Source organism: Seongchinamella unica, from assembly GCF_004354085.1.
Classification (GTDB): domain Bacteria; phylum Pseudomonadota; class Gammaproteobacteria; order Pseudomonadales; family Halieaceae; genus Halioglobus; species Halioglobus unicus.
In genome coordinates this window covers 57,672-108,151 of record NZ_SMSE01000006.1, presented here as the reverse complement: position 1 = coordinate 108,151, position 50,480 = coordinate 57,672, and the positions used below count along the sequence as shown (strand labels likewise).

Sequence of the window (50,480 nt, the reverse complement as noted above, 5' to 3'; positions counted from 1 at the left end):
TATCGGCCAATACCTGATGGGCTACTACAACTGGCAGCGACCGCATCAATACAACGGTGGATTACCCCCTGCTGAAGCAGAGGAAAATCCTAAACTACTGTCCGGGATTAGTTGACCACTACACTTTGAGGTTATTCAAGGCAGTGAAGGGGTTTTTACTCTGACCCCAAATATCTTTACTCTGACCCCAAATATCCATCGACGGTGCTTGTGATTTGTTCCCAGACCTCACCGGCGTCAGGTAACTGCGGGTCGCAGACAGCGGATAGGGTAGCCTCCGGCGGCTTATCGTCCAGCCCCAGTTCAGCGTAAAGTGTCTCCAGGTCCCGGAGGCTTTCACAAGCTTCATACAGCTCGTAGCTGGTCCCGGCAATCAGTACTGCCACACCCAGGTAGGGGATGGCCTCTCCCGGGATAGCGGCAATACTCCGGGTGGCCACCCGCCGGGTCCGGGCGCTGAGGCGACTACCAAACTTGCGCACAGCCACCTTGCGCTTCGCCGCTGAGGTTTTCTGCTGCCTGATCATTTTGTCCTTGCCTGCCAGGCGCTGGTTCATCATGCCGGTGACTGTCTGTATTCCCAGGGCGGAACTGATCAGCCCGGAGACGGCGGCATTGAAGGCTACGCTGGTCAGGGTGAGGATATTGGTCGCGAGGAGGGTCAGGAACAGGCCCGTAAGCAACAGGCGGCGAAGCAGGGTAAGCATGGCGGTTCTCCACGGCAACGATGTCGCCCGGGTGCTGGGGGGCGGAATAAGATTCCAATGTCCATGATTGGAATTGTTGCAGATATGGGAGTGCCGGTCGATTCCGGTCGGAGGGGTCACGTTAGCCGTTTCTCCCACCGAACAGTGAGAGAAACGGCCTCAGTGGTCAAACTACTTGATATACAGCATTTCCTGGTACTTGGGCAGAGGCCAGAGCTCATCGGCCACGTAGCCCTCCAGGGTATCGGCCGCTGCGCGAACCTCGTTCATCCGCGGCAGGATCTCGGTGGCGCAGAACTGCATGTGCTCTTCAGTCGAAGCGAAGCCCTCCCGGCCCATGACCTCCTCGAGGTTGGCTATCGTGGTGCTCAGCTGGTTAATCTGTGCGGCAACGGCTTTGGCGATAGAGCTGTCCAGTTCAACACCCAGTGCAGCCAGGTTCTGGGCAGTAGCAGCCAGTTCCGCCAGGTAGGCGTTACTCGCCGGGTAGATCATGGTTCTGGCCATGTCGATAACCAGCTTGGCTTCTACCTCGATGGAAAGTATGTATTGCTCGGCATAAACCTCAAACCGGCTTTCCAGTTCCAGCGGGCTGAGCACCCCGGTGCTGGAAAACAGTTCAACCACGGAAGCTTCCCGCAGCGCTGGCAGCGCGTCAGCGGTGGTCGGGATGTTCTTCAGGCCGCGCTCTTCCACGGCAATCCGGTGCCACTCCTCGGAGTAGCCGTCGCCACCGAACACCACGTTGCCGTGCTCGTTCATCAACTTTTTGAGCACCTTAACCACCGCTTCGGCCTGGCTGGCCCCGCCTTCCAGTGCAGGCTCAAGCTCGGCGGCAATCCAGTTTAGCGAGTCCGCAAGCATGGTATTCATCGCCACCAGGGGGCCCGACACGGACTGGGAGGAACCGACTGCCCGAAACTCAAACCGGTTGCCGGTAAAAGCAAAAGGCGAAGTGCGGTTGCGATCACCGGGGTCGCGTTCAAACTTGAGTATCTGTGACAGGCCAAGGTCCATTTCGCCGCCGCCCGCGCTGGTGTGGATATTGCCTTCCTTGATGTCGTTGAACACCTGCTCCAACTGATCACCGAGATAAACCGACAGAATGGCGGGAGGGGCTTCATTCGCTCCCAGCCGGTGGTCGTTGGAGGCGGTGGCGATCACCGCCCGCAACAGGGGGCCATGAAGGTGTACTCCGCGGATCACGGCCCCGCAGAACAACAGGAACAGCAGGTTCTCGTGGGGGGTGGAGCCCGGATCGAGCAGGTTACCCTGGGTGGAATTGCCCACCGACCAGTTAACGTGCTTGCCGGAGCCGTTGACGCCGGCAAAGGGTTTTTCGTGCAACAGCAGCATGAACCCGTGTTTTTTGGCGGTCGCCTTCATCAGGGTCATCATCAGCTGCTGGTGATCTGCCGCGACATTGGCCGCTTCAAAATAGGGCGCTATCTCAAACTGTCCCGGTGCCACCTCGTTATGGTGGGTCTTGGCAGGAATGCCCAGCTTGTAAAGCTGGTCTTCGAAGTCCTGCATGAAAACCTGCACTCGCGCAGGTATCGCGCCAAAGTAGTGATCGTCGAACTCCTGTCCTTTGGGAGGTGGGGCGCCGAACAGGGTACGGCCCGCCAGCAGCAGGTCGGGTCGGCTATTGGCGAAGTTCGCATCTACCAGGAAGTATTCCTGTTCCGCACCGCAGCTGGAGTTGAGGGGTGCGATGTCGCTTTCGCCCATCAGTTTTAGAACTTCCTGCCCGGCCTTGTTCATGGCCGCATTGGAGCGCAGCAGCGGAATCTTCTTGTCCAGCGCCTCCCCGGTCCAGGACATGAACACACTCGGAATCATCAGTGTGGCGCCATTGTCGGTGTGCATGATGTAGGCGGGGCTGGTGGGGTCCCAGGCGGTATAGCCGCGTGCGGCGTTGGTCATGCGCAGGCTGCCGTTGGGGAAGGATGAGCCGTCCGGCTCGCCCTTGATCAGCAGGCTCCCGGAAAATTCCGTGATCGCACCGCCGTCGGAATTGGTCACGATAAAGCCGTCGTGTTTTTCGGCGGTAATATTGGTCATCGGGTAGAACACGTGGGAGAAGAACTTGGCACCCTTGGAAACTGCCCACTCCTTCATCGCGGCAGCCACCACATCGGCGGTCGCCGGGTCCAGCGGCTCCCCGGTCTGCACGGTCTTCTTGATCGATTTGAACGCGGTTTTCGACAGCGCCCACTCCATCCGGCGCAGGTCGAATACGTCTTCCGCCCAGATGTCGCCGAGATAATCAGTGGGTGTCACCGTGCTGGGGGCACGGTTGGTGATGGTGTTAATGGCCTGTTGGCGACCCGGATTTGCGCTCATGCTGATTCCTCACTGTGGATGAATGACCTCGAGAAGCCGCACCATAATGGGGAAGGCAGGCTGTCGATCAGACGACTGGGTACCCAGGCTGCAACATTCAAGCCAATCTCTGGTGATTTCGCTAAGTCCATGCTTTCAATCGAATAAATTTGGCGTCCCGCGACTAAAGGAGGTTAACGGGGAGAGCAGCATCGGGAAAATGCTGCACCATGGTGCGTCGGGGGAAGTGGGTTAGCAGCGGTAACCAGGCGGTCACTGCCGAACCTGGCTGTGGCACTTGCGGAAAAGGGTTAATAAGGGTGAATAACGCAAAAACAAAAAGGGCCCCGGAGGGGCCCTGTCGTGAAAGGTATTCTGGTTTAGTCGACTTGGACTTCCACCAGGGTCAGGCCCATAAGACCGGCGTCACCGGTGTGAGACACCGCGCCCATGTAGCTGCCAGTTGTAAGTCCGGACCAGCTGACATCGATGGTGCCAGTAGCGCCGAGAGTTGCTGATGTCGGCGCCGCATCAACGCTCAGGCTGCCGCCCGGTGCCAGCGGTACTGCCCAGAAGTGCAGGGTGTACGGCAGGGACTCACTGGGTACAGACCAGCCGTGTACAACCATGGTGTAGGTATCATCCGCCGGGAGAAACAGCTCGATCAACTCGTCCGTCCCGCCATTGGTGCTGGAGGCAATGATGTTGCCGCCTGAGTTTTCCAGGAACAGGTCGATGTCGTCATCTCCCGGGATTGCCAGCTGCCAGCGAACGAAGCCTGCCCCGGCGATCGGGAAGTCGATCTTCTGTACGCCAACGGGGCTATCATCAGGACTGGGATAGGTCTGGTCCGGATCCTGGCCAATGTTGTCCGAGGTCGGCGCATCTGCAACCAGGCCGTGGGGCGCGGCGCTGTAAGAGCCGGTGTAACCAAAGGTCACCTCAATGCTGGCAGAACCTTCCGCACCGCTGCCAGTCACGACCGGGGGCGCGCTGAACAGTGCACCGCGCACCGCAAGGGGGCTGCGAACGTCATAGTTGCCGGTAGAGTCGGACCAGGTCAGTGAGCCAACACGCCACTCGCCCACAGGCGCGCTGACATTGGTGGCAGTCACCTCAAAGCTGGCGCTCTGGCCGGGCTTGAGCCGGATAGATGAGGGGTTGACCGTCACTTCGTAGCCGTCGGGTGCATCAACAGACGCGTTATAGGTCCGCCAGCCCTGCTCGGAGGCCACGCTGGTTACCGTCCGTACCACCGTCTTTGTGCCCACCACGCTGGCCATGGTGATGGAGGGGTAGTTGAGGTTGGCCGCTTCAGTGTAAAAGCCACGGGATAACAGTTGGTCGCAAAAGGCGGGATCGACAATTCCCCAATCCTGGCCACACATAAGAGCAAGGTAGTCTAAAAAGCCCGCGTCATACACCAGGCCCGGCTGGAAGGCTGAACCCTTGTGGCCCTTGTTGCCCAGTTCCATATGCCCCGCGCCCATGGCGAAGGGTCCGGCCGGGGTAGTGCGGTCGTTATCCACCACGCCCTGGCTGGCCGTGGTCATGATTGCAGACCTGGCCATGGCCGGGGTCCAGTCCGGGTGAGCCTGCTTGATCAGCGCGAAGGCGCCGGCCACGTGGGGGCTGGACATGGAGGTGCCACCGATAGCCTGGAACAGCTCACCGGGTACGCCGCCAATCGGGAAGGGCGAGTTACCCGCCAGTACCTGGAAGCCCACGCTGGTAATGTCCGGCTTGAGGATATCCGGCAGGATGGGGTTGGGGCCGCGGGAGCTGAAGATGGCCATGGAGGGTGCAGAGTTCCACTCGCCGGACTGCTCACCAATGATCGCGGCGGTCGGCTCGGTGGTGGTCGCAATATAGTCCTTGATCGCCAGGCCTGGGGTCTGGTCGATATGCACCGCGGGGGTGGCGTGGTTATCCGTGGACAGGTTGTCCTCGTCGCTGTTGTTGTAGAGGATGGTGCCGACACCGCCGGCCATTGCTACAGCCTGGCTCTTGCCGACCCGGGCGATGGCGCCGCGGCGACAAAGTACTACCTTGCCGGCAACGATATTGGCGTCCAGCGTGCCAGGGATACAGAGGTCGCCCCCGGCGAACTCGGCGTCAACCAGCGGTGCCGCCGGCAGCCCCTGGGTGATGGACGCGCCCGCGTATTCGGAGCCGTTACCAAGCACCACGGTGCCCTGCATAAAGCGAGTCTGGGTGTTGGCGCCCACGGTGGTCATCCAGGGCATGACGCCCGGACTGCCCAGGGTGGATGCGCCGGGGCCGGAGTTCCCCGCCGAGGTGGCGACGTGCACGCCCGCTGCTTCGGCAAACAGGAACGCGATGTCATCCACACCGGGTTCACTGGCGCCCCCGCCGATGGAATAGTTGATAACATCCACGCCGTCGGCCACGGCCTGGTCGATTGCACGGGCGAGGTCAGAGGTGAAGCCGCCGAGCGTGCCGAGGCCCTTGTAGGCGATGATGTGGGCCCGCGGGGCGATGCCCGATACGGTGCCCCGGGGAATGCCGAACATGCTGGCTTCCACACCGGCGTTACCGGCAGCGGTGGACGCGGTGTGGGTGCCGTGACCGTCGTCATCCCGGGCGGAATCAAATTCCTCGGGATCCGCGCCGATAAAGAAGCGGTAGGTATCGATCATCTGGCGGGCGCCGATCAGTTTGTTGTTGCACTCGAAGGGCGCGTCGTTGGCATTGTGGGTAGTGTTGCCGAACTCGCAGTTGGGCCGACTGTCATCCAGCGCCGGTGCGTCCGGGTAACTGCCATCATCGGCAAAGGAGGGGTGCTCCGGCCAGATGCCCGAATCAATGACGCCAACAATCACGCCTTCACCGGTGACGCCGGTCTGCCAGACGCTGGCGGGCTCGGTAAGGCCGATAAAGGTCGGGCTGGCATCGGTATCCAGATGACGCCAGGCATCTTCCATGACCCGGCTGACGCCCTTGGTGTTTTCCAGGCTAAGCCGCTGGGCTTCGGTCATTACCGCCGAAAAACCGTTCAGCGCGGCCGTATAGGAATTGGTCACGTTGGATGGGGAGATGCCGGCACTGCTCATCAACTTCTCCTGTTTGGCCAGCAGGTGCGCCTGGTATTTCTGCGCAGCCTTGCTGTTGGTGTCGAGTTTCTTGCCCCTGGCGGGTTTGGTTGCCGGGAGGCCGCTGATGTCTCCCTCGTAGGCCACCAGCGGCGCACTCTCCATGAGCACGATGTAGCTTTTTTTACCGCCGGCCAGGGCGGGCGGGCCAGAGGCCTGCTTGCCATCGGTCGAAGCGATGCCAGCCCCTGACCCGCCGACGACCATGGCCGCCGTCAAGGCCAGGGAGGCGACAAGCCTGATCCTGCGTGAGAAAAAGTGTGTATTAAATTGCATAAAAAGTACCTCTCCAAGGCGGGACCGTTGTTGCGGTGCTCGCGCCGAAGGTTAGAAGGATGTATCAATCGGGTTCCTGTCACTCACCAGCGCCGAAGAGCCGGGACCAGGTCAGGCACACCGTGGATTAACTGTACTGCTCCACGCGAACCGAGAAACAATCACCAGAACTGTTGTTGGTCTATAGTTATGGCCGTGCAAGGTGTGAATTGCGCAGCACAATGTAACGCTCACATTGAAGGCTGTGAGTAAACCGTACCCTTCCTAATAGTAGGCCCCGCTGGTCCCGTCAAGTAATTGAGCGTTATTATATTTGGTGCCAGCGGTTGCAGGCGGTTTGTCGAAGCGGGTCGACCGGGTGACGTAAGGATGGCAATTACATACGGGTTACTGGGAGGTTTCATTGCTGTACAGAATCATAGTGGGGCTCTTGTCCGGTGTGCTTCTTTTGCCGGCAATTACCGTGGCTGGGCAACCGGTGCAATCGGAGGCGGGTGCGACTGTGGATAAGCCGGGCAGCAATCCGCTGGTAGCACAGGCCATCGCGGACCTGACGGTGCGCGAGTCAATGTCTCCTGACGATATCGAACTTGTCAGTTTCGAGTCGGTCACGTGGCCGGATGCCAGCCTGGGGTGTCCACACCCGGGCATGCGTTATCGCCAGGTGCCAGTAGACGGAGCAAGAATCATCCTGCGCAGTAAGCTTGGTCTAAGCACCTATCACAGCGGCGGCGGTCGACCACCGTTTCCATGTCCCCGCTGGGAATTGGAATCTGGCAAGTCCGATAACACTGATAAGTGAGCGCGCACTCCTGCTGGCAGTCAGTCCAGGCGCGCTGGTAAACAGCCTGGCCGGCCTGTCAGTCCTCCACCAGGAAGCGCTGTAACTGCTGGCGCAACTGCTGGTTCTCACGATGCAAACGATCACGCTGGCGCAGCAGGTCCACCAGCATTGCCGTAGCGACCCAGTCCAGGTCGAGATCGCGGTGCAGCCGCACCGCCTTGTGCATCCATCTGGCGGAAGTGGTATCAAACTCCCAGTCACCTGCCTTGCCACCGGCAGCCGGGCGGGCAATTCCCTGTTCCACAATGGTGATGACCTGCTCTTCGGTCACTCCCTCGCGTTCGCAAAATTCTCTTGCGGTGATGCGCAGGATACTGGTGCTCATGCCGACGCCCTCCATTCTGCTCGCGGATCAAAGTCCAGTTCATCGGACAGGGACTGCCACAGCTCGCGGGCCCTGTCGCTGGATTTCGCAGGCATGGTTATTTTCAGTACGGCGTAGAGGTCGCCCCTGCCCGTTTTGCCGACCAGGCCTTTCCCCTTGATCCGTAGCTTGCGACCCGTCTGGCTGTCCGGGGCCACAGTCAACGTGACTTTGCTGTCCAGGGTGGGAACCGTTACTTTTGCCCCGAGGGCCGCCTCCCAGGGCGCCAGTGGCACAGTGACCAGCAGGTCGTGCCCCTGCACGTCGAACAGAGGGTGGGGGACCAGGCGAACATGGAGGTAGAGATCACCATCGGGCGCACCGCCCTGGCCCGGCACGCCCTGGCCGCGCAGGCGTATGCGTTCGCCTTCGCCGACTCCGGCGGGAATGGTGACCTTGAGGGACTTGCGACGGTTAACGCGTCTACCATTTTCGATGACCGGCAGTTCGTATTCCACAGGCTTCTGAGTGTCAGTCAAAGTCTCCTCGAGGAAAACGGGCATCTCGATCTCTACATCCTGGCCGCGCCGCCCTCGCTGGAAGCCTTGTTCAGCACCCCTCTCCCCGAACTCCGCGCCGAAAATGCTGTTGAAGAAATCCGAGAAATCGCCGCTGAAGTGGTGACTCCCGCCACCCGCCCGGGACTCCCACCCGGGGGGCGGTTCGAAACCGTGTCCGCCGCCGGCGGCACCGTAGCGCCGCAGTTCGTCAAACTCCGCCCGCCGGGTGTCGTCGCCCAGGACTTCCCAGGCTTCGGCGACTTCCTTGAATTTTCCCTCGGCTTCATCGCCAGGATTGAGGTCAGGGTGGAATTTGCGCGCCAGTCTGCGGTAAGCCTTTTTGATATCCGCTTTCTCCGCGTCTGGCTCCACCCCAAGGATGGCATAGTAATCCTTGAACTCCATAGCCTTTCTGCTCCTGCACTTTCAGCTATTAAAGCAGGCAGCGCGCATGCTGCCAATGCTTCGGGTTGGTCGGTCCCCGTTTGCCTGGAACAGAAACCAGACGGCAGTGACATGGGGCATACCGTTGCCGGCTATAAGTCTGGCACGGATTCTGGAATCCGCCCGCCTGACGCGCGCCACAGAGCCAACGACCCGGCGCGGTTCGGCGCACTACTAGGTCCGGAAATCGCTGATCTGGACTTCCGCGCCCAGGTCGGCGTAGTCACCTGCCGCCCGGCCCGCGCGGAACTCTCCCCAGTTGATCGGTCGGTAGCGAGGTGCCCCGCCCTGCAGGGCGCCTGGCAGTGGAGCGTAAACCGTGTCGTACCCGGGGTTGAGGAAGAAGGGCGCGCTGAAGCGCGAATCGCCGGGGTTTGCCAGCACACGGTGCAACGGCGCCCGATAGCGATCGTTCGACCAGACCTGGACGATATCCCCGATGTTGATGATCAGCGCACCGGGTTCCGCCTGTACCGTGTGCCAGTCGTCTCCGCGCAGAAATTGCAGACCTGGCTGTTCATCGGGCAACAGGACCGTGAGTGCACCGGCGTCCGTGTGGTGACTGATACCCAGGTGCTGGTCCGCTTGTGCGCAGGGCGGATAATAGTTGAGGCGGAGAAAACTGGAGTGTCCTTTGCCAAATTCCTGCTCCAGTGTGCCGCGGGACACACCCAGGCATTCGCCAATATCACCCAGCAGGATCAAAGCCAGGGCTTCGCTGGCGGCGTAGTAGGCCTCCACGGTCTCCCTGAAGCCTGGGAGGGCTTCCGGCCAGCGCGGCCGCGCGCCAGCGAACGGGCCAGCCGCAGCGTAAGGGCCAACATCAAAAATCTGCTTCCAGTCGCGCGCATTCTTGGTGAGCTCCCGGTCGTAGAAGCCCCAGGGGTTGTCCGCCGTGCGCTCGATGTCCAGCTTGTCCCGGTAGGGCAGGGCGAAAAAACGCTGCATGTCAGCCAGCACGCTGCGGCACAGGTCATCACCGAGGCCGTGACAGCGCAGCTGGAAGCAGCCCCAGTCCCGGCATGCGACGTCCAGCGCGTCCAGCCAGCCGGCGTGCCCTCGCTGGGTGAGATCTAGTATGGGGAGCATTGGTGGTTGTTGTTGGTAGCGAGAGCCATGGTCCTGACGGTATCAGTATTTCACGAGTTCAATAGTGACTTCAAAAGTCTGGCGGCGATGATTGCGCCAATGCTGGAATCACTTTTACCAGACCGCCGATGTTACTATTATCTGGCTTCGGAGGGGTTGATTTCCAGCGGATGACAGGGCGGAGCCAGCGCCACTGTGCTCAGCTCGAGGCAGCATCCAGTGATGCAGTAGGATCAGCCCTACAAGAGACATCATTGTCGCCGAGACCACGTTGCCGGGAGACAGCGCGTCCGTCCTGGTCCAGAAAATTGCCGGGATCATCACCCACTGGCGACAGCTCGTGGGTGACGCCGTCGGAGCGGGTGATGGTGACCTGGCCCTGGCGCTGGCTGAACGTGCACGGAATCATGACGTCGGTATGATCCTCACCCGCAGGGTAAATGGCGCAGGCGGCCTCTGTCGAGTCTGCCGCTACCGTGGCCGCCCAGCCAGCTGCCAGGAAGCCGATCAAGTATTTGACCGAATGCATGGTTGAGCCTTCCGGGTTGACGCTCTAGGGCCTGGTCGCCGTCGGTCCTGCAATCGCCATGGCTTTCTGGTACGCGGGACGAGCCGCAATCCGGGCGACATAAGCCTGGGTATTGGGGAGAGTTTCATCGATCTTCCTGGCCCCCAGGGCGGTAAGCGAGGTCAGGTTGAACATGGACATGATGTCCGCGCAACTGAACTGCGGTCCCCCGAGGTACTCCGATTCCCCGAGCCGTGCCTCCAGTGCGCGATAGAGTCCATCTTCCCGCCGCTGGGTGGTGGTCAGTATCAGGTTGTCCGCCCCGGGCTCGGCACCCGCGGCTTTGGCGGCCAGCTTGACGAACAACGCCGACTGCAGGTTGTTGTTGAACTGCATCCAGAACAGGTAGTGGGGATAGTCCGGGCTGTCTACCGGCACCGAGAGGCGTCCCTCCCCGTACTTTTGGGAGATGTATTCGACGATCGCGGTTGACTCGGCCAGCGTCACGTCGCCGTCGGTAATCACGGGTGCCGTCCCGGCCGGGTGTAGCGCGCGATATTCAGGGGTCGCCAGGAAGTCCTCGCCCCGGTCGTACCACTTGAGTTCATAGGGTAGTTCGAGCTCCTCCATAAGCCAGACTATTCGGTCTGACTGTGAAACACCCAGATGATGGATGGTGATCATGGCTTTCTCCTTGTTACGCTCGTCATGGCGATGTCGGTGAATACGGCCGCTGCTGGATAAGGCGGCCGTTGCGTTGCCGCCACCCCATATGGGGATACCACAATACTGCCATTACCGATGAATTTGTATCGAATATTGAGCGCCTGGCGCCGTCTGCCACAGACTGGGGCTGTGGCGTCGCTATCAGCTACGCGCGCATGTCGGCTGGGCGGCGCCATCTTGATATATTTATAAGCAAGCTTATAATAAGCCCGCTCTGGAAAAGTCGATAGCGAATGGATAGCAAGGATCACACCGCTACATTGAGTTTCGAGCTGCACAGCTCTGGCCGCCTGCTGCGGCGCAATTTTGACCGCCGCGCCAGGGATCATGGCCTCAGTCGGTCGCGCTGGCAGGTGCTGTGGCATTTGGCCCGCGATGAAGGCATTAAGCAGGCCGAACTGGCCGACCGTTTGGACGTTGCCCCCATTAGCCTGACCCGCCAACTCGACAACCTCGAGCAGGAAGGGTTGGTAGCGCGCCGGCGCGACGAACAGGATCGCCGCTGCTTCCGCGTTTACCTTACCGAGGCGGCACAACCGGCCCTGGCCATTCTTCGCGAGTTGGCGCAGGAGGTACGGGAGCAGGCCTTTGATGGCCTCAGCGAACAGGAAGTCATGCAGTTACAGCAGTTGTTGACCCGGGTTAGGCAGAACCTGGGCTCCGAGGAGAAGTAAGTCTTTGAGTCGTTCATCTCGATTTTGGTCGCACCTTGGCATGGGCTCAGGCCTGTTGGTCGCCACGGCGGTGGTGGCCTGGCTGGTGTTAGGCGGCCGCGGCAGTGTGCAAACCGCGAATGCCTATATCAAGGCTGACAAATTTTCATTGGCGACCGACGTCGCTGGTATCGTCGCCGAGGTGTTGGTGCGCGCCAACCAGCGCGTGGAGAAGGGGCAGCTACTGGTGCGGCTGGACGATACGCCCTTTCGCCTGGCGGTGGAGGAAGCAGAAGCCCACCTGATGCAGGTACGTAACCAATTGCTTGCACGCCGGGCGGATTACGCCGAGGCGGAAGCTGCTCTGGAACAGGCCCAGCGTGATGCGGAATACTACCAGCGTCAGCTGCAGCGCAATGAGAAAATGGGGCCGGTGGCAATCTCGGAGGCAGAATTGGATGAAGCCCGGCAGCAGCTGGCGCGCGCCCGATCCCGGATATCCATCTACCGCCAGAAGCTGTCCAGTCTCGGTGCCGAACTCGGTGGCGATAACACCACGCCGCTGGACGACCAGGCGGACCTGCAGGTCGCCCAGGCCCAACTCGACAACGCCCGCTACAAACTGTCCCGCACTGAAATTCATGCTCCGGTCGATGGCCTGATTGCCAATGAGGTGCCCCAGGTTGGTGAAATGGCGCCCTCCGGCATCACCCTGCTGAGCATGCTGAGCACGGCAGACATCTGGGTGGAAGCGAATCTCAAGGAAACCCGGCTGGCAGGGGTGGAAGTGGGCCAGCAGGCCACCGTGGTGGTCGACGCCTACCCCGGTGTGGAGTGGCCGGCAATCGTCGAAAGCCTCAGCCCTGCGGTGGGTTCCGAGTTCGCCCTGATCCCGGCCCAGAACGCTAGCGGTAACTGGGTCAAAATCGTACAGCGGGTGCCGGTGCGCCTGCGCCTGCTCGCTGCGGAAGAACAGAAGGTGCCGTTGCGCGCGGGCTTGAGTGCCGAGGTGCGCATCGATACCAGCCAGCCCGGCAGCAACTCCGGTGCCGCGGCTGCTGAATCGCAGGTTGTTTTTAACCAGTGACGGACAAAAAGCGCGGCAACGTCCTGCTTATTACCGTCAGCATCATGCTGGCGACGATTATGCAGGTGGTGGACACCACGATCGCCAACGTAGCACTGCCACATATGCGCGGCAGCCTTGGTGCGGGGGTCGAACAGGTGACCTGGATCCTGACCTCGTACATCGTGGCCACCGCCATTATGACCCTCCCGGTCGGCTACCTGGCCCAACGCTTCGGCCGGCGCAATGTATTCCTTTGGTCGATCATCGGCTTCACGATCAGTTCCATGCTTTGCGGACAGGCAAACTCACTGACGGAGATGGTGGTCTGGCGCCTGCTGCAGGGCCTGTTTGGTGCCTCGCTGGTGCCGTTGTCGCAGGCTACGCTGCTGGACGTATTCCCCCGCGAAAAGCTCGCTTCCGCTATGGGTATCTGGAGCATGGGCGTGATGGTGGGGCCGGTACTTGGCCCGACGCTTGGCGGATGGTTGACCGATACCTACTCGTGGCGCTGGGTTTTCTACATCAATGTGCCCCTCGGGGTGCTTTCCACCATAGGCATTTTTATCTCCATGCCGGATTCGAAACCTGGCACCCGGCGTTTTGATCTCCGGGGCTTCGCCTTTCTCGCCCTGGCCGTGGCGACGCTGCAGTTGTTGCTGGATCGGGGCGAGCAGGTAGATTGGTTCCAGTCACTGGAAGTGCAGCTCTATGCCGTGCTGTCGGTGCTGGGCCTGTATCTTTACCTGGTCCACAGTGCGACCAGCAACAACAGGTTTCTCTCTCCGGACCTGTTTCGCGACCGTAATCTGGTAGCAGCGGTAGTATTCATCTTTGTGACAGGTATTGTGATGCTGGCCACCATGGCCCTGTTGCCGCCTTTTTTACAGCAGTGGAAGGGCTATCCTGCCGCCAGCGCCGGCCTGGTGATGATGCCTCGCGGTATCGGTACGATGATTTCCAGCCTGCTGGTGGCGCGCTTCCTGCGATATTTTGATGCCCGCGCAGTCATTCTCGCCGGCTTGGCCCTGGTCACCGTATCACTCAAGAGCATGGCCGGGTTCAACATGGAAGTGGGGCAGCGGGATATCGTGATAACGGGGCTGCTGCAGGGCTTTGGTCTCGGCCTGGTGATAGTGCCCACCTCGACCCTGGCGTTTGCCACCTTGTCTCCGGCACTGCGCGACGAGGCCAGCGGCCTGTACAGCCTGGCACGCAACCTCGGCAGCAGTATCGGCGTGTCGATCGTGATGGCTGTATTGTCACGCAGCCTGTGGATCAACCAGCAGGAGCTTGGCGCCCGAGTGCAGATGTCCCCCGAGTTGGCCGAAGCCTTGCGCAGCGGCACCGATGGAGCTTTGGCGGTGCCGGCGTCGGTGATGAACGAAGTCAACCGTCAGGCAGCAGAAGTCGCTTATGTGAATGATTTCCACATGCTGATGCTGATCAATCTCCTGGCTATGCCGTTGGTGTTGATGCTCGCGAACCCGGACCGCGCGGCTGCTGGCGTACTCTCCCGTTTTTCGATCAGTCGTATCCGGCAATTTGTTTCCATGAGCCAGAGATAAAAAAGCCCCGCCAGTAGCAGGCCGGCGGGGCTATGGGTGATTGCCGGAGCGCTGCTGCGACAGCGGAAGCATCCTTCGGTAGTTATGCCAGGTTGGCGTTCACGAAGTCCCAGTTCAGCAGGGCCCAGAAGGCGTCCATGTACTTGGGGCGCGCGTTGCGATAATCAATGTAATACGCGTGCTCCCAGACATCGACTGTCAGCAGAGGCTGGTCGTTTCCGGTTAGCGGTGTTTCTGCGTTGCTGGTGTTGACGATCGCAACGGAGCCATCGGGTTTCTGTACCAGCCAGGTCCAGCCGGAGCCAAAGTTGCCGACTGCGCTGGCCGTGAATTCTTCCTTGAAGTCCCCAAAGGAGCCGAAAGCGGCGTTGATCTTCTCCGCCACGGCGCCCGTGGCTTCACCACCGCCATTCGGGCTCAGGCAGTTCCAGTAGAAGGTGTGGTTCCATACCTGGGCGGCGTTATTGAATACGCCACCGCTGGAATTCCTGACGATGGTTTCCAGGTCCGCGTCCTGCAGGTCAGTTCCCTCGATGAGCGGGCCCAGCTTGTCGACGTAGGTGGCGTGGTGTTTGCCGTAGTGGAATTCCAGGGTCTCCTGGGAAATATGCGGTTCAAGTGCGTTCTTCGCATACGGTAATTCGGGAAGTGTAATAGCCATGGCGATTTAACTCCTGTGTTGTGGTTGGCAGAAAAGATACTGGTGCGCTAAATGGCTGCGCACGGTACGGAAAGTTGGTGACGATTGGGATATCTCAGGATGCCAATCATTGTCGCCAGATTCAACTGGGTGGCCGGAGGCGAATCGGCCGGGACGTTACCTCAAAATGTCAGGAATTGCTTGCCGTTACAATCCAGCAACTGGCAGCCAGGTTGACGGTTTCCCCGTCGTAGTAAGGCATGACGGCCTCGCGGATGGCACTGCGGGTGGTTTCCACCAGTTCCGGGGGCGCGTCTTTCAACAGGCGCGACACCGGGCCAGCTTCGATGAAGAAGTCGCCGATCCGTTCGCTTTCCATGCCGTGACCAAAACGCATGGTGGGCTGGTATGAGGCGATGCTGATGTTCGAATACCCCGCCAGGCTCAGTGCCCGATCGACGAACTCCGGATCGGAAAGCCCGAACGGCCCCGGGGCGTTCGGTGGCATGGGCTCCGGCTTGGGCAGGTGTTGCAGCGCCGCGCTCATGGGTACGGTGATCCATTCGTTACCCGCTACCGGAGCCCAGCAGATAAATGCCAGCCGGCCTCCGGGCTTCAGTGCCCGGCGGATATTGGCGAATGCACCGGCGGGGTCGGCAAAAAACATAACGCCGAAACGCGAGAACATGACATCAAACGCGCTCTCCTCAAAATTGTGGATACTGGCGTCCGTTTGCTGGAAGGTAATTGCTCGGCGGATATTATCAGGGAGTGTCTGCACCTTGCTCTGTGCCACTTCCAGCATGGGGCCGGAGATATCGACTCCCAGCACCCGGCCTGCGGGGCCGGTGCTGTGGAGGAGCGCCAGCGAGGTGTCGGCACACCCGCAACCGATGTCCAGCACGGCTTCTCCCGCCCGCACGGCTGCCGCCTTGATAGCTTCCTCGCCAATGGGGCCGAGAGTCTTTTCCATCTGGGCATTGCGCTCCGCCCAGCCCTGGCCGGCTTCGCCGTCCCAGTACTCGATCTGTTCACGGTTGTCCTGAGAATTATTGGTCATGGTGTCTGTCCCTTTTTGTAATAAAGCAGCGCCTACAGCGACTCGAGCAGGGTTTTGTCGACCCTGGACAGGTCTCCAAGAACGGCGAAGTCCACGTATTGTACCGATTGCTGTATTGCCTGCTGGACTTGCGCTGGAGTGATATTGGGTAGTTCGTTGATTACCGCTTCCAGCCTCTCCCAGCCGCCACTGCTCAGCTCGTAGGAGCCGAGCTTTTCAGCCAGGCCCGCCGGGTCCTCCATCTGCATCAGCAGTGCGGTGCGTAAAGACTCCGCGTGGTTGAGCACTTCCTCCGGCGTCAGGGACTGCTCGGCGAGTCGTGCTACCGTGCGCTGAATAACCGGCAGAGCCGAGTTCGGCTCGGCCGTGGTGAGGTAAAGAAACCCGGCATTGGGTCTGTCTCTGCGGATACCGGCAGACACGGCATAGGCCAGGTTTCGCCGGGTGCGAATTTCCTCCCAGAGTTCCTGGGACAGGATACGATGGGCCAGCAGATGTGCCGCATAATCCCCGGACGCGGGATCGATAGCGGGAAACAGCCCCTGAATGTAGACCGTTGGCAACTCGCGCTGCTCCAGCAGCGGCGTGGGCTCTTCGATGCCGGCCACCGCAGCGACCCCGGGCGCCGGAGTGCCGGCCCTGAGATCGCCGAGTGTGGGCTCGAGCAGACGCTCCACTGTAGCGCGGTCTATGTCGCCGGCAATCGAAATAAGCAGCCGGGACCGATTGACTATCTCAGCGTGCTTTCGCGCCAGGTCGTCGACGCCAAAGGACAGGAGAGTCGCCTTGTCTCCCAGCGGATCCAGTGCCAGAGCGTGGTCACCATAGTGGGCCTGCGCAGCCAGCGACCTGAGCCGTGAGTCCGGATCAGCGAAGTTGCTGGCCAGGGCTGATAGCTGGCGTTCGCGGGCGAGGTCGAGCTCCTCATCGGTGAATTCAGGCTGAGCCAGTGCATCGAGAAAAATGGCCAGGCTGTCTTCCCTGTGCTCGGCGATAGCGTCGAGGAGGAAGATTGAGCTTGCGCCCTCGACCTGATGGCTCAATCGGGCCCCCAGACGGGTCAGCTCCCTGGCCATGGTGGCCTTGTCAAAAGTTTCCGTCTGCTTGCTCGCAACTGCCCAGACAAGATTTTCCAGCCCTGCATCAGCGGGTGCCGTGGCGCCCAGGCCTCCCCGGAAAAACGCGGCGACCGCCACTGTCGGTGAAGAAGGCAGTTGCCGGAGCAGTACCGGTACACCGGCAATCTCGAATTCCTCGGTAACGGCACCTGTCTCCTTCTGCGCAGTCAGCGCTGTTTCCGAACTCCCCGTCGCCGGCCGTATGACCCTGGCGTCTGCCAACAGCGATACCGTGTCCAGGTCCTCTTCTGCAACCAGGGCCGCCGTGACATGGGGTTTGTCGTGGATATAACGATCAACGTAGCGGTTAATGTCCTTGCGGGTGACTTTGCGCAGGTCGTCTATATAGTTGCGATAGTAGTCCAGGCCACCGGTCGCCCACCAGAAAGCCACTGTGTGGGCGTAGTTACTGGGCTGCTGGCGCCCGCGCAACTCGGAGTACTCCAGTTGATTCTTGGCGAAGGCGAGCTCTTCGTCAGTGAAATACACCGCAGATGTCAATGCCTCGATCTCTGCTCGCGCAGCAGCGTGGGCTTCATCCAGTCGTTCTGCTGAAGTCACACCGATAAAGGAGATAGGTCCCGTGTGAACCTGGGAGAGATAACTCAGGGTGGTGTAGTCGAAAAGACCGGACTCAACCAGTCGACGATTCCAGCCCGAGTCGGGTTGCGACAGGATGAAGGAGAGCACGTCCGCAGCGTAGGTCGATGCGGGGTCCTCTTTCATGCCCGGACCGTGCCAGGAGATGTTCAGGATAACCCGCTGCACCGGCTGCACAACCGCCAGCCTGGAACTGCGGCTGAGAGCTTTGTGCGCGGGGACGGGAAAACGCACCGATGGGTCTTTGGATCGCGCCCAGCTGCCGAAGAATTCCTCGGCGAGTTCGTACGGTTCTTGCGGATCGACGTCCCCGGAGAAGATCAGGGCGCTGTTATTGGGAATATAGTAGTGTTCCCTGAACAGCATCATCTGCTCGCGTGTGGCGGTGGCGAGCACATTACGGTCACCGATGACATTCTTGCGCGAGAAGTTGTCTCCCCACAAAACACGGTCGACTTCGCGACGCAGGTGGAAACTGGGGTTTGCCTCGTTGCGATCGAACTCGCCGAGAACCACCGGGCGCTCGCGTTTCAGTTCATCCCGCCGAAACAGCGGGGTTAACAATGCATCCCGCATGAAGATCGTAGCCTCGCGCAGCCGGTTGGAAGGCAGGGTGAAATAGTAGTTGACCAGTTCCTGGCTGGTGGTTCCGTTGAAAATGGCGCCAAGCTCCCGGGTACGGTTGAGGAAAGCTTCCTGGGTAGGAGTGGCCTTGTTGCCCTTGAAAAACATGTGCTCGTAGAGGTGCGACAAGCCATCGAGTTCCGGCGGTTCAACAAACGCACCCGCATGAACTGCAATCTCCACGGTCACCAGCGGTACCGTGGGATTCTCGATGACGATGACCTCCAGGCCGTTGGCCAGGGTCCTCGAGGACAACCCCGGAATATCGCCCGCCATTGTGCCACCGCTCAGGCCCGTTAACAGGATAGCGAGGTACAGGCAGAGGCGAAATTTCGCGCGTCGGGTCATGGCGGGAATCTCCGTCAAATATTTGGGGTCAGAGTAAAAATTTGGGGTCAGAGTAAAAACTGCTAGTTAGCGATCATTGCTTAATCCAAGCTGGATCAGTTTTTACTCTGACCCCAAATCTGATCCCAAATCTGTCGTTGTTGCTCACTGTAGAGCACCATGTCCATTAGCGGCAACAGTTCAATGAACGCATGACTCCTGTCCGTTGACGACGGCCATTTGATATTTTCGGCTAAACTTGTCATCGGCAGTAGCGTAAAGCGGCAGGAGTCAGGGCTTGGATCGGATTATGCACAAAATGGAACATGCGGTGTTGGCAGTCATGGGCAGCGCCCAAATCGCCCGCATTGGGGAGACGCTGGCACAGGCGGATGGCCATGAGTAATACGCGCCTGTACCTGTACCTGTCCCTGATTCCACAGGGGCTGATTGCCTCCATGCTGGAGCCAGAGGAGTTTGGGCACTATTACGCGGTAGGCACACGGGTTCACTCACGGGGTGAGGCTATCTTTTTCGAGGTCGACCCTGCTGGCGTGCCGGCAGACGAATTCCCGCTGGAGTTGATCGGCGAACGCTGCGTTGCGCACCCGGACGGCAACCCGAAGAAGTCCGTATACCTGGCCATTTACCGGGTGCTTTCCCGGATACCGGTTTCCGCGCTGCGCAAGCTGTACCTGGTAACCCGGGACGGCCTCACCCTGGAACTGGCGCGATCGCAGTACGAGCCTGAGCCGGGACCCAGGGCTCACCTGTACCAGGAGTTCTGCCCGATCGATCCCATGGTTGCCAGCTGTCTGGAACCGAGGGATTTCTGTCGCGCAATCACCGACCCGAGTAAGCCGGTTCATGTGCCCCGCATCGCCTTTTCGCAGCTGGCCCTGGGGGGGCTGGCCGAGGATCCCTTGAACGGTGAGGCGGACGACCTGCCTTACCCTAATATGCAGCACCTCCGGGAAATTCTGTCCCGCTTGCTGGAGGGAAACAGCAAACCCAGCAAGTTATTCCTGAAACGGGTTGATGAGGGTGTTTATTACCGGACGATTCGAGGGGGGTTCTACGTCGGGGACCAGCAGGATTTTGCCTTTTACCGTTTTCCCTCTGTTGGCGAGCTGGAAGCGCATCACTTCCCGTGGTGGCGTTCGGCGCAGACCCTGTGATGAATTGCTGCCACTTTGAACCGGTAGCGGACCCGCGATGACTGAGCCCTTATTCTGGCTGGCACCCGCTGCGGCCGCAGTCGGCCTGGGATTTGCCCTGGTCTTTTTCCTGGAAATGCGGCGCCAGGACGAAGGTACGCCAGCCATGCGCCGCATAGGGGCTCATGTGCGAGCGGGCGCCATGGCCTACCTCAAGCGGCAGTATCGAATCATGCTCTGGGTGTTCACCGGCCTGGCGCTGCTGTTCGCAGTCCTCGCCTTTGGCACAGGGCTGCAGAGCCGTTGGTTGCCGCTGACGTTCCTGTGTGGCGGGTTCTTTTCTGCCCTTGCCGGATACTGCGGGATGCAAACCGCCACGCTCGCTTCGGGCCGCACTGCTGCTGCCGCCCGATCCTCACTGCCCCGGGGACTGCGTATCGCCTTTCGCAGTGGCGCGGTCATCGGCCTCACGGTGGTGGGACTTGGCCTGGGAAGTGCGGTTTTCTGGCTGCTGGTGATTGACTGGTCGACACCTCCTGCAGAGGATGGGCACCGCCTGGTGCTGGTAACAACAACCGTACTCACCTTTAGTATGGGCGCATCCCTGCAGGCGCTGTTCGCCAGGGTCGGCGGCGGCATATATACCAAGGCGGCCGATGTGGGTGCTGATCTGGTGGGAAAGGTAGAAGCCGGTATCCCCGAGGACGATCCGCGCAACCCCGCGGTTATTGCCGACAACGTCGGCGATAACGTCGGCGATGTCGCCGGCATGGGCGCAGATCTCTTCGAATCCTATTGTGGCTCGATTCTCGCCGCCAGCGCGCTTGGGGCCGCCGCCTATACCACCGCCCCACAGGACCAGGTCAGTGCAGTCTGCGCACCGTTTGTTATCGCCGGTTTGGGCCTGCTGTTGTCGGTAGCGGGTATTTTCCTGGTCCGGACCCGGGAAGGAGCAGACCAGGAGGAACTGCTGCGCGCCCTGGCCCGGGGCACCAATACTTCGGCAGCGACAGTGCTGCTTGCCTCCCCGCTGGTATTTTACTGGATGGATATGCCCAATCTCTGGGGGATCTGGGGCGCGGTGGCTGCGGGGCTGGTCACCGGCGTGGTGATCGGCCGGGCCACGGAACACGCCACTTCCGCGTCTCATGCCCCGACTCGCTCGATCGCCGCAGCGGCGGAAGAGGGGGCGGCCACGGCTCTGATCTCCGGCCTGGGCACCGGCATGCTGTCGACCGCGCTGCCGGTCCTGGCGGTGGTCACCGGCACCCTGCTGGCGTTCCTGTCGGGTGCGGGTTTCGATCCGGGCAATATCAGCGAGGGGCTTTACGGTGTGGCGGTCGCCGCGGTGGGCATGTTGTCGACACTGGGCATTACCCTTGCCAGTGATGCCTATGGTCCGATTGCTGACAATGCCGGTGGCAATGCCGAAATGAGCGGACTGGGCCCCGAGGTCAGGGCGCGTACCGACGCCCTGGATTCCCTCGGGAACACGACAGCCGCCACCGGCAAGGGGTTTGCCATTGGCTCTGCGGCCCTCACTGCCATGGCCCTTATCGCCACCTACCTGGAAGTGGTTCGAATCGAGCTTTTGCGTGTGGGCCAGCACATGCTGGAGCTGCGCGACGGGCTTATCGTTGCCACCGGGCAGGCGGACCTCGCTGATTTCATGCTGTATTTCAACGTTACGCTACTGAACCCGGTGGTGCTGGTGTCGGTCTTCCTGGGAGCCATGGTCGCCTTTGTTTTCAGTGGCATGACCATGCAGGCGGTCGGCCGTGCCGCTGGCCAGATGGTGATTGAAGTGCGCCGTCAATTCGCGGCGGACCCGGGCATTCTGGCGGGCAGCTCAGAGCCCGACTATACCCGTTGTGTGGAGATATCTACCGCCGCAGCCCAGCGGGAAATGATCGCACCCTCACTGCTGGCAGTGACTGCCCCCCTCGCCGTCAGTGTGTTGCTGGGAGTGCCGGGGGTGATCGGCCTGCTGGTGGGCGCCCTGTCCACCGGCTTCGTGCTGGCCGTCTTCCTGTCAAATTCAGGGGGTGCCTGGGACAACGCCAAGAAGTACATTGAGGCCGGCCATCACGGTGGCAAAGGCTCTGCGGCACACCGGGCTGCTGTGATCGGCGATACGGTGGGCGATCCATTGAAGGACACCTCCGGCCCCAGCCTCAATATCCTCGTCAAGCTGATGAGTATCATTGCGATCACGGTGGCCGGACTGGCTGTATCCTGGAGCCTTTGACAGGGGCTACACCGCGCTTGGGCGGTAATGGAGAACGACAATGATAGACGCACTGTTCCTGGACCTGAGTGGCGTGCTTTACGACGGTGAAACACTGATACCGGGAGCACGGGAAGCGGTCGAACGGGTCCAGCGCAGTGACCTGGAACTGCGTTTTGTGACCAACACCTCGCAGAGGACTCGCGCCGACCTGTTGCAGCACCTGCACGACCTCGGTTTTACGGTTCAGGACCAGCAACTCTTTACCGCTGTCGATGCCGCCCGGCAATGGCTGCTGGAGCGCCGGCTCCGGCCGTTTTGCCTGGTGCACGAAAATATCCTCAGTGAATTTGCCGACATGGACCAGAACAACCCTAACGCTGTCTTCATTGCCGATGCTGTAGACGGCTTCAATTATCGTAATCTCAACCGGGCGTTTCAGGTTTGCCAGGCGGGCGCGCCACTGCTGGGAGTAGGTACCAACCGATACTACAAATCCGGGGACGAACTGCTGATGGATGTGGGCGGGTTTATCCGGGCAGTGGAGTTTGCGGCAGGTGTTGAGGCCACCATCGTGGGTAAGCCTTCAGCCGAATTCTTTCGGCTGGTGCTTGCCTCCACCAGCTCGACTCCAGAGCGTACGATGATGGTAGGCGATGATGTATTCGGGGATGTGGAAGGTGCGCTACGGGCCGGTATCGGCGCCTGCCTGGTGCGCACCGGCAAGTACCAGCCCGGGGATGAGCAGCGTATCGAAGGTGAGTTCCAACTGGTCGATTCGATTGAAGGCGCCGTGGATTATGCGCTGAGTTAAAGGAAAGGCTGCCGCTTCAATGTGCCAGTCACCCTGGCAGTTTGTTGTCATGGCCAGGATGCGCCCGCCTCACACCGGGGTCAGTTGCTGCCTAGCAGGTATTGGGAGGAGGCCCACCGGGGGTGGTGGCGCCGGCTGACAGAAAATACACCCCGGTCATCTCCTCACTCAGTGCCCACAGGCGCCGGCCGGTATCCTCATCGTGGGCCAGCTTGTGGACCTTCGCGGGGGCAGACGCACCCTTGAATTCCATGAAGCCGCCGGGGCCGCAGTAGTCGCCGTTTTCCACCTCTTCACCCAAAGCGGCGAGCATGATGGGCTCACAGGCCACCTCGGGACCGGGTATCAACCCTCTCATGCGGTCCAGGAACCATTGGCGGAGGGGGCCCTTGGGTTGGGTGTAACCGCTCTTGTTGCCAATCTCCGTAGCGGCAAAGCCGGGGTGAGCGCCGACGGCGATGACCGTGCTGTCGCAGGCGGCCAGGCGCCTTGCGAGCTCCTGGGTGAAACATTGCCAGGCCAGTTTGCTGCGGTCATAGGCGGCCATGGGTTTATAGTGGTCACGCTGCCAATTGATGTCATCCAGTGGCAGTTTCCCGATCCGGTGGGCGAGGCGGCCCACGTTGACGATGCGTCCCGGCTGATCACCCTCGAAGTACGGTAGCAGGAGCCCGGTCAGCGCGAAGGGACCGAGGTAATTGGTCGCCAGGTGCAGCTCAAAACCCGCGTCATTGCGCGTTAGCGGGACGCCCATGATCGCGGCATTATTGATCAGCAGGTTAAGGCGTCCGAAGCGGGCGGCAAAAGCGTCGCTGAATGCCGCCACCGAGTCGGGTACTGACAGATCCAGCGGGATGATCTCCAGGTTCGCTTCCGGTGCCTCCTTCAGCAGCTGCTCCCGGGCGGTGTTGGCCGTTTCCAGGCAGCGGCAGCCCATGACCACCGAGTAGCCCTCCCGGAGCAGTTTCTGGGTGGTGTTGTATCCGAGCCCGGCATGGGCGCCGGTCACAATTGCTATTTTTTCGTCCACGTCCTCTATGTTCCTGTGCGCGTTTTGCTGCTGTCCGCCGTTAGAAGCTGGGAGCGAGTCTACTGTATATCTTCGCCAGGGGCTGGCCCGGGGGAAGTACCACTGCGATACCGGCCCGGAGACGGCAGCAAAGAGCCAGTACAATGGGCGTGACCTGCGGGCCCGGACAGCGCGGTCTACACCAGTCCGGGCAGTCAGCCGACCGCCACAAATGCTGCTAGACTCACAGCACTGGCAAACACAGGAAACCCGAATGAAGTACTATGCGCCGGTGCTCGCAGCCCTTCTTGCCCTTGGCAGTCAAGCCGCTGTCCCGCCGGAGTCATCCACGCCTCGCATTGAGGCGGATCGACTGTCCGCCATCGTCAAGACAATGGCTGCGGACGAGTTTGCGGGGCGCGCCCCGGGCGGACCGGGGGAAGCCCGAACCGTAGCCTTTCTCATCGAACAGTTCAGTGCGCTTGGGCTGAAGCCCGGGGCCGCGAATGGCAGCTGGACCCAGGCCGTACCTCTGTGGCAGACCCAGGTCAAAGATCCTGACTTCGTGGTGACAACCGGCGACCAACGTCTTGGCCTGTCCCAGGGGAAGGATGTGGCGCTGTCTACATTGCAGTCCAGACCTTCGCTGCGGATCGAGAATGCGCCGGTGGTATTTGTCGGTTTTGGTGCGCGCGCCCCGGAGCGTCAGTGGGATGACTTCGGCGATATCGATCTTGCGGGCAAGGTGGCGCTGTTCCTGGTCAATGACCCGGACTTTTCGGCCGCGGAAGGCGAGCCAGTAGGCGAGCGCTTTGGTGGCAGGCGCATGACATACTATGGCCGCTGGGCCTACAAGTTTGAGGAAGCCGAACGACGCGGCGCGATTGCAGCGATCGTTATTCACGAGGACAAGGCGGCGGGTTATGGTTGGGGGGTTGCGTCTGCCTCACCCGGGCAGAATTTTTCCAGGGTCCTTCCCCCCGGCAGCGAGCGATCCATGCAACTGCAGGGCTGGATGCATTGGGACGCCGCCAGCCAGTTGTTCGCGACCGCGGGCCTGGACCTGGATGAACAGCGCACACTGGCCAGGCACCCCGACTTCAGCGCCTTCGAACTGCCCAATACCCGCCTCGATGCGGCGGTCAGCGTCGATATTCAACGTATTGAAAGCCGTAACGTACTGGCCCTTTTACCCGGGACTACCCGCGCCGATGAAACCCTCATGGTGGCTTCTCACTGGGACGCCTTTGGCGAGGGCGAACCCGACAGCGAGGGGCGGACGGTGCGCCCCGGCGCCAATGATGACGCGCTGGGAACAGCGGGTGTGATCGAGCTGGCCAGGGTGTTGAAGGCGGGTCCTCCGCTGCAGCGCAGCGTGGTCTTCGCCGCGTGGACGGCTGAAGAAAGCGGCCTGTTGGGCTCGGCCACCTACGCCGCCAACCCGGTCTACCCGCTGGAAACCACGGTGGCCAATTTTACCCTGGACATACTGCAGACCGCGGGACCGGCCAATGACGTGATTCTCATCGGCGAGGGACAAAGCGAGCTTGAGGGCTACCTGGAGCGGGCCGCCAGACGGCAGGGGCGCTATGTCACGCCGGAGAACCTGCCCGAGAACGGTCTCTTTTATCGCGCCGATCATTTCTCCCTGGCGCGCGAAGGGGTGCCGGTGTTACTGATGATGGGGATTGCCGGCGGTGCGGACCTGGTCGACGGCGGTCGTGCGGCGGGTGACGCCTGGATCGCCGAATACGTCGGTAACTGCTATCACCAGACCTGCGACGCGTGGAGTCCCGACTGGGACCTGCGCGGTGCGGTGCAGGACATTGAGTTGTTCCATGACATCATTCGCGAACTGGGCAACAATGGGGATTGGCCCGGCTGGTTGCCGGAATCAGAGTTCAAAGCGATACGCGATCGCAGCAGTGCCCAAAGGGCCCGATAAAAGGTGCGCCCGGATGCCAATAGTCGGGCTGCACGATAATATTAATGGTTAGTTGGGAGACAACCTGTGTATAAAGTCGAACTCAAGAACTCATATTTTCCCGCGCAGGGTGGCGACGAACCTGCGCCAATGACTATCGGCGATATGCTGCGCCAGTCTGCTGCTCGGTCGCCAACCCAACCCGCGCTCAAGGAACTCGACTACAGCGGTAATATCGGCCGAACCTGGACCTATGAAGAGTTGCTGGCCGATACCGAGCGGCTCGCTCGAGCGCTCGCCAGCAGGCATGCCCAGGGCTCTCGCATCGCGGTGTACGCCAACAACGTGCCGGAATGGGTGTTGTTGGAACTGGCCTGCGGTCTCGCCGGCGTTATTCTTGTCACCGTTAATCCGTCGTACCAGAAAAATGAACTGAAGTATGTTCTGGAGCAGTCGCGGTCGGAGGCGATCTACTACGTGGCCGACTTTCGCGGTAATCCCATGCAGGAAATCGCCGACAGCGTCTGTGAGCAGATACCGGCAATCACCCATCGAATTCTTCTGACAGACCATGACCAGCTGTTTGCTGGCGAAGAACAGGGAACGTTGCGCGACCCCGTGCCACATGACCCGGTCCAGATTCAATACACGTCCGGCACCACCGGCTTTCCCAAGGGTGCGTTACTGCACCACCACGGATTGGTACGCAATGGAATCGACGCGATGCAACGTGCTGGTGTTGAGGCGGGAGATGTGTTTATTCACAATATGCCCCTGTTCCACACGACCGGGTGCGCCATTCTGGTTCTCGGGGGTCTGGGCGCGGGGTCTACCATGCTGCTCGCGCCAATGTTCGACCCGGCCATGATTGCCGAAGTGGTGGAACGGGAAAAAACCAGGTTTATCCTGGGTGTGCCGACGATGCTGGTAGCACTGATCGAGGAAGTTCGTCGTACCGGGCGCGATGTTTCGTCGGTACAGAGAATCATGTCAGGCGGCGCAATGGTTGCCCCCCAGCTATGTCACGACGCGAAAGAGGTATTTGGTGCACCGATACAGATTGTCTATGGCCAGACCGAGACCTCGCCGGTCTTGACCCAGGCATGGTATGACGACACCATCGAAGACCTTACCCAGACCATCGGGCAGCCGGTGGCGTACACTGAAATATCGATTCGTGATGCGCAATCCAACCAGGTGGTTCCCATCGGTGAGCAGGGGGAAATCTGTGCCCGGGCCTATAGCGTGATGCTTGGCTACAACGACAATCCGGACGCTACCGCCGCCGCGATCGACAGCGAAGGCTGGCTGCACACCGGAGACCTGGGGCGAATGGATTCCCGCGGGTATGTCAAAATTACCGGCCGGGTCAAGGAAATGATTATTCGTGGCGGCGAAAACCTGTTCCCGGCAGAGATTGAAAACGCCATGTTGGAACACGAGGACATCGACGAAGTTGCGGTTGTCGGTGTGCCGGATGAAAAATGGGGCGAGCAGGTGGCCTGTTTTATCCGCAGTTCGGCGGACCAGCCGCCCAGCGCGGGGGACCTGAAGGCGTTTATCCGCGAACGGCTGTCGCCACAAAAGTCCCCGGCTTATTGGATAAACGTAAGCGATTGGCCGCTGACTGGCTCGGGCAAGATCCAGAAGTTCAAACTCCGGGAAGCCTTCGAGGCCGGCGAGTACACGCTATTAACATAGGACCGGGGTCCTGGCGCTCACCATTGTGTTTATGGCCTGCAGCAGCCTGACCTGTTGAGCCTCCCGAACCCCGGGGGCAGGGGCGCTAACCCTGGCCTGACCCAGCTTGTAGCGACTGCGCCTCGACTTCGCCCCTATCGGTGCTATATTTTTTTGTGTGTCGTCCCAAAAGGTTCACGTATTGCGTCACCTGATGTCTCTCGGACAGGGCTTGCGTCTCATTTACGGCGTATTGCTGGTTTTGTTGTTTTCTGTATCCGCTTCCTCGCAGGAAGTGACGGTAGAGGACGGTAAGGCCAGCCTGTTAATTTCAATACTGGCAAATACCACCTGGCCGGACGAGGACGAGATTGATACCTGGCAGGTGGCACTGTATGGACGCGATCGCGGACTGATGCAGGTTCTCCGTCGTGAGGTCTTGAAATACCCGACTCGGGGTAAACCGGTATCGGTACAGTTGTTTTCCTCACTCGAAAACGCGCGGGCCGCCCACATTCTCGTTGTTTCACCCGGCAGGAATTCAGAACTGAAGGGCATCTACCGGGCACTAAAGGGTAGTCAAACCCTGATTATCACCGACGGTGCTCCAAGCCTCGAGTACAGCATGGTGAACTTTACCCACCCCAGCAACACGCGCCTCGCCTTCGAGATCAATCGCAGCAATATTATCGATGCCGGACTCCAGCTGTCCAAGGATATGCTGCTTTTCGGTGGCAGCAAACTCGACGTGGCCGCGGTTTACGAGGAAACCGAGGCCGAGCTGGAGCGGGCCAGGGCCATCGCCCTGCAGCGGCAGCAGCAGATGGAAGAACAGCGGCGGGAACTGGAACGACAGCAGCAGACGATAGAGCGCCAGCGCGCGCTGGTCGCCGTGAACGAGAGCGAGCTGGAGGCGCTGGGAGAGCAACTTTCCGAAATACAGCAGGTGCTTGAGGACAGCGAGAACAGACTCTTGGACAACGAGGCAAAGCTTGCCGACAAGGAGCGCATTCTGGCGGAAAAGGAAGCCTATATCGAGGGTTACTCCCAGCGCATCGAGCGAAATCAGCAACGCCTGGCGGACCAGCAGGCGGCAATTGGCGAACAGGAGCAGAAGATTACGGAGCAGGAGCAGGTGCTCGTCAGGCAACTCAGTACCATTGAGAGTCAGCGCCTGATTCTGGCGGGCGCGGTCGTGGGACTGCTGCTGGTACTTACCCTGATCGCGGTGATTTTCCGCGCTTATCGCAGCAAGCATCGCCTGAACCTGCAGCTGGAGGGTAAAACCCGGGAGCTGGGAGTGGCCAATGAGAAACTGGTGCAGATGACCGAGGCGAAGAGCCAGTTCCTGTCCACGATGAGCCACGAGATTCGCACCCCCATGAACGGGGTAATCGGTATGGCGGAATTATTGGACGGAACAGAGCTGTCAGACACGCAGCGGGAGTATGTCGCGCTGATCATCAAATCAGCAGACACCCTGCTGGGAATCATCAATGACATCCTCGACTTTTCCAAGATCGAGGCCGGTCGCCTGGACCTGGAGCGCGTGCCCTTCAATATCAGGGATATCCTTGGCGATACCCTGCAGACGCTCGCACTGCGTGCCAACGAGAAGGGGCTGGAGCTCACCTTTCACATTCCACCCGATGTGCCCGAAAACCTCCTGGGAGACCCGCTGCGACTTCGGCAGATTGTGGTCAACCTGGTCGGTAACGCCATCAAGTTCACCGAGGAGGGAGAGGTTGCGGTGGATGTCCAGCTCGAGCCTGGCGAGGCAGATGAGGCCCGCCTCCGATTTGAAGTTCGGGATACCGGAATCGGAATTTCCCGGGCTCAGCAGCGCAGGATATTCGAGGCCTTCGGCCAGGCCGACTCCTCCACCACACGTCAGTTCGGAGGCACCGGCCTGGGACTGGCGATAGCCTCCCAGCTGGCCGAGATGATGGGTGGGCGTATGCAGATCAGCAGCGAGGCGGGGAAGGGCAGCACCTTTTTCTTCAGCGCCAACTTCGGCATTCCCGAAGGGCAGGTCCCGCCGCCGGTGCATCCCGGGGAATTGCGCGGGCTGAAAGTGCTGGTTGTGGACGACAACGATACCAACCGCCTCATCCTGGAAGAACTCCTGCACAGTTGGGGAATGGAGACTATGGTGGTAGAGAGTGGCATGGCGGCTCTAACCGCGCTCGACGAGGCGCGGGATCAGGGTATCGAGGTTGCCCTGGCACTACTGGATGTCATGATGCCGCAGATGGACGGCATCGAATTGGCCACCCGGATTCGCCAGCGGCCTGAACTGGCCGGCATGCGAATCATAATGCTGTCCTCCGCGGGTCGTGCAGAATCCCAGGAGGTTCGGGATCAACTGGGTATATCCCGGATGCTGATGAAACCGGTGAAACACTCCGACCTGCTCAGCGCAATCACCAATGCCATTGGTATTACCACGGCCAGGGGCAGCTCTGTGCTCGAGTCCTTCCCTGCAGACCTCGTTGCCAGGCGGATTTTGCTGGTGGAGGATAATCCCGTCAATCAGAAGGTTGCGCGTGATCTGCTGACAAAACGTGGCCACGCGGTGGAACTGGTACGGAATGGCCAGGAGGCGGTGGACATTACGGCTCGCGAGGACTTCGACCTGGTGCTCATGGACGTGCACATGCCGGTGATGGATGGCCTGACCGCCACACGAATAATACGTGATCGGGAACGGGCTTGTGGTGTTCATGTACCCATTATCGCCCTCACCGCCGGGGCGACGGTAGAGGACAGGGAGAACTGCCTTGCGGCGGGGATGAACAGTTTTGTCACCAAGCCCTTCCGCGCCGGGGAACTCTTCCAGCAAGTAGAGAAGGTCGCTGCCTCGTCCCTGGCATCTGCCCCCGGGTCTACCGAGCCCGACGCAGGCGATTCCACTGGGGAAGAACCCTGCCTGGACAGGGCGAGCGCGCTGCGCAACCTGGATGGCGACGAGGACTTTTTCGACGAACTTGTGGAGATGTTCAGGGGGCAGTATCCGGGGTTGCTGGCAGATGTCGAGGCTGCCGTCGCAGCCGCAGATATGGACGCGCTGCAAAGGGCGGCCCATTCCCTCAAAGGCTCGGTTCAGGTGATCGGCGGTCAGGCCGCGGCCAGCGCTGCGCTCAAGCTGGAAAGAATGGGCCGCGAAGGAAATAGCGGTGCGGTCGGTGGCGCCCTGGTTGAATTGCAGGCCCGGTTGGCAGAGCTGGAGATCGCCTTGCACTCCTGTGGCCGGGGCGATAACTCCGAACCCGGCTAGAGGCCGCTGGCGTTCCCTGAACGGTCATCATCCTGGCCTTTGCGCGCCAGGTCAGCCCGCAGTGACTCCACCACCGCAGCGAACTGCTCGCGATTTCCCTCGCTGAGTGCCGCCAGGGTTTCGTGGGCCCTGAGAATTCGTTTACCCTGCTGGTCCGGGGCCACCGCATCGCTCAACAGGGCCTGCATGTCGTCGGGCAAATCCTCGCTTGATTTGCTGATGTGTTCCATGACTTTGCACATGCTCAATTCGTCGAACAGTCGGCGAATTTTTTCCGGTACGCGCTGCAGGAGCACCACGTCCGAGTGCTCGGTTACCAGCTCGTGCAGAGTACCGAGGCAGGTGCTGTCCAGATTCTCGCAGTCTGCCAGGTCTATCGTCAGTCGACCGTGCTGCCTCAGCAGGTCGCGGGCTGCATCCAGCAGGGACTGGCTGCACAGCCAGGTCGCTGCTCCGCTGATACTCAGGAAAGCGTGTCCCGATCTGGCGCCGAGGCGCAAATGGGGTTGCATCTCTGAAAACTGGGTCTCGGCGCGCTGTTCCCGAGTAGGGGTATCGTCGAAACGGCTGTCCCCCTCGGCGCGTTCCAGCAGTAGCAAAGTGATATCATCCCGATCTCCGGTGACGCCGTGACGGGCGGATTCGTACAGGGGGCCCAGCAGTTCAGCGTGGGCGGTATCCGCACACATTGCCTGTCCCAGCTGCTCAACATCGGGTGATTCGGCTCCCCCGTCAGTGACTCCATCGGTGTAAAGCAATAGCCGGTCACCCGGTTCAATGGTCAGCTCGCTCTGTGTATAGTCCGCCGCTGCATCCAGGCCCAGGGCGGGTCCGGTGCGCTGCAGCAACCTCACCTCACCGCCGGGGGATGTCCAGACACAGGGAGTATGGCCGGCAGAGGCGAACTGGGCCAGCCCCTGGCGCAGGTTGATCAGCACATAGGCGGCGGTGATAAAGGTGCCCGGAGCTGAGAGGGTCTGGAACAGGGTGTGGTTGAGGTCCTGTAGCACCTGCGCCGGCCCGAGAATCTCGCCACCCTGGCCCATCGGGTGCAGTCGTGTCTTGAACAGCACGGAAATCATGGCGGCGGCTACGCCGTGCCCTGCGGCATCCGCAATGACCAGTGCCAGGTGATCCCGATCCAGCAGGATGGCGTCGTAGAAGTCACCGCCGACGCTGCTGCCCGGTCGATAAAGCGTGTCCATGCACCAACCGCTGACCCGGGGTGGCGCCTGGGGCAACAGGGCCCGCTGAATAATTTCCGCACGGTCCAGGTCTGCCTGGATGACTGCCGCCTGGTCTTCCAGGACCCGGTTCGCCTCTTCCAGCTGCTCGACTTTTTCGGCCAGTTGCTCCGCGCTCTCTGCCAGCTCGGCATAGAGCCGCTGGCGATCACGGACCAGTTCTATCTGGTCCAGCGCGTTGCGAACGGCGACGCGCACCCGCTGTACCTCGGGAGGCTTGGCCAGGTAGTCGAAAGCGCCCAGGTGCAGAGCGTCGATGGCGGCGTCAAAAGTTTCGAGACCCGAAAGTATGATCCAGAGTGGTCCCGGGCAGTTTGCCTGCGCCCACTTCATGAGTTCCAGGCCGTCCATTCGGGGCATGACCACGTCGGTCACCACCACATCCACCGCGTTCTCCAGCAACCGCGCCTGGGCTGCCTGGCCATCCTCGGCCTCGATAATTTCAGCGGGTGCCAGCGACTCGAGTCCCCGGACCAGGATCTTCCGGACCATGGGGTCGTCGTCCACCACCAGCAGGATCGGCCCCTGGCCTGGTCTGGCGGTTGTTTGGAGGTTATCGCTGCTCATTGAATGACACTCCGGGCAGGACCACGGCGCGCTTGCACACTGCAGGGCGACAGGCGATGTCCAGTCTCCAGTATAGATAATTACGGCGCACTCGCGAGATCGGGTTACTCAGCCTTCCCGCCCGGATCAGCTTATTCGTGAGTCCGTGAATAGACTACAATGGCGTGACATCATCTGCGAAAAGGACCGCATTAATGACACGCGACTTTATCCTGGGCTTTGTTGCGCTTTGGTGTTTTATTCCCGGCACGTACGGGGACGAGCCTACTACCCTGGAATACATCGACCGTATTGGTCCGCCAGCCCGGATGGAAGGCGTGGGCAACAGTCATCTTGAGATATCGACCGGGGTGAAAGATGCCCAGTTGTATTTCGACCAGGGCGTATCGCTGTTGCATGATTTCTGGTGGTTTGAGGCCTACAGGGCGTTTCTCCATGCCTCCGAGCTGGACCCCGACTCGGCGATGCCGCACTGGGGCCTTTACCTGGCCGGCAGTAGAATGGCTAATCTCAGCAAGGACCAGAGACAGGCGGTTTTGGCTGAAGCAGTAGAGGCAATGAAGGCCTTGAGCAGCGGCGCTACAGCGCGCGAAAAGTATTATCTGGATGCTGTTATTGCCCTTCACGAGGGCAATGAAGAAAAAGGCGTTGCAGCTCACAACAGAGTACTGCTCGCCCTGCTCAACGAATACCCCGACGAAATTGAGGCTCGTCTGTTTCTCTGGACCCAACTCGAAACCGGCTACAACGCAGCGGGTGAGCCCAAGGATGAACAGCTCTATGGGCAACTGCTGCTGGAGCGCGAATTTGAGCAATACGCCGACCACCATGGTCTATTACACTACTGGATCCACAGTCAGGAACCTGGCCAGCACCCCGAATCAGCATTGAATGCTGCCGAGACCCTGGCCAGGCTCGCTCCAGATTCAGGTCATATTGTTCACATGCCCGGTCATATTCACTACCTGATGGGTAACTACGGCAAGGCCCACGAGCAGTTCAAAAAAGCGGAAGAGGCGGATGTCAGGTATATGGCCAGGTACGATATCGAGGCGATCTTTACCTGGAACTACCTGCACAATTTCAGCTTCATAATGAGCAACCTGGCCGAGGCCGGACGCTTTCAGGAGGGCGGGCAGTATGCTGATAATCTCGCAAGCTTGACGGAAGCGTCTTCTTTCCGACACCTGCCTCACTTTGAGATGTTGCTTGGCCGCGCAATGATGGAACGTGCCTATATGGCCATGCGGCTGGAACTGTTTGAGTTGGCCGCGGAATTGATTGCCGATAGCCGCTGGGACAGCTGGGAGAAGACCGATAGCTTAGAGGCGCTGCAGCAAGCCTATCTCGCCTATTGTGCCGGCATGGCAGCCGTCAGCAAAGGGGAGGTGGAATCCGCCCGGCAATTTTCACATCAGCTGGATTCCGTGTTGTGGCGATCCCAGCGCGATGAGGCGAAGCTCGCTTATCGCAGGAAGCCACTTGAGATAGCGGCACTTGAATTACAGGGGGCAATAGCGTCAGCCGGCGGCGATGCCGACGAGGGCATTGAACTGCTGGAACGGGCCGTAGCCCTGGAAGCCGAGATCGAATACGGCGAACCGCGCAGCAATATCCACCCTGCGGCGGAAACCCTGGCCATGATGCGGGCAGAAAGCGGTGATTTCACCGGAGCGCGAAGCGCTTACGAGTCTGTGCTTAGACAAAGACCCAACGCCGGCATGCCACTCTACGGCATCGCGCGCAGCTACGAGTTGGAAGGCGATAAAAACACTGCCAGGAAAGCCTACAAAACGTTCCTCGCAGCCTGGCCTGACGCCGATGGCAATTTGCCCCAGGTGAAGCACGCCAGGGCCTGGCTGAGCCGTCACTGAGGTGAATTCAGGTCGCGGTTAGAGCTTGCCCCTCATCATGACTCTGCCGGTTGCACCAGTGCTGCGCAACGCTCATTGTCAGGCATGCGCTGCTCCGCCAGTTCAGCACGGGTTGTCTCGATGGTAGCCGCCCATGGGCTGTCTTGCTGGAGATTACCGGCGAACTCCGCGAGGATTTTCTCTCCGCCCCTTGCGCATCCCGCCGCGCCGAGCGCGCTCGCGAGGTTGTTGGCCAGTGCGGGATTGTCCCCATCTGTGGCGAGCCCCCGCGCGTACCAGCGCACGGCCTCCTCGAGTTTGCCGGTTTGGTAGGCAATATTTCCCAACGCCAGTGCGGGCAGTGATGCGTTGGGCCATTGCAACGCGGCAGCGCGCCAGGCCGGTTGCGCGGCCGTGATGCCAGCCACGTTCTCGAAGTCCAGCACAGGGCGCAGGTAGCGGATCGGGTCAGGGGTCTGGGGGGCTCTTACGGGGTATTGGCCTGGCTCCAGGGTGACAATCGCCCATCGTCCGGCCCAGTCCCAGGTCCGCAGGAACGCCGGAGCGCCCAGCCACAGGTCTTTATCCTTGCCTGAATTCAGTCTGAATCGATTCTGTGACTGTTGATAGCCGGTAAGGACGGCGTAATGCCAGATTGGTGTGCTCCTGGTGCCCAGGTTTTGCATGACCAGCACCGGCCGGCCAGCAGCGAGTTCCTCGAGGAGCTCGCTCACATCGACGCCCAGTGGGAAGGGGATTCGGCCCCTGGTGCGGGTGGCGGCCATGAGTTCAACCTGGAGGCTACCGTCCCGCTCGGGTATGAAAACGTGGGGAGCCAGTTGCTCCGGATCAACCTCTACACCACTGGCGCCGAGCACGGTGGCCAGGGCCGCGGGCCCGCATTGCAGCGCGGTCTGAGGATGAAACGGAACCGTCACCAGAGCCGAGTCGGGGAGGTTGGCACCGTGCTCATCAATGTGCAGGGCCGGGTTGACCGAGCAGCCCCACAAGTAGCAGACTGGCAACAGTAGCAGTAACTGCCGGACCAGCCGCAATGGGCGGGAAATCCGGCTTATCATTGAGCGACTAGATATTCTTGAACACGTTGGTGACGCCGGTCAGATCCAGGATCAGCAGAACGACGAATACAGCGCCGACCAGGGCGAGAATGCTGCCGCCAGCGGGCAGTTCGTCAAGCCGGGCGGACAGACTGGCCAGCTCCGCGTCGCTGAGTGCGGTGACCCGCAGCTGTGCGTCTGCGGGGTCGACTCCAAGCGATATCATTGCATCCTGCAAATCAGCCCTCGCCAGCTGGCGCTGCACCGTGTTCAATTGCGCTTGCCGGTCCTGGGCGTGAACAGCTTCTCCTGTAGAAATCATGGCGGCGCTGGCCGTGGACGCAATACCACCCCACAGCAGAGTGACGGAAAGTAACAGGCACAATGTCCTCTTCATGAGATTTACTCCAGGAATGTCAATGTCAGGTTGCCGCTTACTATAACCGCTGTGCGTAAGCGGTACCAGAGTGGCAAACAGGGGCGCCGTCGCCTTGCTCGATTGCGACCACGTTGCCCTGTTTGGGCCCTCTCAATTGACTCGCTTCATCCAAATCAACACCCGTTGGCCCTGACTATACCGGTGCTTAACCGAAACTGGCGTCAGGAATCTCCAGAATGGACAGATCGCCGTTTTGAATCAGCTCACCCTGCATTTTGGCTTCCGGCAGTATATTTCTTATGTAGTATGTGGCGCTCTTGACTTTCCCCAGATAGAACGCGGCTTCCGCGTTGTCGGCGGCCAGACCATGCGTAGCTGCAGTGTCGGTAGCTTCAACGCCCGCATCAGCATAAATTCCGGCGAGTTGTTTCGCCGCCAGGTCTGCCTGCCAGAGGTGGAACCACCCCAGTGATACGTTGCCGAACAGGTTCAGAAATGGGTAGGCCTTGATAATCGGGTTTTGAGGCTTGCCTTGCTGATGACAATCCGCGAAGAAGCGGGCGGTGTCTTCCAGCGTGGCAACAGCATCCCCGACGATGGCCGCCAGCTGTTGCAGCGACTCGTCGGCGTCAGCGACGGTCTCACGCATTTTTGCGACCAGGGCTGCAAACGGCTTGCCGTTGTCCAAACTCAGTTTGCGCCCGACTAAATCCAGCGACTGGATACCATTGGTCCCCTCGTAGATAGAACCAATCTTGAGGTCGCGCATCAACTGCTCGACAGGGTATTCCTGGGTATACCCGTAGCCGCCATAGATCTGGATTGCCTGCTCGGTGACTTTGAAACCAACGTCGGTACAGTAGGCTTTAACCACCGGTACCAACAGATCAACAATGCCCTTCCATGTTCTGGCTTCATCGCCTTCTTCCATTTTGGACTTATCATCAGCCCAGGCGCTGAAATAAAGCAAAGCCCTCATGCCCTCCACATGGGATTTCATCCACAGCAGCATGCGACGCACGTCAGGGTGATTGATGATCGGAACCCGCGGTGCCTGAGGGTTGGACATATTGGCCAGATCAGCGCCCTGCATCCGCTCCTTGGCATAATTCAGTGCATGCAGATAGGCAGCCGAGGCCGTACCAGTGCCCTGCAGCCCCATACCGATTCTTGCACCGTTCATCATTTGGAACATGATGCGCATTCCGTTGCGAGGCTCACCCAGCAGTTCACCGTAGCATTCGGATCTGTCGCCAAAACTCAAGGAGCAGGTGGCACTGGCCTTCAGCCCCATCTTGTGCTCGATGCCAGTCGCGCACATATCATTTCGCTCTCCCAGTGAACCGTCGGCGTTTACGTGATATTTGGGCACCAGGAAAATGGAGATACCACCGGTTCCTTCGGGGTCGCCCTCAATGCGCGCCAGCACGGGATGTACGATATTTTCAAACAGGTCATTTTCACCCGCAGTGATGAAAATCTTCGAACCCTTGATGCGATAGCTTCCGTCCGGCTGGGGGATGGCTTTGGTTTTCAGTGCCCCCACGTCAGAACCGGCTGCGGGCTCGGTCAATACCATGGTGCCCCCCCACTTTCCCGCGAGCATGGGCGCCATGTATTTCTCTTTTTGCTCGTCCGTTCCGAAGGTCGCAATCAGGTCAGCCGCGCCCAGTGCCGCCTCGGGGTACAGGGTGAATGCCATATTGAAAACGGTGTGCTCGCGAACCGCGATATCCATCACGTACGGGAAACCCATGCCACCATGCTCCGGCGGTTGGTGGAGCAGGAAAAGGCCGCTCTCATTCATGATCGCATGCAATTTCTTGAAGCCTTCGGGCACGATGACATTGCCCTCCCTGAATTGTGCTCCTTCCCGGTCTCCCAGTGCGAGTTGCGGCAAGGCCTCTTCCATGGCGATCTTTTCAACCAGGTCCAGGGTCATGTCGTAGACGTCCTTCGACTGGTCGCCATATTTGGGGTTGTTGAAAAATGACTCCAAACCGAGCATTTCATACAGTACGAACGCCTGGTCTCGTCGATCCACCAATAATCCCATGATATTTCTCCTGAGCTCGTTACGATGTCGCTATCAACAGCCGGTGAGTTGAAAGCGTATGGAATGGGCCTTTACCATGCCTTTAAATCTTGGCACTTCGGTGTTCCATGACACGGCCATAGGGTTGTGTCTAAAACACTGCGCCGGTTTGTGACCGCGGTCGTCTGTCCCTATCAGGGACGCAGCTGGTACTGCCCCTTCAATGCGTATACCTGCTCCCGCCAGACCGTGTCGAACTGCTCCGGATTCGCAGCCGGAGCCTGAATCAATTCCAGCAGGAATTGACGCTGTTGGTCGGTGTTGGCCGGTTTACCGTGCAGCTCAGCAGCGTAGGTAGAAAAATCCCGGACAAAGACGTCGAAAATCTGGTTGAGCAGGTCGGAATCGGTGTCATCCATCGCCGCGTGCTCGAGTATCAGTTGCCCGTAGACCACCAGTGTGAACAGCTCGCCCAGGCCCAGCATGTAGTCGATATCTTTCACCTGCTGTTCGTCCGGCCCTGCCTCAGCAAGCATTGTCCTGAACGATGCGATCTGTCCTTTGAAAACCTGGATATTGGGCAGGTCGAACAGGCCGTAGGCGATATGGTAATCATGGAACCGGACGTCACCCAGGCCACGGGTAGGCCCCTGGTGGAAAAGAAACGTGTCGTCAGCCAGCTCATCGCGTTGTGGTACCGGTTCGAATTCTGCCGGATTAAACATATAGTTACGCATGAACTTGACGACCAGTCCCATGTTCACGTGGGCCGTACCCTCCAGCTTGGGCAGCATGCCTATTTCGCGCGCGGCGACTTCGAAGAACGGTTCCTGCTCGAAGCCCCTGGCGGCGATCACGTCAAACAGATCTGCCACGACCTGTTCGCCCTGCATGGTGACTTTCATCTTGACCAGCGGGTTGTACAACAGGTATCGACGGTCATCGGCGGAAGCGCAGCGCATGTAGTCCGTGGCGCGATAGGCAAACAACTTCATGGCTATCAGTCGGCAGTAGGAGTCGGTGAACAATCTTTTGACCTGGGGAAAATCCGTGACGTAGCGCCCGTAAAGATTGCGGTTGGCGGCGTGGTCCATGGCCTCGTACAGTGCATGGCTGGCCAGGCCGATAGAGCCAAAGCCCAGATTGAACTTGCAGTAATTGATGGTATTGAGCATATCGTCCCAGGCTTTCTGCCCGCTGCTCAGGATGTCGTCTTCGGTGATCGGGTAGTCATTCAGCGTGAACTCAGAGACATAGCACTGATGGGCGACCGTGTTTTTGACGCAGGTGTAATTGGGGTGCTTTGAATCCACGATAAAAAATACGTATTCGCCGGTTTCGGCGTTTTTGGCAAAAACTGAAACCAGGGCGGCTTCGTTACCATTGCCGATGTAGTACTTGTCACCACGAGCGAGATAGGTGCCATCCGCCTGCGGGATCAGTTCCATGTCAGAGGAATAAATATCGGCGCCGTGCTCCTTCTCGGACAGGCCGAAGGCAAACACGCCCCCCTCCCTGAGCAATCTGGCAGCGCGTTGTTTTGCAGCCTCGTTGTCTCCGTTGAAGACGGGTCCCAGACCCAGCATCGATACCTGGAAGGTGTACCAGTAAGCGATACCGTAAAAGGCTGATATCTCAGCGAACTGTACGTTGCGCAGGCTGTCCCAGTGTGCGTCGTCGCCATAGCCGGACGGCGTCATCAGGGTCGCGAGTACCTGCTGCTCTTTCATGAATGCCACAAAGTCGTAGTTCCAGACCTTGTCGTGCCAGTCTTTCTTGAGGCGGGTCAGTCCCCTGGCCTCGAACCAGTTGATAACGGACTGCAAGAGTTCCGCAGTGCCCTCGTCGGTGTGGCGCGACTGAAATTGATGGGGGTTCAACAAATTCATTTGCTACTCCTTTGTTCCTGGCCGGGCAGGCATTATCCGGCAATGACGTTATCTGTTATTCGTTGACTCAGCAAACAAGACTAGGAAAAGGGCGGCCCCATGTCTTGTTAATACGGGACAGCTTGTTGATAATTTGTGCCGATAAGATAGGGCAACTGCCCGCTTTGCAAAAATAACGAATCTCTCATGTCAGTAATATCCCACTTTTGCCGGAGTTGAACTCGTCCCTTAGCGACCTGTAACGCCGAGAGGGCTCGCTATTGTACAATTCTTCCGCTTTTGCCACTGAGGGACATTCGAACAGCACAAGGTGACGGGCCCCCAGCTTGGTTCCATGGTCCGATTGCCACGATAAGGCTTGAAATCATTAGCAGGTAGGTCTCCATACCGCAAAGTATAGGCCAATCGAAAGGTCAGCGTGAGCAGATCGACCCGGGAATGCGTCGTGCCGGGGATCCACAGATCAGGTTTTTAATGGACATGGACTTTGACCAGGAGGCGGGTTGTAAAGTTTGGCCTACCCTAATCTTGTGGGTGTACTACACTTGGGTATTCGGTCTTTCCCGGACTAATCCGTCAGGGAAAACTGTCGGCCCTCCGCCCTTGGCATTGTGGGGCACTGTCCTGCTGCTGGTTTCGTGGGGGGACGCAGACGTCTGGGCCGTTAACGGTGTAATGACACTGGCGCGCCCGACCGGTACTGGCTATTCACGGATATATTCTGCCAGCGCTGAGGCTGGGATTCTTTCAATAATCTGTCGCTAAATGGCTGTGATGTAAGTCAAGGCCGGGTCGTGACGGGGTGACAAGCACCGATGACCGTAAACGCGCAGCCAGACATTGGCCTGATGACCAATTGTCCGACCCGATATCCTTGATGAATTTCTCCCGCGATAAAATGGGTCACCGATCAGGTTTTGCAGTCAAGACGGCCTGGATATTGACCGTCGTCCTGTTAATCAGTTTTGGAAAGATCACCGGAGCCCAGGCGAAAGACTCGATCGACATCAGCCATAATTTCGATATTCTGTTCTTCCCGGTGGGAAGTTACGATCCCCACTCAGTGCTCAGCGATGCTTCAGTTGCGCTTTTCCGGCCTCTTCAGCCCCCAGAGAATATCAATCGCATTGGCTATGAGGCCTGGTTGAAGACCGATCTCTCCAGCCCTGGTAGGCATGAAGGTTTTTCCATTCTTGAGGTGCCCGGTCAAATATTTAACTACCTTGATGTCTGGTACGTGCTGCCTGACGGAGGTATGGAGCATTTTCGTGCAGGTGATCGCTACCCATATGTGGACAGAGCCATTAAAAATGCCAGCTACGCCTTTCCAGTTCCTCCCTACGCTGGTGGCAACCTGATAGTTCTGATACGCGCGCGAAACGACACCACGCACCCCATGAACTTTGCGGCGAGGCTATGGCAGAACCAGCCGTGGACTGATTACATGTTAGGTCTGAGGTTGTGGTACGGCATTTTTCTTGGCGGCATGCTGGCACTGGCTGGATACAACCTGCTACTGGGCGCCAGCCTGAAGGATTCATCCTACCTGTTTTACGTCGGATACATTCTGAGTATAGTGGCCGCAGTCATGCTGCTTAGCGGCCTTTCGGAAGAGTACCTCTGGCCAGAGGGTAAACCGCTATCATTGGTTTCAGCGTTCAATGGAATGGGCGCATTTTTCGGCGTTGGTTTTGTCAACAGATTCCTCGGCATCGACACAAGATACCCGCTAGTTTTTAGAGCCTCCCTGATAGCTTCAATCGTAGCAATGGTTGCTGGCGTGTGGTTGGCCTTTCACGACGCCCTGCCGGGACTGCCGGATGGTTTGAGTGCGGCCCTGGTCCAGTTGCTGAGTCTTTCCTGTGCGGCCTATTTCATCGGAATATCGCTCAAGTGTTATTCGATGAAGTTGGTGCAGGCCCGTTTTCTCGCGCTTGGGATGGGGGCTCTGCTCAGCTCCATGCTGGTCTATTTCTCCTACACACATGCCTTCCTGCCTTACAATATTGTCTCAGCACATATTCTTGAGGCTGGTGCCCTGGCGGAGGGGATGCTTCTTTCACTGGCCCTTGCGGACCGGATAAAAATACTCAACACAGAAAAGAACGCGGCAGAAATTCTGGCACTGGAAATCGAGAGATTGTTCTCCAGAAACCTGGTAGAAGTACAGGAGCGAGAACGTCAATCCGTTGCCGAGGCCCTGCATGATTCCATCGGTCACTCCGTGCTGGTTCTGCGCAACCAGCTCCATCAGATCCGGCAAGCGACCTTTGCGAGAAGCGAATCAAGGAACATCGATGCAGACGTATTAAATCCGCCTATAGCCCTGTGTAAAGAAGTCATGGACGACTTGAGACGAATTTCGCACGACCTGCACCCTCACATTCTTGCGAGACTAGGACTGCAGGCCGCCCTTGAGTCAACCCTTGAGCGAGCACTGGATGATTCCGGAATCGAATGGTCATTGGATATCAAAGATCTGGCTGAGGTACCTGTCGACAGGGACGTAAACCTGGCCATCTACCGAGTGGTTCAGGAGGCATTATCCAATATTCTTAAATATTCCAGTGCCACAACGGTTAACTGTACGATGCGGGTGAATGGTCATAAGTTGATGTGCAGTATTTCTGACAATGGCATCGGCTTTGATAGTGAAGCTGTAGCAGGAGACGCACTCGGTCTGCAGGAGAGCGCTGGTCGCATACGAGTCCTTGGAGGCGTGTATTCAGTCAGGACATCACCTGGAGCGGGAACCGAGGTAGGGTTCTGGCTGCCAATTCCCGTCTGAGCGTTGGGCAATCAGGTATCGATACATAGTGTAATTCTGGCAGGTCTGCATGAAACTTTTAATCGTCGATGATCACCCCTTGTTTCGAGAGGGACTGAAGCAGGTGGTAAATGATATTGACAGGATAGAAAGCGTTTCCGAGGCTGATACAGGCAGGGCCGCATTGGCACTCGTTCAGCATGATAGACCGGACATGATCATGCTTGATTTGGCAATGCCTGGCATGGATGGCCTGCAACTGTTGGAGACTTTGCGCCGTGAGGGACCCGACATTTGCGTCGTCGTAGTGACGAGCTATGACGACAAGGCCTACCTGGACCGGGCTTTTGAACTCGGCGCGCGAGGCTATGTGCTCAAGGACAGCGCCATTTCTGATATCCGTATATGTATCGACACAATATGCGCGAATGGCATCTACATATCACCCTCTCTTGGAAGGGATAAAGCGCTTACACCATCTACTGATCGTAACGTCGATCTCCTTCTGGAGAAGCTGACATCAACAGAGCGACTGGTGCTGACCAAAGTTGCTGCGTTCATGACCAGTAAGGAAATTGCCAGAGAACTCGGCATGAGTTATCGAACGGTCCAGAATCATCGCTCAAACATCTGTTCGAAGCTGGAACTCAGGGGTGCACATCAGCTGATGCACTTCGCATCTCAATATACGTGAGTAAACCGCACCTTTTGATCGCTCTCAATAGCCACCCGCAAAACAGTAATCAGCGCGTTGTGCGACAACCTTTACCGTCTCGAAATCACCAGGGAGTGCTTGCGGCGTAGTCTTTAGCAAGAGCCTCTACCAGCTCGGCTATGGTTGGTACGTCCTCCACCAGCTCGACGCTGTGTCCGGCCGACCACACATCTTTCCATTGTTTGGGGCGAGACTTGTTTGGATTAATATCGTTCTCAATGTTCAGCGCGCCGCGTTCGGGCAAATTGTCGGGATCAAGACCAGAGGCGATGAGCGATGCAACGAGCATATTCGCCGGAATGCCCGTGACCTTGTCGGTCAGTTTGATATCGTCGAACTTTGCCTCGCGGACCATGTCCTTGTAGCGCGGCTGGGCAAGGCTCTCTTTCGTGGCCAGAAACCGGGTGCCCATATAGGCGAAGTCTGCGCCCAGCACCTCAGCCGCTCGAATGGCGCGGGCATCAGCGATTCCGCCCGCGAGGACGATGGGGCCATCAAAGAACTGCCTGACCCCCCGGGCGAAGGCAAATGGGTTGGCCCAACCGGTTTGGCCGCCTGCGCCTGCGGTGAGCAGTATCAAGCCATCCACATCAATCTCCAGCGCCTTTTGCGCGTGGCGATGAGTCGCCACATCCGCGAAAACCAGCCCGCCGTACTCCTGTATGGGAGCCAGTACCGGTTCGGGATTGCCGACACTGGTAATCACGATTTCCGGCTTGTATCGGCATATCAATTCCAGATCTGCATCCCGGCGCTTGTTGGAGGGATGAACGACCAGATTCACTGCGTAGGGCGCGCATTTTTCATCGAGGCTTGAGTCAATTCGCTCAAACCAGCCCTCCAGTTCTTCAATACTCCGGCAATTTACCGTTGGGAAAGCACCGATAACACCCGCCCTGCAGGACTCGACCACGTAGTCGGTCCCTGACACCTGGAACATCGGCGCGGCGAAAACCGGCAGCCTGAGGCGCTCGCCATAGCGCTCTTTTACCCAGCGGCTAAGAAATTGATCACTCTGATGTTGATTGGCCGGCATCCGACCCCCTCTCTCTGCGATGGAACCCGGGCTATAGTATTCGCTCACTCACCCGCCGGTTTGACTTGAGTGGACAGTAATAGCAAGTCGCTGGTGATCCCCTGGCCTGCAGAGGACCAGCCTGCATCATTTAGAGCAACATGAGTTGGATTTCATGGGCAGGCGTCAGAGCCCTTGTCAAAAACGACCCGCCACTCACCCGATGACTGGCGGCGCCAGATTGAATTGAACCTGCCGACGAGTTTGCCCTGCGGGTCGTAGACCGGTCCGGAACTGAGTGCAAGGTCACCTGTGGCCAACACTTCGACGGTATCGGGCGTCCAGGAAAAAGGTGCAGCCTCGTCCTGGAAAAAACTCTCCCAGGCCAGGGCAACTTGCTCAGCGCCGCGCAAGGGTTTTTCCCCTGAAAAGAAAATGGCGTTCTCGTCCAGGAAGGTTTTGAAGGCTTCGAAATCGCGTTCCGCCATGGTCGCGGCGAATGCCTGTTCGGTCCTTTCAACCTGTTGGCGCAGTGACTCTGGATTTGACTCGTCAGACATTGTGTATCCTTTGCTCGCAAGCATTGTAAGCACCATCAGGATCACAACCGGGAAGAGTGCCTGGTTTGCTTTCCTGCCCATATGATCACCTCTTGAATTTCTCCAGACCGCTCCAGGATTCTAGTTGGTACTGCAAAGTAAGCGAGCCGAAACTGCTAGATTCGACCGATGAATAGTGACAGGCATTACCGGTCGCCGCCGGATGTCATGGCTAATGCCGTCTGGCTGCACTGCGTGATCAATCCTAGCCATCGGAGGTATGGCGACCTTCTCAGTTAATGAACTGCAGGACAGGGTCAATGGCAAGCGGCACTATCATCGACGAGCGATTGAACGGGATGGCCCTGAAGCTGGACTCCTGATAGTCTGTTGATCTACCCCTATCAATAACAACGTCATGTCGATTCTCCGCGAACTGAAGCAGCGAAAAGTTTTCCGTGTAGCCGCTGTTTATGTGCTCGTGGCTTGGGGGATTCTACAGGTTGTGGATGTCATTGGAGAACCACTGAACCTTCCCGATTGGTTTTCATCCATAACGATTGTTCTTTTGGGAGGCGGATTTCCGATTGCGATAATTTTCAGCTGGATATTCGACATTGGCCCGGACGGCCCCACTCGAACGGCTGCAGATGCGGGTAATTCTGTTGGTGTGCGGGGCGGGTTGGAGGTAGCACTGCTGTTGCTGCTCATCGTCGGTATCGGCTGGTTGATTTTTCGGGATATCACCCATGGAGAGAGCGAAGTCGCGAGCGGAAGCCGGGCGGTGCCCGTGGTGATCCTGATGGACACCTATGCGGACCGCGGTGTCTATGATGAGGAGACTCGACGCAAGAGCGGTACGAATGCAGATGTGTTGAGCGATATGCTGAGCGATTTGCCAATTATTATCCAGAAGGAAACTATTGGCTCTACATGGGATCGGGAAAATCAACTACTGAAGCAGCAACCAAGTCTGGTGCTTATTCATCGGTCTGCTTTTTTCCATTCAATGAACCAGGATCTGGGGGTGGGTTATCCCACAGGATCGGAGGATTACTCGGAACAGTTTCGACGGCTTTACGAAATTGCGGACAACAAGCTGGTGGCCCTGTTGGGGTTTTTGAGTCAGGGCAACCGCGATACAAGATTTCTGGTCTACTCGCGCGGTACCGGGGGCGGATGGCCTCAAGAGGAGTATCGGGCGCAATGGGTTCGCAGTATCGAGGGTCGATTTCCATCGACAGAGGGAAGAGTTACTACAATCGCCGTCCCCGGGAGCACTACCGAAGGCAGTTTTCGGAGACCTGATGCGGAAGCGCTGATTCGCAGGACCGTGGTAGACCTGCTTGCTGTAGACGGGTCCACCAGCAACCCATTATGAGCGCACCCTGCGCCTACCGCTGGGTACAGATTCCTACTAGCAGCCCTCCCCGATGACCCAAGGCAGGATCGAACGATATCAAGAGTCCCTGGACAACCTAGCACAGGCTGATGTCTACGAAGGAAGGCGGAATGAGTGAACACTGGCCCTCGTGAAAGTCAGGACATATGCCAGAGAACAATACACAGCCTGTGACTAGCAGCCTGTTGCAGTAGAGAAGCCATGGTCTCCCGGCACGCGCCACGCGCAGCTGTTCAGGCAGTCGTCCGTTTCGTCGGCGTTGCCATCATCGCATTGCTCTTCGGGTGAATCGACGACACCGTTACCACAAGTGGGTGACGGGAAGCAGCAGAGGGCCTGCACGCTCTGCTCGTTACAACCATAGGTTGCTGTGCAGCTCTCGCGGGAACTGCCGTAGCCACAGTTCATAGTGGTATCTTGCCCGAGATTGGTCACGCCGCCGTAAGGCCCCAGGGTGAAATGCCCGGCGCCGGAGTCTACGCGGCAGAAAATTTCGGCTACTACAATCGGATTCGTCGGGCCGCCGACGGGATAGTCCCATCCATCATTACGCTCGTTATACTGGTCGAAGTTGCAGAGCTGCATGCCTACTGGGCACAGTGTCTCCGCGTCCTCTTCACAAGTGGTGTTTGTGGGATCATCACAAACCACCATGTCGCCGCCGGGACTGGTAGAGAGTTTCACTGCGCCGCCCTGGCAGGCGCCGGCCACCGGTGGGGGTGTATTCTCACAACTGGGTAGACCACAGGACTCGGTATCGGACAGTGATGTGCCAGTAGTACAGGTGTCCGCATCGGGGGTAGCAGCTGCGCAGCCTTCCAGATCTAGCGCGCTGATGACAATGTCATTGTCCGGACAGTTACTAACTAGGCGCACCCCGGTTGCTGATGGGTCGTAGGGTTCCGTGTTTTCGCTCGCGCATTCGGCCCCATCCACAGTGACGTCCGCCACAATGGCTTCCACGTGCATGGCCCGTAGCCCGTAAATCAAGCTCACGGCGGAGGCGGTACAAAAAACGGTGACGCTAATCGCCTTGTGCATCCCATGGCGACTACGCAGGGCTTTGATAGCGAGAAAAGCCATCACCAGTGCCAGAACAGTAAGCGCGATACCGCTGGTGGTAGGCACTGCTGCGACCACTGCAGGTCCGTAGGTTACGGCGCCGGTGGGAGGTGCCTGTGCGGCCGCGTAGTGGGAAAAAGCTGATGTAAGGAAGCAAGCGAGTAGCGTGGAGTGCCGTCGTAAAGGACTGAATGACATATATCACCTCCCTGTTGGTGATGCCATTGCGGATATGACTACTTCTGATTATCAGTGATATACAAACATACTGACCCTTACAGGGCAACCATTTATTTAGGGGCCTGGCCTGGCAACAGCGATTAGAACGGATAATGGTCGACCTGGTGGCGATTGCTTGCAAAACCTCACGGTCCCGTGGCCAGTTTTCGCAATGCTATTTTATCGGCCGGGTGTCTACCGGCAGGTTTGGCTAAAAGCTGTATTTCAGTTCTAGGAAAACGCGGTCATTGTCTGCGATGCTGTCGAAGGGCCACTGAACCCTGCCATGGTAGAGCACCAATCCACCTGTCAACTCCAGTGCCTGCCGTAACTCATAACCCAGTTGGATGCGGGTGATGCCTCCCTCATTCAGCGCCTCTCCAAAACGGGTGGCAACGATGATCGCGTTCCACCGATCGTTCAGGAAGTCCGCGCTATAACGGAAAGCTGTCTCCAGGCGGTTGCGTTGATAGGGAACGGGTCCCAGTTCGAGGCGCCTGTCGTAACTGTGAATGTGACGGAGCGCTGACTCGAGCGTCAGCGTCGTATTGTCGAAGCCATTGTAATCGACACCAAGCAGCAGGTCTGTGCGTGCAAAGTCCTTTCCCGGCGCCGCGCTGTAACGCAGGCCATCGAAGTAGGCTGACTCTACTTTCAACAACCAGTCAGCGAAGACTATATTCGTGGCAGCGCCCAGCATATCGATGCGTGCGTGGACGAGTTCAGCGCCATCGTCAATCACTGCAAGGTGTGTCTCCTCGTCAAACAGTCTGGCCAGGTGAAAGGAAAGGTCCCAACCGGGCATAACGGCCGACAGCGCCAGGGCATACTCGGTGTTGCTGCCGCCATCATGGATGTCGTCCTCTTCTGGCGGCGGATTGCTGTAGGGATAAAAGTCGCTGCCAACTACGGGCAGCTTGTCGAAGCGCACTTCATGCAACGCCAATGCGGTCACTCGCCAGTCGCCCGTGAAATAATCCAGTCGGCTCATGGTCACGGGCAGGCGCAGGTTCTCGATATCCGTCATGCCCGGTTGGCGACGATCCAGAGGGTTGAGTACGTCGACTACCCGCAGGTTGTCGGACTTTCCCCAGACCACAATCTGTCGTCCCAGCTTGATGTCCAGGTTAGTCCCCAGGGAACCACGCAGGTAGGTGTCCTGGAATTCGAGCTCAGATTCGTAATGCCTGAGTACCTGGTTGGTGTACCCGGAACGACCGTTGATCAGGTAGGCAAAGTCGTAAAAGCCGTTAACCCGCACCCTGGCGTCCCAGTCGTTACCGAGGTCCAGGCGAAGTTCCGGCCGCAGACGGGCACGTAAACGGGACAGTCCGCGCCAGTCGGTTTCACCCGGCCCGGGCCGCTGGTGAGCATAGTTCCAGGCTGCGGATACGCCCGTGTCGCCGGTGATTCGCCAGTTCTCTCCCGAGAGCCACCGAGCAGACTCGGTGTCTTCAACCGGAAGCTCCCCGTCGTCAAAGCCCGACAGTGTGTCCTCCAGGTTGTCATCTGCCCCGGGCTCATCAAATCCGGACAGTGCGTCCTCGATGTCGTTCTCCGCCGTAACAACGGCCAATGGTGCGAACAGCAGCAACGACAAGACCGCGCTGGCTATCGATCCTGGCCGCGCGAATCGCAACTAGAGGTCTCGCTCCAGGTAGCGCACCGTGAACAGGGACTCGTCCAGGTCCTGGTTGTATTTCACATTGCTGAAGCTGATGGCCGTCTTGTGCAGGGTCTGTTTACCCTGTTTGGTGGTCATGGTGACCTCCAGCGGGGTCCAGATCCCGTCGATGAGATCCAGTGAGAGGGTGTCGAAATAGCGCTGCTTATTGCCATCGGCCGTCCAATGCACCGCGCGAACGACCACGTGGCTATCCTGTCGAACCAGCAGCAGCGATTTCTTGTAGCCGGTTTCGTCGATGACGTCCTCACTTCGGGGGATAGCCTCTATGACCCACACGGTGTGTTCCCCAAGCGGCAGTTCCTTTTGCAGAGTGAAGTCATAATCGCTTAGGTTGCGTGAGGTCATATCGGAGTAATTGAAGTCGGAACCCATGAAGCTGCCGCTCTTGTCCTGGGATGCGATACGCTTGACTTTGCGCAGCGCCGGAAGATACAGCCACTGGTCATCGTCGCGACTTTCATCGTCGTAATCGTAGGTCAGAAAGCCGGTACCCAGAACATCGGCGGGCTCCCGGAAAAACATCATGCGGTAGGTATCCTCGCCAAAATCCTTGGCGTAAGACTGGATTTCCCGGGTGCGCTGGTTGCCCTTGCGGTCTATCAGCACCATACGCATATCGGAGGTTCGATTATCGCCGTCGTCCCGGTCCTCGACCTGTTGCATGATCTCCCTGGCCCGTGGATCGTCGGCATGGGCCTGAAACGCCGCACACAGCAGGCAAAGCACTACGAAGCGAAAAATTGAAATCATGGGCTTTCCTCCAATATCCCATCTGGTGCAACGGGGCTCCTGTCCGGAATCATCCAGACCAGTATCGCGGGCATGACGATAAAGTCCGCGACCAGGGCAAGGACGATAGTGAAGCCGGTCAGCAGCCCGAACAGCATCACGCTCTGCATGGTAGCAAAGGCGAACAGGAAAAAGCCCAGTGAAAGAGCAACGGTGGTCACAACCAGGGCTCTGCCTGTGCTCTGGAAACTCTGCCTGATCGCTGCTTCGGTGCTGCCGCATTCCATGTGGGCCCGCTTGAACGCGTGCAGGAAGTGGAGCGTATCGTCCACGGCCAGCCCCAGGGCGATGGAGCCCACGAACATCGTGAATACGTTAAGGGGAATACCCGACCAGCCGAGCACACCGAGCGAAATGAGAATCGGTGAGAGATTGGGAATCATCGCCGCCAATCCGAGCTTCAGGTCACCGATGAAAGCCACCATAAGAATGGAAATGACCACCGCGGCCAGCAGGTAGCTCTGCCGAATGCTGTCCAGAGACTTGACCGAAACAGAAGCGAATAACAGACTGATACCGGTAATTTGTGTAGTGACGTTTTCTGGCAGGGCGTTGGTGATGGTGTCGAGCAGCGCATTGCCGTAGCCGTAGATAATCGTGGACCCCATCCAGGGTAGCTT

The 50,480-nt window shown here is 58.9% G+C and carries 37 protein-coding genes (1 of these 37 only partly in view); 14 read left to right on the top strand and 23 right to left on the bottom strand.

Going from position 1 to position 50,480, the window contains the following annotated elements; all coding sequences use genetic code 11:
• Nucleotides 1-176 precede the first annotated feature (176 nt).
• The 3 genes from E2F43_RS18725 to E2F43_RS19490 all read right to left on the bottom strand — a co-directional run bounded on the left by E2F43_RS18725 (nucleotide 177) and on the right by E2F43_RS19490 (nucleotide 6,421).
• Nucleotides 177-707, bottom strand: coding sequence for a hypothetical protein (locus E2F43_RS18725; protein ID WP_133215604.1), 531 nt, complete (start codon nucleotides 705-707; stop codon nucleotides 177-179).
• Nucleotides 708-878: 171 nt separating this feature from the next.
• On the bottom strand, nucleotides 879-3,053 hold the full coding sequence (locus E2F43_RS18720; RefSeq protein ID WP_133215602.1) for a glutamine synthetase III family protein: 2,175 nt from the start codon (nucleotides 3,051-3,053) through the stop codon (nucleotides 879-881).
• A gap of 359 nt (nucleotides 3,054-3,412) precedes the next feature.
• The gene (locus E2F43_RS19490; RefSeq protein ID WP_133215600.1) at nucleotides 3,413-6,421 is read right to left on the bottom strand and encodes a S8 family peptidase; all 3,009 of its coding nucleotides are present in this window, start codon (nucleotides 6,419-6,421) and stop codon (nucleotides 3,413-3,415) included.
• A 403-nt stretch (nucleotides 6,422-6,824) separates the two neighbouring features.
• Between E2F43_RS19490 and E2F43_RS18710 the strand changes: the two genes are divergently transcribed.
• A complete protein-coding gene (locus tag E2F43_RS18710) occupies nucleotides 6,825-7,223 on the top strand; it encodes a hypothetical protein (RefSeq protein WP_133215598.1) in 399 nt (132 codons plus the stop codon).
• A gap of 58 nt (nucleotides 7,224-7,281) precedes the next feature.
• Here the strand turns inward: E2F43_RS18710 and E2F43_RS18705 are convergent, their stop codons facing one another.
• From E2F43_RS18705 to E2F43_RS18685, 5 genes are all read right to left on the bottom strand, one after another.
• Nucleotides 7,282-7,590, bottom strand: coding sequence for a chaperone modulator CbpM (locus E2F43_RS18705; RefSeq protein WP_133215596.1), 309 nt, complete (start codon nucleotides 7,588-7,590; stop codon nucleotides 7,282-7,284).
• A complete protein-coding gene (locus E2F43_RS18700) occupies nucleotides 7,587-8,534 on the bottom strand; it encodes a DnaJ C-terminal domain-containing protein (protein ID WP_133215594.1) in 948 nt (315 codons plus the stop codon). The genes E2F43_RS18705 and E2F43_RS18700 overlap by 4 nt, the downstream gene beginning before the upstream one ends.
• 213 nt (nucleotides 8,535-8,747) lie before the next feature.
• On the bottom strand, nucleotides 8,748-9,662 hold the full coding sequence (locus tag E2F43_RS18695) for an isopenicillin N synthase family dioxygenase (RefSeq protein ID WP_133215592.1): 915 nt from the start codon (nucleotides 9,660-9,662) through the stop codon (nucleotides 8,748-8,750).
• 199 nt (nucleotides 9,663-9,861) lie between these two features.
• On the bottom strand, nucleotides 9,862-10,191 hold the full coding sequence (locus tag E2F43_RS18690; protein ID WP_238947029.1) for a hypothetical protein: 330 nt from the start codon (nucleotides 10,189-10,191) through the stop codon (nucleotides 9,862-9,864).
• A 24-nt stretch (nucleotides 10,192-10,215) separates the two neighbouring features.
• Nucleotides 10,216-10,854 carry a glutathione S-transferase family protein gene (locus E2F43_RS18685; RefSeq protein WP_133215590.1) on the bottom strand — a complete coding sequence of 213 codons (639 nt, stop codon included), beginning with the start codon at nucleotides 10,852-10,854 and terminating at the stop codon, nucleotides 10,216-10,218.
• Nucleotides 10,855-11,129: 275 nt separating this feature from the next.
• Here E2F43_RS18685 and E2F43_RS18680 point away from each other — a divergent pair, with 275 nt between their 5' ends.
• The 3 genes from E2F43_RS18680 to E2F43_RS18670 are packed head-to-tail and all read left to right on the top strand — an operon-like array spanning nucleotide 11,130 to nucleotide 14,183.
• Nucleotides 11,130-11,570: a MarR family winged helix-turn-helix transcriptional regulator gene (locus E2F43_RS18680; protein WP_133215588.1), complete on the top strand. Its 441-nt coding sequence runs from the start codon at nucleotides 11,130-11,132 to the stop codon at nucleotides 11,568-11,570.
• 4 nt (nucleotides 11,571-11,574) lie between these two features.
• The gene (locus tag E2F43_RS18675; RefSeq protein WP_238947028.1) at nucleotides 11,575-12,636 is read left to right on the top strand and encodes an HlyD family secretion protein; all 1,062 of its coding nucleotides are present in this window, start codon (nucleotides 11,575-11,577) and stop codon (nucleotides 12,634-12,636) included.
• The gene (locus E2F43_RS18670) at nucleotides 12,633-14,183 is read left to right on the top strand and encodes a DHA2 family efflux MFS transporter permease subunit (protein WP_238947027.1); all 1,551 of its coding nucleotides are present in this window, start codon (nucleotides 12,633-12,635) and stop codon (nucleotides 14,181-14,183) included. The genes E2F43_RS18675 and E2F43_RS18670 overlap by 4 nt, the downstream gene beginning before the upstream one ends.
• Nucleotides 14,184-14,265: 82 nt before the next feature.
• Here the strand turns inward: E2F43_RS18670 and E2F43_RS18665 are convergent, their stop codons facing one another.
• From E2F43_RS18665 to E2F43_RS18655, 3 genes are all read right to left on the bottom strand, one after another.
• Nucleotides 14,266-14,844, bottom strand: a complete 579-nt coding sequence (locus tag E2F43_RS18665) for a superoxide dismutase (protein WP_133215586.1) — start codon at nucleotides 14,842-14,844, stop codon at nucleotides 14,266-14,268.
• Nucleotides 14,845-15,013: 169 nt separating this feature from the next.
• A complete protein-coding gene (locus E2F43_RS18660; RefSeq protein ID WP_133215584.1) occupies nucleotides 15,014-15,883 on the bottom strand; it encodes a class I SAM-dependent methyltransferase in 870 nt (289 codons plus the stop codon).
• A 32-nt stretch (nucleotides 15,884-15,915) separates the two neighbouring features.
• Entirely contained in the window at nucleotides 15,916-18,573 is a 2,658-nt protein-coding gene (locus E2F43_RS18655; protein ID WP_133215582.1) for a M16 family metallopeptidase, read from the bottom strand.
• A 377-nt stretch (nucleotides 18,574-18,950) separates the two neighbouring features.
• On the opposite strand from E2F43_RS18655, the gene E2F43_RS18650 reads away from it, so the two are divergent.
• From E2F43_RS18650 to E2F43_RS18640, 3 genes are read left to right on the top strand one after another with little or no spacing between them, the layout of a single operon-like run.
• Nucleotides 18,951-19,730: a hypothetical protein gene (locus E2F43_RS18650; RefSeq protein ID WP_133215580.1), complete on the top strand. Its 780-nt coding sequence runs from the start codon at nucleotides 18,951-18,953 to the stop codon at nucleotides 19,728-19,730.
• A gap of 37 nt (nucleotides 19,731-19,767) precedes the next feature.
• The gene (locus tag E2F43_RS18645; RefSeq protein WP_133215577.1) at nucleotides 19,768-21,957 is read left to right on the top strand and encodes a sodium-translocating pyrophosphatase; all 2,190 of its coding nucleotides are present in this window, start codon (nucleotides 19,768-19,770) and stop codon (nucleotides 21,955-21,957) included.
• 40 nt (nucleotides 21,958-21,997) lie between these two features.
• On the top strand, nucleotides 21,998-22,750 hold the full coding sequence (locus tag E2F43_RS18640; RefSeq protein ID WP_133215575.1) for a TIGR01458 family HAD-type hydrolase: 753 nt from the start codon (nucleotides 21,998-22,000) through the stop codon (nucleotides 22,748-22,750).
• A 91-nt stretch (nucleotides 22,751-22,841) separates the two neighbouring features.
• On the opposite strand, the gene E2F43_RS18635 is transcribed toward E2F43_RS18640, so the two are convergent.
• Complete coding sequence (locus E2F43_RS18635) at nucleotides 22,842-23,780, bottom strand: SDR family NAD(P)-dependent oxidoreductase (protein WP_165954404.1); 939 nt, start codon at nucleotides 23,778-23,780, stop codon at nucleotides 22,842-22,844.
• Between the two features lie 253 nt (nucleotides 23,781-24,033).
• Between E2F43_RS18635 and E2F43_RS18630 the strand changes: the two genes are divergently transcribed.
• From E2F43_RS18630 to E2F43_RS18620, 3 genes are all read left to right on the top strand, one after another.
• On the top strand, nucleotides 24,034-25,704 hold the full coding sequence (locus tag E2F43_RS18630) for a M28 family metallopeptidase (RefSeq protein WP_133215571.1): 1,671 nt from the start codon (nucleotides 24,034-24,036) through the stop codon (nucleotides 25,702-25,704).
• A gap of 66 nt (nucleotides 25,705-25,770) precedes the next feature.
• The gene (locus tag E2F43_RS18625) at nucleotides 25,771-27,384 is read left to right on the top strand and encodes a class I adenylate-forming enzyme family protein (RefSeq protein ID WP_133215569.1); all 1,614 of its coding nucleotides are present in this window, start codon (nucleotides 25,771-25,773) and stop codon (nucleotides 27,382-27,384) included.
• 211 nt (nucleotides 27,385-27,595) lie between these two features.
• Complete coding sequence (locus E2F43_RS18620) at nucleotides 27,596-30,640, top strand: YfiR/HmsC family protein (protein ID WP_238947026.1); 3,045 nt, start codon at nucleotides 27,596-27,598, stop codon at nucleotides 30,638-30,640.
• On the opposite strand, the gene E2F43_RS18615 is transcribed toward E2F43_RS18620, so the two are convergent.
• Nucleotides 30,637-32,451, bottom strand: a complete 1,815-nt coding sequence (locus tag E2F43_RS18615) for a SpoIIE family protein phosphatase (protein ID WP_133215567.1) — start codon at nucleotides 32,449-32,451, stop codon at nucleotides 30,637-30,639. The genes E2F43_RS18620 and E2F43_RS18615 overlap by 4 nt on opposite strands.
• 194 nt (nucleotides 32,452-32,645) lie before the next feature.
• On the opposite strand from E2F43_RS18615, the gene E2F43_RS18610 reads away from it, so the two are divergent.
• The gene (locus E2F43_RS18610; protein WP_133215565.1) at nucleotides 32,646-34,325 is read left to right on the top strand and encodes a tetratricopeptide repeat protein; all 1,680 of its coding nucleotides are present in this window, start codon (nucleotides 32,646-32,648) and stop codon (nucleotides 34,323-34,325) included.
• Nucleotides 34,326-34,360: 35 nt separating this feature from the next.
• On the opposite strand, the gene E2F43_RS18605 is transcribed toward E2F43_RS18610, so the two are convergent.
• From E2F43_RS18605 to E2F43_RS18590, 4 genes are all read right to left on the bottom strand, one after another.
• Complete coding sequence (locus E2F43_RS18605; protein WP_133215563.1) at nucleotides 34,361-35,383, bottom strand: PA2778 family cysteine peptidase; 1,023 nt, start codon at nucleotides 35,381-35,383, stop codon at nucleotides 34,361-34,363.
• Between the two features lie 7 nt (nucleotides 35,384-35,390).
• On the bottom strand, nucleotides 35,391-35,759 hold the full coding sequence (locus E2F43_RS18600) for a PA2779 family protein (RefSeq protein WP_133215561.1): 369 nt from the start codon (nucleotides 35,757-35,759) through the stop codon (nucleotides 35,391-35,393).
• 187 nt (nucleotides 35,760-35,946) lie between these two features.
• Nucleotides 35,947-37,797 carry an acyl-CoA dehydrogenase gene (locus E2F43_RS18595; protein WP_133215559.1) on the bottom strand — a complete coding sequence of 617 codons (1,851 nt, stop codon included), beginning with the start codon at nucleotides 37,795-37,797 and terminating at the stop codon, nucleotides 35,947-35,949.
• A gap of 173 nt (nucleotides 37,798-37,970) precedes the next feature.
• Nucleotides 37,971-39,665 carry an acyl-CoA dehydrogenase family protein gene (locus E2F43_RS18590; RefSeq protein WP_133215557.1) on the bottom strand — a complete coding sequence of 565 codons (1,695 nt, stop codon included), beginning with the start codon at nucleotides 39,663-39,665 and terminating at the stop codon, nucleotides 37,971-37,973.
• 877 nt (nucleotides 39,666-40,542) lie between these two features.
• Between E2F43_RS18590 and E2F43_RS18585 the strand changes: the two genes are divergently transcribed.
• Both E2F43_RS18585 and E2F43_RS18580 read left to right on the top strand, forming a co-directional pair.
• Nucleotides 40,543-42,453 (top strand): sensor histidine kinase, encoded by a 1,911-nt coding sequence (locus E2F43_RS18585; protein ID WP_133215555.1) that lies wholly within the window; start codon nucleotides 40,543-40,545, stop codon nucleotides 42,451-42,453.
• Between the two features lie 49 nt (nucleotides 42,454-42,502).
• Nucleotides 42,503-43,126 (top strand): response regulator, encoded by a 624-nt coding sequence (locus tag E2F43_RS18580; RefSeq protein WP_133215553.1) that lies wholly within the window; start codon nucleotides 42,503-42,505, stop codon nucleotides 43,124-43,126.
• Between the two features lie 85 nt (nucleotides 43,127-43,211).
• On the opposite strand, the gene E2F43_RS18575 is transcribed toward E2F43_RS18580, so the two are convergent.
• Nucleotides 43,212-44,183, bottom strand: coding sequence for an NAD(P)H-dependent flavin oxidoreductase (locus tag E2F43_RS18575; RefSeq protein WP_133215551.1), 972 nt, complete (start codon nucleotides 44,181-44,183; stop codon nucleotides 43,212-43,214).
• 152 nt (nucleotides 44,184-44,335) lie between these two features.
• The gene (locus tag E2F43_RS18570) at nucleotides 44,336-44,722 is read right to left on the bottom strand and encodes a YybH family protein (RefSeq protein WP_238947025.1); all 387 of its coding nucleotides are present in this window, start codon (nucleotides 44,720-44,722) and stop codon (nucleotides 44,336-44,338) included.
• A gap of 397 nt (nucleotides 44,723-45,119) precedes the next feature.
• Between E2F43_RS18570 and E2F43_RS18565 the strand changes: the two genes are divergently transcribed.
• A complete protein-coding gene (locus tag E2F43_RS18565; protein WP_133215549.1) occupies nucleotides 45,120-46,082 on the top strand; it encodes a hypothetical protein in 963 nt (320 codons plus the stop codon).
• A 195-nt stretch (nucleotides 46,083-46,277) separates the two neighbouring features.
• Here E2F43_RS18565 and E2F43_RS18560 read toward each other — a convergent pair whose 3' ends face one another.
• The 4 genes from E2F43_RS18560 to E2F43_RS18545 form a co-directional block, all read right to left on the bottom strand.
• Entirely contained in the window at nucleotides 46,278-47,363 is a 1,086-nt protein-coding gene (locus tag E2F43_RS18560) for a midcut-by-XrtH protein (protein WP_133215547.1), read from the bottom strand.
• Between the two features lie 232 nt (nucleotides 47,364-47,595).
• The gene (locus E2F43_RS18555; protein WP_238947024.1) at nucleotides 47,596-48,978 is read right to left on the bottom strand and encodes a DUF1302 family protein; all 1,383 of its coding nucleotides are present in this window, start codon (nucleotides 48,976-48,978) and stop codon (nucleotides 47,596-47,598) included.
• Between the two features lie 45 nt (nucleotides 48,979-49,023).
• On the bottom strand, nucleotides 49,024-49,821 hold the full coding sequence (locus E2F43_RS18550; protein ID WP_133215543.1) for an outer membrane lipoprotein-sorting protein: 798 nt from the start codon (nucleotides 49,819-49,821) through the stop codon (nucleotides 49,024-49,026).
• Nucleotides 49,818-50,480, bottom strand: the 3' end of a protein-coding gene (locus tag E2F43_RS18545; RefSeq protein WP_133215541.1) for an efflux RND transporter permease subunit. 1,770 nt of this gene lie beyond the right edge of the window; 663 of the gene's 2,433 nt are visible here — the last part of the coding sequence; its start codon lies beyond the right edge, outside the window; the stop codon is at nucleotides 49,818-49,820. The genes E2F43_RS18550 and E2F43_RS18545 overlap by 4 nt, the downstream gene beginning before the upstream one ends.

What these genes read in the sequence shown, in the direction of transcription:
- E2F43_RS18595 (WP_133215559.1), bottom strand. Translation starts at nt 37,797, where the DNA reads ATGGGATTATTGGTGGATCGACGAGACCAGGCGTTCGTACTGTATGAA.
- E2F43_RS18705 (WP_133215596.1), bottom strand. Translation starts at nt 7,590, where the DNA reads ATGAGCACCAGTATCCTGCGCATCACCGCAAGAGAATTTTGCGAACGC.
- E2F43_RS18550 (WP_133215543.1), bottom strand. Translation starts at nt 49,821, where the DNA reads ATGATTTCAATTTTTCGCTTCGTAGTGCTTTGCCTGCTGTGTGCGGCG.
- E2F43_RS18680 (WP_133215588.1), top strand. Translation starts at nt 11,130, where the DNA reads ATGGATAGCAAGGATCACACCGCTACATTGAGTTTCGAGCTGCACAGC.
- E2F43_RS18560 (WP_133215547.1), bottom strand. Translation starts at nt 47,363, where the DNA reads ATGTCATTCAGTCCTTTACGACGGCACTCCACGCTACTCGCTTGCTTC.
- E2F43_RS18690 (WP_238947029.1), bottom strand. Translation starts at nt 10,191, where the DNA reads ATGCATTCGGTCAAATACTTGATCGGCTTCCTGGCAGCTGGCTGGGCG.
- E2F43_RS18660 (WP_133215584.1), bottom strand. Translation starts at nt 15,883, where the DNA reads ATGACCAATAATTCTCAGGACAACCGTGAACAGATCGAGTACTGGGAC.
- E2F43_RS18610 (WP_133215565.1), top strand. Translation starts at nt 32,646, where the DNA reads ATGACACGCGACTTTATCCTGGGCTTTGTTGCGCTTTGGTGTTTTATT.
- E2F43_RS18580 (WP_133215553.1), top strand. Translation starts at nt 42,503, where the DNA reads ATGAAACTTTTAATCGTCGATGATCACCCCTTGTTTCGAGAGGGACTG.
- E2F43_RS18615 (WP_133215567.1), bottom strand. Translation starts at nt 32,451, where the DNA reads ATGAGCAGCGATAACCTCCAAACAACCGCCAGACCAGGCCAGGGGCCG.
- E2F43_RS18630 (WP_133215571.1), top strand. Translation starts at nt 24,034, where the DNA reads ATGAAGTACTATGCGCCGGTGCTCGCAGCCCTTCTTGCCCTTGGCAGT.
- E2F43_RS18700 (WP_133215594.1), bottom strand. Translation starts at nt 8,534, where the DNA reads ATGGAGTTCAAGGATTACTATGCCATCCTTGGGGTGGAGCCAGACGCG.
- E2F43_RS18565 (WP_133215549.1), top strand. Translation starts at nt 45,120, where the DNA reads ATGTCGATTCTCCGCGAACTGAAGCAGCGAAAAGTTTTCCGTGTAGCC.
- E2F43_RS18640 (WP_133215575.1), top strand. Translation starts at nt 21,998, where the DNA reads ATGATAGACGCACTGTTCCTGGACCTGAGTGGCGTGCTTTACGACGGT.
- E2F43_RS18650 (WP_133215580.1), top strand. Translation starts at nt 18,951, where the DNA reads ATGAGTAATACGCGCCTGTACCTGTACCTGTCCCTGATTCCACAGGGG.
- E2F43_RS18590 (WP_133215557.1), bottom strand. Translation starts at nt 39,665, where the DNA reads ATGAATTTGTTGAACCCCCATCAATTTCAGTCGCGCCACACCGACGAG.
- E2F43_RS18695 (WP_133215592.1), bottom strand. Translation starts at nt 9,662, where the DNA reads ATGCTCCCCATACTAGATCTCACCCAGCGAGGGCACGCCGGCTGGCTG.
- E2F43_RS18725 (WP_133215604.1), bottom strand. Translation starts at nt 707, where the DNA reads ATGCTTACCCTGCTTCGCCGCCTGTTGCTTACGGGCCTGTTCCTGACC.
- E2F43_RS18655 (WP_133215582.1), bottom strand. Translation starts at nt 18,573, where the DNA reads ATGACCCGACGCGCGAAATTTCGCCTCTGCCTGTACCTCGCTATCCTG.
- E2F43_RS19490 (WP_133215600.1), bottom strand. Translation starts at nt 6,421, where the DNA reads ATGCAATTTAATACACACTTTTTCTCACGCAGGATCAGGCTTGTCGCC.
- E2F43_RS18665 (WP_133215586.1), bottom strand. Translation starts at nt 14,844, where the DNA reads ATGGCTATTACACTTCCCGAATTACCGTATGCGAAGAACGCACTTGAA.
- E2F43_RS18575 (WP_133215551.1), bottom strand. Translation starts at nt 44,183, where the DNA reads ATGCCGGCCAATCAACATCAGAGTGATCAATTTCTTAGCCGCTGGGTA.
- E2F43_RS18605 (WP_133215563.1), bottom strand. Translation starts at nt 35,383, where the DNA reads ATGATAAGCCGGATTTCCCGCCCATTGCGGCTGGTCCGGCAGTTACTG.
- E2F43_RS18570 (WP_238947025.1), bottom strand. Translation starts at nt 44,722, where the DNA reads ATGTCTGACGAGTCAAATCCAGAGTCACTGCGCCAACAGGTTGAAAGG.
- E2F43_RS18645 (WP_133215577.1), top strand. Translation starts at nt 19,768, where the DNA reads ATGACTGAGCCCTTATTCTGGCTGGCACCCGCTGCGGCCGCAGTCGGC.
- E2F43_RS18600 (WP_133215561.1), bottom strand. Translation starts at nt 35,759, where the DNA reads ATGAAGAGGACATTGTGCCTGTTACTTTCCGTCACTCTGCTGTGGGGT.
- E2F43_RS18720 (WP_133215602.1), bottom strand. Translation starts at nt 3,053, where the DNA reads ATGAGCGCAAATCCGGGTCGCCAACAGGCCATTAACACCATCACCAAC.
- E2F43_RS18685 (WP_133215590.1), bottom strand. Translation starts at nt 10,854, where the DNA reads ATGATCACCATCCATCATCTGGGTGTTTCACAGTCAGACCGAATAGTC.
- E2F43_RS18585 (WP_133215555.1), top strand. Translation starts at nt 40,543, where the DNA reads ATGAATTTCTCCCGCGATAAAATGGGTCACCGATCAGGTTTTGCAGTC.